We start from the raw sequence: 50,180 nt of genomic DNA, 5'->3' as shown, positions 1-50,180 counted from the left end.
TCGCGCAGGAAGGCGTCGGTGCGCTCGGAGGCGCCGGCGGGCAGCAGGTAGCGGTAGGCCTGGGCGGGTTCGGCGCCGGTCTCCGGGGCCGTCGCCACCAGCCACAGCCCCGAGGAGGAGCCGCGGGACGAGCCGGTCTTGACCTCGACGAGCACCGCGTCGCTGGCCGACGCCGGCGTGACGGCGGGCTCGTCGTCGACCGCCACCGCGAGCCCCAGGCCCTCGCCGGTGCAGGCGGTCCACCCGGTGTCGACCAGCGCGCCGGGGTCGGGCAGCGAGGCGGGCGCGTCGAGGATGCCGATGTCGGCGCCGATCTGTCGGGTCTCCAGCACCTCCTGGGAGACGATGCGCGGCTCGAGCCCCTCGGCACCGAGGATCAGCTGCGCCGAGGTGATGTTGAGGACCGGCCGCAGCGCGGGCAGCTCCCCGTCGGGCAGGTCCTCGTCGAGGATGACGTAGGCGGCACCGAGCTCCTTGCTGATCACCAGCCCGGGGGCGTCCCAGTCGCTGTCGGGGCGGTCGGAGAAGACACCGGTGATCGCGGCGGCCGCGACCATCAGGACCGACAGCGCCACACCGCCGACGATGGTGCGTCCCGGTCGTGCGGGCTCGACCTCGCGTCCGCCCGGGGCTCCGGAGACGAAGGCGGTGACGAGCCGGCGCCTGCTGAAGGCGTGCGCCTCGACGAGGTCGCGCTTGGTGGCCACGGCTCAGCCCACGATCGCGGCGAACAGCCCGCACGCGACGACGGTCAGCGGCAGCAGCGCGAGCAGTGCGACGGTCTCGGCTACGTCGCCGAGCCGACCGCGGCGCACCGAGGGCTGCGACGGCACGAGGGTCAGCGCGAGCAGCACCCCGCCGGTGGCGGCCAGCACCACGGCGGTCGTCGGGCGCCAGTCGGGCTGCAGCCACAGCACCGCCGCGGCCGTCGAGACCAGGCCGAGCACCCCGCTGAGCAGGCCGACGAGCACCTCGGTGCCGGTGCGGTACTGCCGGGTGCGCAGCATCAGCACGCCCGCGCAGACCAGGGCCAGCACCGTGCCGGAGAGGCCTCGGCCCACCGCCAGCGGTGCCACCGCCACCAGCAGCAGCCCGACCGTCGCCCCGATCGCCAGCAGCACCTCGTGCGCCAGCCTCGCGTCGGCGCCGACCGCGGCGGCGTCGATGTCCTCGGGGTCGGCGGTGAGGTCGTCGACGGAGTAGGCCTGCTCGACCCCGCGCCCGGTCAGCCCGAGCGCCCACCAGGGGAACACGCTGCCGAGCAGCACCAGGAGCACCAGCAGCGCCACCAGGACGACCGCCGGGTCGAGGTCGGTGTCGGCCAGCACCAGCCCGGTGACCAGGAAGACCGCGCCGACCGCCGCCGGCGGCAGCGTCAGGGCACGGCCCTCGCCGACGGCCAGCAGGGACAGGGCGCCCACGACCACGGCGCCGAGCCCGGCGCCGACGGCCGAGGGGCCGAAGCCGCCCCCGCCGGCCAGGAGCAGGCCGGCCACCACGGCGTACAACGAGGCGGTCCAGGAGACCGCGACCGCGGCCTCCGGCTCGCCCTGGACGCGGGAGAGCACCACGGCGCCGGCGAGCAGCGCGGCCGCGACGATGGCGGCGGCGCTGCCGGCGAGCGTGGAGTCGGTCTGCAGCAGCAGGCTGCCGGCGCCGAGGACGAGCAGCAGGCCCGCCGCCCCCAGGGCGGTACGACGCCCCGAGGCGGGTGACCAGGGCCGCAGGTCGCGCTCCACGACGTCGGTCATGGCCTCGACCACGTCGTCGTAGACCCGGGGCGGGTCGGCGTCGACGCCGGCGCTCACGGTGAGCAGGGCTCCGTCCTCGACGCCCTGCAGCACCAGACCGGCGTCCCCGGACAGCCGGCGCCCGTCGGGGCCGGTCACGCAGTAGCCGCCGTGGACCGTGAGCGGGTCCAGCAGCCCCACGCTGCGGGCCAGCTCGGGGACCAGCTCGGCGACGGGGACCGCCCCGGGCAGCACCAGGTCGACCCGGCGGCTCCCGGAGGCCACGGTGACGCGCACCAGCCCGGACAGGGGCGCGGGGCCGGCGCTGGGGGGCGCGGTGCTCATGGAAGGTCCTCCCGAGACGGGTGCCGAGGGCCGAGGGGTGGGGTCACGACGTGGGGCTCCTACCCACGTCAGAGCGGCCCGTCCCCCCGGTCTGGACCGGGAGGACGGGCCGACTCACGTGGCGGGGACTCAGCCGCCGAACAGGGCCGCACCGCGCTGGTCGGCGGATCGGTAGTCCTGGTTGGCGGTCGAGACCGCGACGCTGGTCTTGGCCAGCAGGTCCTTCATCTCGTTGATCGCCTGGTCCCACTGGGCCTTGGCCTGGGTGTAGGCCTGCTGGGCCGAGCCGGACCAACCGGAGCCCTTGAGCTCCTTGAGGTCGTCCTCGAGTCGGTTCATCCGGTCCTCGATGGCCTTGACCCCGTTGGCCAGGTCGCTGGCCCCCAGGTCGAGGCCGCCGTGGTTGACGCTGATGCCGTCGTACATGTCTGTCTCCTGCTCCTGCTGGTCCGGGGCCCGGTCAGACGCGGCCGTTGGGCAGGGCGCCCAGCGAGTTCTGGAGGGCGGTCATGGAGGACTGCTGCGCGTCGTCGGTCGACACGTTGTCCTTCTCGGTGGTGATGAGGTTCTGCTCGAACTCGTTGAGCGCGCTCACGATCTTCTGCTGCTTGTCGTTCCACGCCATCGCCAGCGTCTGGAACGCGGTCGAGCCCTGACCGCCCCACTGGCTGCGGAGGGTCTCGACATTGGTCATGAGCTGCTTGGAGATGCCGTCGAACTCCGCCTTGGCGTCGGCGACGAGCCCGGCGGCGCGCGTCAGGGTCTTCTCGCCCTGCCCGTAGTCGGCTGCTGCCATGGGAACTGCTCCTTCCTCGGAGGCGACCCCGTCGCCCGAGATGTGGGTGTCGTCCGTCCCGCGGTGACCGGCTCGCCCTGCGGGCCCGGCGTGCTGCGCGACGTCAGGGCGTCTACCCGGGTCTTTACCCGCTAAACCAGCGCGGGAGCCGGCTGTGGATGACGGGGTGGGGCCGGCCGGGGCCCGGCTCAGACGTCGGGGACGCTCTCCCAGAGCAGGCGGAACAGGCCGGTCGCGGGCACCAGGGAGGCCAGCGCCAGCGCCCCGACGAACCCCTCGAGCACCTCGGCGCGACGCGACCACCACGCCGAGCGCCAGCCGCGTCCGGTGGCGACGGCGGCCGCCACCAGGGCCAGGGCGAGCGCGACCGCGGCACCCCCGACGAGCAGACCGGCCCCCTCACGCAGCGCGGCCGCGAGGTCGACCAGCAGGGCGAGCCACGCACCGAGCCCGGCGAGCCGGAGCAGGGCGCGCGCAGCGCGATGGCGGTAGCTGCGGGCCGCGAGCAGCAGCGCCGCCCCGGCGAGCAGGGCCAGGGCCCGCGCCCCCACCACGTCCGGGGTGTGCGGCACCGAGGCGAGCAGCGCGGGCGCGGCCACGGCGACCACGGCGAGCACCGCCACGCAGGCCGATGTGATCACGACGGCCCCGCGGGCCGCGACGTCGGTGACCAGGTCGGGCGGGACGACGGTGCGGCCGCGGCGACCCACGGGCCGCTCGCGTGCCGACCACGCGTTGACCGAGAGCCGCTCGAGGTCGACCAGCAGCTGGTCGGGCACGTCGACCGCCAGCCCCGGCACGAAGCGCGGCGCCAGCAGCGCGAGCGCCAGCAGCACCGACCAGACGACCTGGGCCGGGGCGCCGACCAGCGCACCGAGGGTGGTGAGCACGAACAGCGCGACCCCGACCATCGTCCACACCCGCAGGGCCTCCGACCGGCCGGGCGTCAGCACCCGGGCCACCCCGGCGGCCACGGCGGAGACCAGCGCCACCACGCCGAGCAGCACCGGCCACCGGTCGGGGACCGGCTCCCACACCACGGCGTACGCCGCTGCGCCGGCGTAGACCGGGGCGAGCACCGCCCGGTGGCCGGCCGGCACGCCCGGAGCCCCGACCGGCAGCGCCGCCACCAGGGCGGCGAGCACGAGGAGCACGACGGTCGCCGTGCGTGGACCGCCGTCGGCCGTCGCACCCGCCCAGCCCGCGAGCACCCCGGCCGCAGCGGCGAGGCCCAGCAGCACGGGAGCACCGGGCCCGGGGACCTGCTCATGGCCCGACCCGGGCGCGACCGGGCGGGGGTCGCCCGAGGTGGCGAGCACGCCGACCGCGGCCGGCTCGAGCGCGACCAGCAGGGCGCCGGCACCGACACCCACCTCGCGCAACGACCGGGCGGGGTCCAGCACGCCGGCCCCCGCGGAGCCGGCCGAGCCGGCCACGAGGTCGGGGGGCCCGGGGAGCCCGAGCTGTGCGGCGTACTCCGCCGCCACGTCGGCCACCGTCGCGGCGGCCGGGACCACGAGGTCCACGACGCCCCGGGGGCCGTGCACGCTGAGGGCGAGGACGTCGCCCGCACCTGCCGCCACTGCACCTCCCGATCGGTTTCGCCGCGCCGGGTGAAGGGTAGTCGCTCGCCGTGACGACGACCCTGCGCGGACAGCGCCTCGAGGCGCCCGAGATGCCCTCGGGGGAGATCCGGCTGCAGCCGCCGCCCGAGCTGGACCGCTCCGAGGGCGCCGCCGGCGTGATGATGAACGCGATCCCGATGCTCGGCAGCCTCGGCTCGATCGTGCTGGTGGCCTCCATGGGTGCCGGTGGCGGGGGCGGGCGCTCCTACATCGCGGCCGGGATGTTCCTCTTCGCCACCCTCGGCTTCATCGTCGTCCAGATCGACCGGCAGCGGAAGCAGCGCGCGCAGTCGGTCACCGGCTCGCGCACGGAGTACCTGCGCTACCTCTCCTCGGTGCGGGCCGTCGCCCGCGACGCCGCCACCCAGCAGCGGCGGGCGCTGACCTGGCAGCACCCGGAGCCGGCCTCGCTGCCCGCGCTCGCCGAGGAGCGCAGCCGGGTCTGGGAGCGCGGCGCGACCGACCCGACCTTCCTGCACGTGCGCTACGGCGTGTGCAGCCAGGAGCTCGCGCTGCGGCTGGTCCCGCCCGACAGCGCCCCCATCGACCAGGTCGACCCGGCCGCCGCCTCGGCACTGCACCGGCTGCTGGTCGTGCACCGCAACCAGCCCGACCTCCCGGCCTCCCTCGACCTGCGCGCCTTCGACCGGATCGAGGTCTGCGGCGCCGAGCCCACCGCACGCGCCCTCGCCCGGGCGCTGGTCTGCTCGGCCACCGCCTTCCACTCCCCCGAGCACCTGGTCGTCGCGGTCCTGGCCGGCGAGCGTCAGCTGGCGCACTGGGACTGGGTCAAGTGGCTCCCGCACGCCCACTCCGCCCGGGTCACCGACGCCGTCGGCCCCCGGCGGATGGTCGCGACCTCGCTCGACGAGCTCGCCGAGCTGCTGCCGCCCGACCTGGCCGACCGGCCCCGCTTCGGTGCCGACGAGCGGCCGGCGGTCCCCCACGTCCTGCTGCTGCTGGACGGCGCGGACCTCCCGCCGGGCAACCACGTGGTCCCGCCCGACGGGCTGCACGGCGTCACCGTCCTCGACCTGCCGGCCCGCTGGGACGACCTCGAGGACCCGACCCGGCTGCGGCTCGCGGTCCTCGACGAGCCGACCGCCCCCGGGCTGGTCGCCCTGGAGGCGGTGCGGGTGCGCGAGACCCCGGTGCGGGCCCGCGGCGACCAGTGCGACCTGGCCACCGCGGAGGCCTTCGCCCGTCGGCTCACCGCCCTGCACACCGTCACGGCCGGCTCCGGCGTACCCGACGACGCGGCGCCGGACCTCTCCGGCAGCACCGACTTCATGGAGCTGCTCGGCCTCGGCGACGTCCACGCCTTCGACGCCGACGCCGCGTGGCGCCCCCGCCCGGCGCGGGACCGCCTGCGGGTTCCGATCGGTGTCGGCGAGGCCGGTCTGCCCGCGCACCTCGACCTCAAGGAGTCCGCCCAGCAGGGCATGGGGCCGCACGGCCTGGTCATCGGCGCGACCGGATCGGGCAAGTCGGAGTTCCTGCGCACGCTGGTGCTCGGCCTGGCGATGACGCACTCGCCCGAGCAGCTCAACATGGTCCTGGTCGACTTCAAGGGCGGCGCGACCTTCGCGGGCATGTCCGGCATGCCGCACGTCTCGGCGGTCATCACCAACCTCTCCCAAGAGCTGACCCTCGTCGACCGGATGCAGGACGCGCTGTCCGGGGAGATGGTGCGGCGCCAGGAGCTGCTGCGCGAGGCCGGCAACTTCGCCTCGGTCCGCGACTACGAGAAGGCCCGCGCGGCCGGCGAGGACCTCGCGCCGCTGCCGTCGCTGTTCGTCGTGGTCGACGAGTTCTCCGAGATGCTCAGCGCCAAGCCGGAGTTCATCGACCTCTTCGTCGCCATCGGCCGCCTGGGCCGCTCCCTCGGCATCCACCTGCTGCTGGCCAGCCAGCGCCTGGAGGAGGGCCGGCTGCGCGGCCTGGAGTCGCACCTGTCCTACCGCGTGGGGCTGCGCACCTTCAGCGCCCAGGAGTCCCGCGCGGTGCTCGGCGTCCCCGACGCCTACGAGCTGCCCGCGGTCCCCGGCCTGGGCTACCTCAAGCCCGACCCGACCACGATGCAGCGCTTCAAGGCCGCCTACGTCTCGGGCCCGCCCAGCGGCCGGGCCCGGGTGCAGCGCGACGAGGGCGGCCACGTGCGCGGCATCCTGCCCTTCACGGTCGCCTCGGTGCGCCCCCTGGAGCAGCAGCCCGACGCCGCACCCGAGCCGGTCGCGCCGCGGCCGACCAGCGACGAGTCACTGCTCGACCTCGCCGTACGCCGGATAGCCGGTCGGGGCCCGGCCGCCCACCAGGTCTGGCTCCCGCCGCTGGAGGAGCCCGACACCCTCGACGGGCTCTTCGGCGACCTGGTCGAGGACCCCGCACTGGGCCTGCACTCGCCCTCGTGGCGGGCGCTGGGCGGCCTCACCGTCCCGCTCGGCATCGTCGACCGTCCCCGTGAGCAGCGCCGCGACACCCTGACCGTCGACCTCTCCGGCGCCGCCGGTCACGTGGCCGTGGTCGGCGGGCCGCGCAGCGGCAAGTCCACGCTGCTGCGCACGATCGTGGCCAGCGCGTCCCTGGTCACCACGCCGCAGGAGTCGCAGTTCTTCGTGCTCGACTTCGGCGGCGGCACGTTCGCACCGCTCGCCCACCACCCCCACGTGGCGGGCGTCGGCACCCGCTCCGAGCCCGACGTCGTGCGTCGCATCCTGGCCGAGGTCACCGGCGTGGTCGACCGCCGCGAGGCGTTCTTCCGCGACCGGGGCATCGACTCGATCGAGACCTACCGCGCGCGCCGTCGCGAGGGCCGGGCCGACGACGGTTTCGACGACGGGTTCGGCGACGTCTTCCTCGTCGTGGACGGCTGGTCCACCCTGCGCGCCGACTTCGACGACCTGGAGATGGAGATCCAGCAGCTGGCCGGGCGCGGCCTGACCTTCGGGCTGCACGTCGTGGCGGGCGCCGCCCGGTGGTCGGACTTCCGGGCCGCGATGCGCGACGTCTTCGGCACCCGCCTCGAGCTGCGCCTGGGCGACCACGTGGACTCCGAGATCGACCGCCGGCTCGCCGCCCTGGTCCCCACCGGCCGCCCCGGCCGCGGGCTGGTGCAGTCCAAGCTGCACTTCCTCGGCGCCCTCCCGCGCATCGACGGGGCCGGCACCGGGCACGACCTCGGCGACGGCGTCGAGGACCTCGTGACCCGGGTGCGGGCCGCCTGGCGGGGGCCGGCCGGCCCCAAGCTGCGGCTGCTCCCCGCGCGCATCGACCTCGCCGACGTACGCCGGATGGCCGGCGCGGCCGAGGCCCCCGACGCCGCAACCGGGTCACAGCCGGGCGGCGGCCCGCTGCTGCTGGGCGTGGACGAGAAGGAGCTGGCACCGCTCGGTCTCGACGTCGACGCCGAGCCACACCTGCTGGTGCTGGGCGACGGCCAGTCCGGGAAGAGCTCGTTGCTGCGGTCCTACGTGCGCGAGGTGGTCCGCACCCGCGGTGCGGCCCAGGCGCAGGTCGTGGTCGTGGACTACCGCCGCTCCCTGCTCGGTGAGGTCCCCGAGGAGCACCTCCTGCAGTACCTCACCTCCGCCCAGCAGGCCACGCCGGCGCTGCGCGACCTCGCCGCCTACCTCGAGCAGCGCATCCCGGGCCCCGACGTGACGCCCGAGCAGCTGCGCAGCCGCTCGTGGTGGCAGGGCGCCGAGGTCTTCCTGGTCGTCGACGACTACGACCTGGTGGCCACCGCGCAGAGCTCGCCACTGGCGCCGCTGCAGCCGCTGCTCGCCCAGGCCCGCGACGTCGGCCTGCACGTCGTGGTGGCCCGTCGCTCCGGCGGCGCCTCACGGGCGCTCTACGAGCCGGTGATCCAGACGCTGCGCGACCTCGCGATGCCCGGCCTGCTGCTCTCGGGCAGCCCCGACGAGGGCCCGGTGCTCGGCACCCTGCGGCCCACGCCGCTCCCGCCCGGCCGCGGTCGGCTGGTCACGCGCGACCGGGGCGTCGAGACGGTGCAGGTCGCGTGGAGCGAGCCGACCGCGTGAGCGGGTCGGGTGCTCACACGTGCGTGTGCTCGCCCGGGCCCTTCACCGACAGCGACGGCAGGTCCGCGAGGTCGTAGGTCGCCTCGTAGGTGCGGCGGTAGCCGGTGTGCGCGACCCGCCAGCCCTCCGGCGTACGCACGTAGCGGTCCTCGTAGAACGCCGCACCCTCGAGCATGAACCCGAATGCGGCGACCAGCACCTTGTCCTGGAGGTACCACCGCGCGGTCGCGGTGTCGCCGTCGACGGCGATCTCGGGGTGGTGCACCTGGTGGAGGGTGATCAGCCCCTCGCCGAGGTTGGTGCGCATGTAGTCCACCAGCGCGGCCCGGTCGTCGAACTCCAGGCCGTTGTAGTCGGCGGTCGCGTCGGGCAGGAAGCACGCCTCGAACTCATCCCACTGCTTGGTGTCGAGGGTGCGCAGGTAGCGGTACTTCAGCTGCTTGACGTCCTCGTGGTCGCGCCACTCAGAGATAGAACCTGTTCCAGTTTCGCTCACGGCGGCAGCGTACGACGCCTGTCCAGCCCCACCCGTGACGACGCCGTCCGGTCGGGGCCGATCTCCCACCCACACAGGGATTGGAGCGATCCAAGTCACACCCGCGAAAACACGCCTGTAACCGTCCGTCAACCCTCCCGCGATCTGGCGCGCGCACCCTGAGAGCACTGATCACCTCCAGGACCCGAGGAGCACCCCATGGCCGACACCACCCCCGTCACCGCCACCACGACCGACATCACGACCGCCGCCGACCGGCTCGGCGAGCAGCGTGCCGCCCTGCGGCTGCGCCACTCCCAGCGCCTCACCGCTCTCATGGAGGCCCGCAACGACCTGCGTGGCGTCCACGCCCTGGCCGACTTCGTCGACGACTCGGTGCGCTGGAGCGCCTGACCCCCCTCGACCAGCGGCAGCACCCCGTCGGCAGCCGCCCACCTCTGCGGTGGGCGGCTGTCGTCGTCGGGGCGCACTAGACTCGCGGCCGTGATCTTCAAGCGGGTCGGCGACGGGCGCCCCTACCCCGAGCACGGACTCTCGTCCGGCGACTGGGCCGCCCTGCCCCCGCGCCAGGTGCGCCTCGACGAGCTGGTGACCACCAAGGACACGCTCTGGCTCGGCACCCTGCTCGACGAGGACTCCACGTTCTACGGGGACCTCTTCGCCCACGTCGTGGACTGGCACGGCGAGCTCTACCTCGAGGACGGCCTGCACCGCGCGCTCCGCGCGGCCCTCCAGCAGCGCCCCGTCCTCCACGCCCGGGTCCTCGACCACGCCGCCCACGGGAAGCGCTCCGCATGATCGACCTGTCCGCCGGCCTCCGCACCGCCCTGACGCTCGGCGTCCTCGCGGTCCTGCTCCTGGTGATGCTCACCTGGGGCTGGTCCAACGCCACCGCCCCGCTCCCCGGCTCGGACGAGCCCGAGGAGGCCGGGGCGTGCGAGCCCTGGACCGTGGTCGAGGGCGAGCAGCTCGACGCCGCCCAGGTCGAGGTGACGATCCTCAACGCCGGCACCCGCGAGGGGCTGGCCGGGGCGGTGATGGACGGCTTCCTCGAGCGCGGCTTCCGCGAGGGCACCAGCGGCAACGCCCCGCGCGACACCGAGGTCGCGAAGGTGCAGGTGTGGGCGGCCGACAAGCGCGACCCCGCCGTGGTGCTCGTGCGCAGCGTGCTGCCCAAGCCCGCCCCGGTCCGCGAGGCCCCCGTCGACCTCGTCGACCTGCCGGGGGTCGTCGTGGTGGTCGGCAACGACTTCGGCGACCTGCGCGAGGGTCGCTCCTCCCTCACCGCCAAGCAGGAGGGCGCGGCCTGCGCGCCCTGACCCAGCGGGTCACCTCGCCGGACCCAGCCACTGGGCGAGCCGTCCACCACGGCTGACCTGCCGCAGCCGGCGCTCGGTCTGCTCGCGCTGGCGCCGCGGGGTCACCACCAGCAGGTGGTCGCCCGAGCGCAGGACGGTACGCCGCTCCGGCACCAGCGTCTCGTCCCCCCGGATCACCAGGGAGACCGAGGCACCCGGCGGCAGCCGGAGCTCGCCGACCTCCACCCCGTGCATCAGCGACCGCGGGCTGATCGTCACCTGGAGCAGGTCGGCCGCCACCCGCTCGAGCGGTGCCGCCTCGACGTCGAGGTCGCGCGGCTCGGAGCGCCTGGCCACCCGCAGCACGCGGGCCACCCACGGCAGGGTGGGGCCGGTCAGCAGGGTGAAGACGACGACCATGACGAAGACCAGGTCGAAGAGCCGCTCGCTCCCGTCGATCCCCTCGGCCAGCGGGATGGTGGTGAGCACGATCGGCACGGCGCCGCGCAGACCGGCCCAGGACAGGAACGTCAGCTCCCGCCACGACATCGGCTGCACCAAGGCGCTCACCGCGACCGAGATCGGCCGGGCGACCAGGGTGAGGACCAGACCGGCCGCCAGGGCCATGCCCACCGTGGACAGGGTGATCCGCCCCGGGGAGAGCAGCAGGCCGAGCATGACGAACAGCCCGATCTGGGCCAGCCAGGCGACGCCCTCGGCGAAGGAACGGGTGGCCCCTCGGTGGGGCAGGTCGGAGTTCCCGAGCACCAGCGCGGCGACGTACACCGCGGCGAAGCCGGAGCCGTGCAGGGCCGCCGCCGCGCCGTAGCCCAGGAAGGCCAGCGTGAGGACGGCGAGCGGGTAGAGGCCGGCGGTCGGCAGGGCGGCGCGGCGCATCAGCCAGGCACCGCCGAAGCCGGCCGCCAGACCGCAGACCACTCCCAGGGCCAGCTCGCCGAGGACGAGACCAGCCACCACCACCGGCGGGTGGTCGCCGACCGCCCCGGTGGAGACGAGCGTGACCAGCACGACCGTGGGGGCGTCGTTGAGGCCGGACTCGGCCTCGAGGGCACCGGTGAGCCGACGGGGCAGCGGCACGACCCGGAGCACCGAGAACACCGCGGCGGCGTCGGTCGGCGAGCAGACCGCCCCGAGCAGGACCGCGAGCTCCCAGGGCAGGCCGAGCACGTAGTGCGCCACGACGGCCACGACCGTGACCGAGACGACGATGCCCACGGTCGCCAACGAGACCCCGAGGCGCATCGAGGGGCGGGCCTCTCGCCAGTTGGTGGTGAGCCCGCCCTCCGCGAGGATCACGGCGAGCGCGGCGAAGCCCAGCGCATGGGCGGCCGCCGCGTCCTCGAACTGGATGCCGACCCCGGCCTCCCCCAGGGCCACGCCCATGAGGAGGTAGATCAGCAGCGAGGGGAGCCCCGCCCGCGTCGAGACCCGCACGGCCAGGATCGCGAAGAGGGTCACGGCCGACCCGACCAGCACGAACTCGTCGAGCGCGTGCACGTCGAAGGTCATCTCGCCCCTGTCGTGGTGTCGGGGTCGGCGGGGTCCGATCCTATCGGCGTACGCGCCCGGGTCGCGCCGACCGTCGTGGGGCTGGACAGGTGTCCGGCCACCCGTTCCGCAAAAGTGGAACTTGTTCTAGATTTGAGCGCATGAGCGACACCAGCACCCCCGGCACCGCCGTCCCCGACGTCCTGCCCGCCTCGGTCCTCGACGGGGCGGAGGGCTTCGACGTGGTCGTCGTCGGCTTCGGCATCGCCGGCGGCAGCGCCGCGCTCGAGGCCGCCCGGGCGGGGGCCCGGGTGCTGCTGCTCGAGCGTGCCGCGGTGCACGGAGGCACCTCGGCGATGTCGGGGGGGCACTTCTACCTCGGCGGGGGTACGCCGGTGCAGCAGGCGACCGGCCACGAGGACTCCCCCGAGGAGATGTACAAGTACCTCGTCGCGGTCTCCAAGGACCCCGAGCACGACAAGATCCGTGCCTACTGCGACGGCTCGGTCGAGCACTTCGGGTGGCTGGAGGACCTCGGCTTCGAGTTCGAGCGCTCCTACTACCCCGAGAAGGCGGTCATCCAGCCCGGCACCCAGGGGCTGATGTTCACCGGCAACGAGAAGGTCTGGCCGTTCAAGGAGCAGGCACGTCCGGCGCCGCGCGGCCACAAGGTCCCCGTCCCCGGTGACACCGAGGGCACCAAGCTGGTGATGGACCTGCTGCGCGACCGGCTGGCCGAGGCCGGCGCCGAGGTCCGCTACGAGACCGGGGTGACCAACCTGGTCGTCGACGACGCGGGCGCGGTCGTCGGCGTCGCGTGGCGCTCCTTCGAGCGCAGCGGCGTCGTGCGTGCCGACGCGGTCGTCGTGGCCGCCGGCGGCTTCGTGATGAACCCCGACATGGTCGCCGAGCACACCCCGGCGCTCGGCTCGAAGCTGTTCACGCTCGGCTCGACGTACGACGACGGCCTCGGCATCCGGCTGGGCGCCTCGGTCGGCGCGGAGCTCAAGCACATGGACGAGCCGTTCATCACCGCGCCGGTCTACCCGCCGGCCTCGCTGCTGACGGGGGTGATCGTCAACAAGCACGGGAAGCGGTTCGTGGCCGAGGACAGCTACCACTCGCGCACGTCCCAGCACGTGATGGAGCAGCCGGACTCCGAGGCCTACGTCATCGTCGACAGCGAGCACGGCGAGCTGACCAGCTACTCCATGCTGGTCCCGATCATCGACGCCTACGACACCCTCGCCGAGCTCGAGCAGGCGCTCTCGCTGCCCGAGGGGTCGGTGCAGGAGACCCTCGGTCGCTACAACGAGCACGCCGCGAAGGGTGAGGACCCGGATTTCCACAAGAGCCCGGAGTTCCTCGCTCCCCAGGACACCGGCCCGTGGGCGGCCTTCGACCTGCGCCTGGGCAAGGCGATGTACGCCGGGTTCACCCTCGGCGGCATCCGCACCGACCTCGACGGACGGGTCCAGCGCCCAGACGGCTCGGTCGTCACCGGTCTGTACGCCGCCGGCGCCTGTGCCTCCAACATCGCCCAGGACGGCAAGGGCTACTGCTCGGGCACCCAGCTCGGCGAGGGCTCGTTCTTCGGCCGCCGGGCCGGTCGGCACGCGGCGGGTGTGGCTGCTGGGGCTGCTGGGGCGGGTGTCTGAGTGGAAGGTCTGACTGATGTCAGTCAGACCTTGCATGGTGCGGTCGAAGGTTCGACCGCGAACGCGAAGGTCGGACTGACATCAGTCGAACCTTCCGACGGCCGCCACCTACCCTCGACCCCATGACGCCACAGGAGCACGCGAGCAGCCGCTGGGCGGTGGCCAGCCGGGCGAACGTGCCGCCCTTCCACGTCATGGACCTGCTGGAGGCGGCGACCCGGCGCCAGCGCACGCACGGCGACCTGGTCAACCTCGTGGCGGGCCAGCCGAGCACGGGAGCACCCGGGCCGGTGGCCGACGAGGCGGTACGGCTGCTGCGCAGCGGTGACCCGCTCGGCTACACCCCGAGCATCGGCATCCTGGAGCTGCGCGAGGCGATCGCGACCCACCACCGGCGTACCCACGGCATCGAGGTGACCGCCGACGACGTCATCGCCACCACCGGCAGCAGCGGCGGGTTCCTGCTGGCCTTCCTGGCGGCCTTCGAGCCCGGCGACAAGGTGGCGATGGCCCGGCCCGGCTACCCCTGCTACCGCAACGTCCTCACCGCGCTGGGCTGCGAGGTCGTCGAGATCGAGACCGGCCCGGAGACCCGCTACCAACCGACCGTCGAGCAGGTCGCGGCGATCGACGGCGTCAAGGGCCTGGTCGTCGCCAGCCCCGCCAACCCCACCGGCACCATGCTGATGCCCGAGGAGCTCGCGGCCCTGGCGCGGTGGTGCGAGGAGCAGGGCGTGCAGCTGATCTCCGACGAGATCTACCACGGCATCGAGTACGCCGACGGCGCCCCCGGGTCCGGCCGGCTGGCCCGCAGCGCCTGGGAGACCAGCCGCGAGGCGATCGTGTTCGCCAGCTTCAGCAAGTACTTCTCCATGACCGGCTGGCGGATCGGCTGGATGCTCGTCCCCGAGCGCCTGCGCCGCGCGGTCGACGTGCTCACCGGCAACTTCACGATCTGCCCGCCGGTCATCGCCCAGCGCGCCTGCCTGGCCGCGTTCACGCCGGAGTCCTACGCCGAGCTCGACGGCCACGTCGCGCGGTACGCCGGCAACCGTCGCCTGCTCCTCGACGGGCTCGCCGACCTCGGCATCACCCGGCTCGCGCCGGCCGACGGCGCGTTCTACGCCTACGCCGACGTGGGTCACCTGACCGGGGACTCGATGGCCTTCGCCCACGAGCTACTCGCGGCCACTGGCGTCGCCGTCGCCCCCGGCATCGACTTCGACACCCTCGACGGTCCGCGCTCGATCCGGTTCAGCTTCGCCGGCCAGGCCCGCGACGTCGAGACCGGCCTCGAGCGGCTCGGCGACTTCCTCCGGCAGCGACGCCCCCGCTGAGGATCAGCGCCGGAGCACCGACGCGGTGAGCGCGTGGCCGGGCAGCCGCAGCCGGTAGCGCAGCACGCGGTCGCCCTCCGGCACCTGCACGGTCAGGGTGGTGGCCGGCCCGTCGTTCCACGCGAGCACCGCCACCCGACCGTCGGGCCGCTGGAGCACGCGGGCCTCCACGCTCTCGCCACCACGCGTCGGCAGCAGCCGGGAGCCGGGCTGCACGGCCCGCGCCGCCACCGCGTACGCCGCTCCGCGCGCGGTCATGCGGGCGGGACCCTCACCCAGCAGCACCAGCGCCTCCTCGCCGTCGATCAGCGCGGGGGCGAGCGGGGCGCGGCCCTCGTCGAGGGCGGGGAGGATCTCGCGGCGTACCACCCGGTCGACGGCGCGCTCCCAGGACCGCTCGCCGGGATCGGCCAGCGGGGCCTCACCGCTGCGCGGGGCGGGCTCGGTCCGGCCACGGTTGACCAGCGCCCGCAGGTCGGGGCGCAGCTGGGCCCAGCCCTCCACGACGTCGGCCACGGGCTCGCTGGCCTTTCGCAACTTCGCCTGTCGGCCGGGGCCGCTGTCGCCGTCGACCACGAGCGCCTTCTCGGGGGCGGCGCCGACTGCGAAGACGGCGAGCCCCATCTGCTCGGTGTCGACGACGTGGCTCAGCAGCCGCGTGCGCCGGGGCTCGGGCACCCCGATCAGCCGCTCCGCCTCGGCCTCGGTGACGACGACACCGACGCCCGGGAGCCGGGCGTCCTCGCTGCCGCCGACGACGGAGAGGGTGTCGGGGTCGTCGAGCAGCGCGAGCGCGGCCGTGAGGTCGACCCGCTCGGGCTTGGCGACGCGGCGCGGGCCGTCACCCGGCAGGTGCCGGACGGTGTCGACCGAGCCGGTCAGCCACGCGGGGGCGGCACCTGGCGAGGAGGTCAGCACGATCGGCGGCCGCTCGGGCTCGCCGGCCACACCGGGGTTGCGGTCGAGCGCGACCCGGACGGGGCCGACACCCAGGGCGACGAGGCCGGTCACGGTCAGGCCGGTGGCGAGGACTCGGAACATCATCGGGAGAGCACCTCCATCTCCAGGGACGTGCGTCGCGTGCCCTGGGCTTCGAGGACGTCGGCGCGCAGGGCGCCGGGGACACCGGCGTGCGCCGGGAGGGGTGGCATGTCGAGCTCGGCGTAGAGGTCCTTGCGGCCGCCCTCACGCGGGCGCAGCGAGCCGACGTCGACGAAGGGCTCCTCGACCACCCGGTGGACCACCCAGGCCAGTGCGAGCGCAGCGATCGCGATCAGCAGGTAGTTGTGCAGGTAGCCGTTCGGGTCGGTGTCGATCAGGCCGAGGTTCTCGAACCCGATCGCCACGGGCTCGTGGACGAGGTAGACGGTGAACGCCACGACGCTCAGCCGGAGCATCAGCGCGTTGTCGACCCAGCGCGCCGGTCGGTCGGACCGACAGGTCATCACCGCCAGCAGGATGAGCGTCCACCCCACCGAGGCGACCGGGTGCCGCAGGCTCTCCAGCACCGTGTCGGGCACGTAGTAGAACGTGCGGCGCGCCTCGAAGAGCAGCCAGACGCCGGTGACGGCGAGCACCAGGCTGGCCCACGCCGGGATGCGACGGCTGCCCATCCACACCACGAGCACGGCGGCGGCCATGCCGATCGCGAAGTCGTCGGCCTTGGCGGCCGGCCCGAAGCGCCAGGCCCAGCGGTCGGGCTCGATCTGCCAGACGAAGTCCACGTTGAGCTTGTAGAGCACCGAGGCCAGGGCCACCGCGGCCACCGGGCCGAGCAGCCGAGCAGCACGGCGGGCGTCGCCCTCGACCTGTCGCACCCAGCGGACCCAGGCGGGGGCGAAGATCGCCAGCGCGACGTAGAACATCCAGTCCACCGACAGGGTCCACGCCGGGCCGATCGTGGCGAAGATCCGCTCGGAGTCGAAGGCCTGGACCAGCAGCAGGTGCTCCACCAGGTCCAACCAGTCGGCGGTCGTGATGCCGTAGTTGCGCATGCTCCAGCACACGATGACCAGCAGCCAGTACGTCGGGATGAACCGGAACACCCGGCGCCACAGGAAGTCGTCCCCGGACGGGACGTGGCGCCGGTCGTCGAAGGCCGCGACGACGAACGGCAGGAACAGCAGCAGGCCCGAGAGCACGAAGAACAGGTCGACGACCAGGTCCACGGACAGGATCGCGGTCAGCAGGCCGGGGGTCTCGTACAGCGGCCCGAGGCCGTCGTCGTCGGTGTCCATCACCTGCCAGGCGTGCACCGCCACGACCGCGAGCGCAGCGACGCCGCGCCACCCCTCGACCCCGCGCACCTTGAACCCCGCGCCCGCGCCCTTGCGCTCGGTGCTGCGCAGGAAGCCCTGGTCGTTGCGCCGGTCGACGGCGAAGGACGTCTGCGCGGCGGTCACAGGGCGATCTCCAGGTCGCGACGGTGCTCGGCGGGAGCTGGGTCGGCTCCGTGCGCCGGGGCCTGGGACGTGCGTGCGGTGACGTCCCACGAGTGTGCGCCGAGCAGGTGCCGCACCACCGCGCCACGGGTGACGCTCATGCGCAGCTCGGCGTACCCGAGCACCGAGACCAGGACGTAGCGGGCGAAGAGCCCCGGTCGGGCGCCGATCCCGGGCGCTGCCAGCCGGTTGGCGGCGACGGCCTGCAGGACGGGGACCCCGTTGACCCCGATGGCGGCCACGATGAAGAACAGCAGGTCCCACACGACACGTCGGTCGGTGGCCCAGGCCATCGCGATCACCAGCGGGACGAGCTGGGTCGCGAGGAAGGGGTGGACGGCCCGCCAGGCGAGCAGGAAGGCCACGCCCCGGCGCTGCACCAGGCTCAGCCGCCGGTTGAGCAGCAGCGCCGCACAGTGGCGCAGGCTCACCTCGTGCCAGCCCTGGGCCCAGCGGGTGCGCTGCTTCCACCAGCCGCTCCAGTCGGTGGGGGCCAGCTCGTAGGAGAGGATGCGCGGGTCCATCGCGAGCCGGCGGCCCTGGTCCAGCGCCCGCATCGAGACGTCGATGTCCTCGGTGAGCATCCGGCCGTCGAGGCCGAGCTCGTCGAGCACCTCCGCGCGCCACCAGCCGTTGCTGCCGCCGAAGAGGCCGAAGTCGTGGGTGACGGTGCGGCCCGGGTGGGCGACGGCGTACAGCGTCGCGAACTCGGCGGCGACGGTCCGGGTGACGAACGTGTCGCGGTCGTTGCGGATCGCGCACTGCCCCTGCACCACGTCGTAGCGTTCCTCGCCGGCGGCGTCCGCCAGCCACTGCGCGGCACGGCGCGCGCAGGAGGGGTGCGGGTGGTGGTCGGCGTCGAAGACACCGACCACGTCGACGTGGCCGCGCAGCAGCTCCATCGCGACCTCGAGGTTCTCCACCTTCGACGTCGAGCCGGCCGCCTCGACCACCAACAACCGGGGCTCGCGGTCCGCGAGCTCCTGCAGCTCGCGCTCCACCATCAGCGGCACCGGCGTGTTGTAGGCCAGCACGACCAGGTGCCGGTCGCGCGGGTAGTCGATGGCCAGGTGGGCGTGCAGGGACTCCACGATGGTGGCTTGCTCGTTGGGCAGGTACGCCGCCACCACCGTCGCCACCCGCGGCAGGTCCAGGACCTCGACCGGCCGCTTCAGCGGCGGGTCGGGGAACCGGAAGGCCCGCGCGGTCTCGATGGCGATGAGGAACGCCGTGCCCAGCAGCGAGGCGAACAGCACCCAGAACCACATCTCCAGCGCACCCTGTGCGGGCGACCAGGCCACCAGCACGTAGGCGCACAGACCCACGACGGGTGGCGCCACGGTCCCCAAGCCGATCTCCACGGCCGCCTGGCCGCGCCGTCCGAGGCGCGCGTACCACCTCGCCGGCGCACTGCGGCGCACGCGTGTGGTCATCCATCCGCTGGTGCGGTCGTTCGCGGGGGTGCGCGAACTCCTCCCTGGGTGCTCCATCCCAGAACCTCTCGACTACGTGCCCGGGGGGACACGGTGGGGGGTGTCGTGAGCGCACCTGGGCCTCCCTGCCCAGACACGTGTCGTTCAACGCTCTGAACGAGGCGCCTGTCAGTAGGTCACGGCCGCATTCCACCGGTCTGGACCAGCGTGGGTGCCCGAGTTCAGTGCGGAGGACCGCCCACCGGACGCGTGGGTCCCCGGCGGGCGCCGATCCGTTGCACACTGGTCGCACCCCCCCTTCCCGACGATTGAAGGCCCCGGTGCGCGTACGACGTGTGGTGACCGCCGCCGCGAGCATGCTCGCGCTGGTGCTGGCCGGCGCGGCGTCGACGACACCGCTCACCCTGGCCTCCTCCGGGTCCACGGCGCTGCTGAGCACCTCACCGGTCGACGAGGCGGTCCGCCTCGCGCTGCGACCGACGCTGGCCGCCGAGGAGGTGACCGCGGAGGTGGTGGTCGACCGGTCCCGTGCGGCCCGTGGCCAGCGGTGGATCGGGGTGGGCGCTGCGCTCACCGACGCGTCCGTGGAGCACCTCGAGGGCCGGGCGGACCTGGTGTCGCTGCTTTTCGGCCAGGAGCCCGGCTCGATCGGGCTGGAGTGGCTGCGGCTGCCGCTCTCGGCCACCGACATGTCGACGACGCTGTGGGCATGGAAGTCGGGGCGGCGCGGTGTCCGGCCGAGCCGGCCCGCTCGGGACGCGCTCCGGTTCCTGCGCCGCGAGGTGCTGCCGGTCGCCCCCGACCTGCAGGTCATGGCCTCGGCCTGGACCGCGCCACCGGCGTACAAGACCTCGGGGTCGTGGTTCGGGGGGCGGCTGCGCGGGGACCGGGTGAAGAGGTACTCCCGCCTGCTGGTCGGGCAGGCCCGATGGCTCACCGCCCACGGTGTGCCGCTGCGCTCCATCAGCCTGGGCAACGAGCCCGGGCACACCTCCGACTACCCGACGATGGCGATCTCCGACCGGCAGCTCTCGCGGCTGGCCCGGCTCGTGGGCCCCCAGCTGGACGCCCTGGGCGTGGAGCTCTGGGGTCTGGACCACAACTGGGCCGACCTGCCGCGCCTGGACGCCACCGGCACCGACGGCCTCGACGCGATCGCCCTGCACTGCTACGACGGACTGCCGGCCGACGCCGCCGACCTCACGCTCCCGTGGCTGGTCACCGAGTGCACCGGCACCGACGACGGCCCGATCAGCACCTTCGCCTGGGACTCCCAGCACCTCGTGGTGGACGCCGTGGCCGCCGGCTCCAGCGGGCTCCTCATGTGGAACCTCGCCCTCAGCCCCGGTTGGCGCGGTGCCTTCGGCGGCTGCTGGACCTGCCGTGGGCTGGTGACGATCGACGGCGACACCGTGCGCCGTGAGGCCGAGTTCTTCACGCTGGCGCACCTGCACCGGGCGGCGCCGGCCGGGTCCCGGGCAGCACCGGTCACCATCAGCGGACCCGTCATCGCCTCCGGCTTCCGCTCCGCCGGGCGCGCCGGCGTCTACGGCTTCAACACCTCCGACCAGACCCTGACCGTGCGGGTCCGCTCCACCGACGGCGCGCTGGCCTCGGTGCACGAGGTCGGCCCCTACGAGGTCTTCTCCTGGGTCGGGCGGGACTGACCCCCCTCGGCCCGCTGACCGCCCACAGGCCGGTCCCAGACCGCCCGCTCCACCACCGGTCGGGAACGCGGGTTGCTCCCGCGCTGCCCGGGCAGGGACTCCTCACCTGACGACCGGCCGTCCCGGAGGCACCCATGCCCGCAGACCCCGGCGCGATCCGCGCCCTCGCCCACCGCCTGCGCACGCAGGCCGACGACGTACGCCGCGAGGCCGACCGGCTCGTCGCCCTGCTCGACTCCACGCCCTGGCACGGGCGCACCGCCGAGGCTGCCCGGGCCCGCGGTCGGGAGCGGGCCGGCGTCCTGCGTGGCACGGCCGCCCTGCACGACACGGCCGCCACCGCACTGGACCGGCACGCTCACGAGGTCGAGCGGCGCCGGGAGCTCATCGCCCACGTGGAGCGGGTGGTGGCCGGCCTCGTGGAGGAGGCCGTGCAGACCGCTGCGGACGGTGGTGCCCGTGTGCGCGAGCTGGTCGTGCCGCCACCGGGGGCACGAGAGTGGCTCGACGTCGACGTGCGCTCGGTGGCGGCCGTCCTGGAGAGGGAGGCCGCGTGAGCAGCCGGCCCTCGGGCGAGGTCGTCGAGGTCACCGGCGGACAGGCGGGGGTCGCCGCGTCCTGGGCCGCACTGCTGGCACTGGCCGACCGCTACGACGAGGCGGCCGAGCGGATGCGCGGGTGGGCCGGCGAGGGCGCCGACGTGCTGCTCGACCCCGACCTGCTCGCCTCCGGTCTCCTCTCACCCGTGACCCTCGCCGAGGCCGAGGCCGGGGTGCTGGCCGCCACCGTCGGGCCCGACGGCGTCGGCACCGAGTCGCTGGGGTGGGAGGTCGACGCTCGGTCCCTGCGTCTGGTCGTCGCTGCTCTGTCCGCGGCCGACTCGGGGGTCGCCGAGACGGTCGCGGGGCTCGAGCACCTGGTGGGTCGCACCGTGGGCTGGACGATCGGGGCCACGGCCCCGGCCCTGCTGCCCGTCGGGCTCCTCGCCGCCGGGCGCACGGCCCTCCTCGCGCCCGGCCTCCCGCAGCGGGCGGCACCCGCCCTCGAGCGCTGGCTCACCGCCCACCCCGAGGAGGTCGAGCACCTCGTGGCCGGGGGCGGCGGTCTGCTCGAGGGCCTGTGGGACGGGCTGACCCCCGTGGTTCCGGGCGGTCCGTGGGGGCTCCCGCTCGACACCGGCGACGCGGCGGCGGCCGCCGCGCTGCTGTCCCGTCTCTACCCCGGTGGCCGCGTGCGGGCCACGCCGCTGCCGGGCGTGCGGGTCGAGGCGTCGTCACGGGTGCCGGCCGACGTCGCCGACCTCGTCGAGCACGTCAGGCAGCTCAGCGAGCTCAGCGGCCCCGAGCACCCGGAGATGAACGGCACCGTCGAGCTGCAGACCCTCACCGCCGCCGACGGCTCGGCCCGCCACGTGCTCTACCTCCCCGGCACCGACGACATGACGACACTGCCGTGGACCCGCGACGGGGACGTGCGCGACATGGGCACCAACCTCCAGCTGATGGGTGGCCTCGACAACGGGTACGCCGACGGGGTGCTCGCGGCGCTCGAGCGGTCCGGGGTCGGCGAGGACCCGGTGCTCGTCGTCGGGCACAGCCAGGGCGGGATGCTCGCCGCCGACCTGCTGGCCTCGGCCCCCGAGCACGGCGTCGCGATCAGCCACGCGGTCACGCTGGGGTCGCCGACCGGGCAGCTCGCCGGGTTCCCCGAGGGCAGCCTCCTGCTCTCCCTGGAGCACCGGGGCGACGTCGTACCCCTGTTGGACGGGGTGGCCAACCCCGACTCCGTCGAGCAGGTGACCGTCACCTTCGACACCGCCGGCTCCGGCGGCGTCGCCGCCCACCACGGGTTCGAGGCCTACGCCGAGGGCGCGGCCCTGGTCGACACCAGCCACGACCCCTCGGTGTCCGCCGCCGTCGAGGAGCTGCGACGAGCCGGCTTCCTCGGCGACCCCGACAGCAGCGAGGGCACCGAGGTCACCAGCCGGGTCTTCCAGGTGGTGAGGGAGGCTCAGCCGTGACCGGGCTGGTCCTGCGGGAGGTCGGCGACGTAGGAACGCTGGATGAACCCGTTGCGCACCCGCTGCGGGTGGTAGCCCACGTCGGTGGTCCGCACGATCTTCGCCAACTTGTAGGAGATCTTGGAGACGGTGTCGGAGCCCGACCACGAGATGTAGCAGTGCTTGCCGTTCCAGGACTGGGTGACCCAGTAGGGCTTCAGCCCGCCCTTGATCAGCTTCGAGCGCTTCATCCGCGGGTACGACACGACGGTCGCGTAGTCCGACATCGTGCCCGCGACACAGATGTGCTTGCCGGTCGGGTCCATCGAGATGCCGTGGTGCGCGGAGTCGAGCAGGTAGAGCTCGCGCGGGGTGTCGGGGATGAGGTTGGGCAGCTTCTTGACCTTGGTGATCTCGCCGGTCTCGCGGTCCATCACCACGAAGCCGTGGAAGAAGGAGAGCTGGAAGATGAACGTGTCGTCGTCAGGGGTGTGGGTCAGCGGCCGGACGGCGGTGGAGACGTCCTCGAGACCCGCCTCGTCCAGCGCGGCGCGCAGGTCGTAGCGGCGGGTCACCTCGTAGGTGTCGGCGTCGACCAGCTGCAGCACCCGCTCCTGCTTGGTGGCGTCCAGCACCGGGTCGTCGAGCGGGCTGTAGACCATGCCGATGCTCGCGTGCAGGATCGTCTCGCCGTCGTCGAGGTAGACCGACTCGTGCGGGGAGCCGCCGGACTCGAAGCGGCCGACCTCCTCGCCGGTCTCGACGTCCAGGGCGTGCACGACGTTGCCGGTCGAGGCCGACACCACGACGGTCTCGCCGTCGGGCGAGAGGGCCATGTGGTCCGACCGCACGCCGTCGACGGCGAAGCGCCACACGATCTCCCCGGTGGCTAGGTCGAGGGCGACCACGTCGGCGAAGGAGGGCCGGGACACGATGAGCAGCCGGCCGTCGTTGGAGGAGTACATGTCGTCCACGAGCTGGTCGTGGCCCTCGCCGATCAGCTGCTGGATCGCGATGAAGTAGGCCAGCCGGTAGGGGTTGAGGCTGATCTCGGCGATCCGCTCGTCGTAGTCGGGGACGATGTCGAGCCGCCCGATCCGCTTGAAGCTGCCCGGGAGCAGGACGTCGGCGGTGCCGTCCCAGTTGTTGCCGACGTACACGACGCGGCGCAGGTCCTTCCCCTTCGTCTTCCCCGGCGCGGCGGCGAGCACCTGGGCGGCAGGAGCCGTGGCCACGACCGACGATGCGGGCGCCGCCGAGGCGGACGTCGTCACCGGGGCGGCGGCACCCAGGGCGAGGGCAGCACCCACGCCCGTGGCGAGCGCGGAGCGGACGAGGCGGGACATGGGACCTCCCAAGACGTGAACACGTTTCAGGTATTCAACGACGTCCTGCGACGACCGTCACGCCCCGTCCGGGTGGCAGGACGCGTGAGCACCTCCGAGCCGGCGTATTGATGCGCCGGTTCGGCACCCCTCAGAGCACAGGTCAGAGGCGCCGCTCAGAGGACCTGGTGGACGAACTCCGTGAGCTGGGTGAGGTTGCGGCACTCGACCATCGGCATCGCCTCGCCGTAGCGCGAGGCCGCGGAGTCGCCGGTGTCCCAGTGCCGCTGGTGCTCGGGGTTGAGCCACCAGGCGTGCCGGCACTGGTCGGCGAGCTCGGCGAGCGTGTCGACGGCGAGGTCGGAGTAGTTGGAGCGGGCATCGCCCAGCACGAGCAGCGCGGTGCGCGGGCCGATCGCGTCGGAGTGCCGCTCGGCGAAGGTCGTCAGCGCCCTGCCGTAGTTGGTGCGGCCCCACAGCGCGGCGTGGGCCGTGCTGGCCGCCAGCTCGGTCATCACGTCCACCACGTCGGCCCCGGGCTTGAAGTGGTGGGTCACCTCGTGCACGTGGTCGATGAAGGTGAAGGCGCGCACCTTGGTGAACTGGTCGCGCAGCGCGAAGACCAGCAGCAGCGTGAACTGCGCGAAGTTGGCCACCGACCCGCTCACGTCGCAGAGCACCACCAGCTCGCTGCGGTGCGGGCGCTTGGGCTTGTGGTGGGTGGTCAGCGGCACGCCACCGGTGGACACCGAGGCACGCACGGTGCGGCGGAAGTCCAGCGGGCCGCGGCGGTGGGCGTGGTGCTGCTGGGTGAGCCGGGTCGCGAGCCGCCGCGCGAGCGGCTGGATCTCGCGGCGCATCTCCTCCAGGTCGCTGCGCCGCATGGAGAGGAAGTCCAGCCGGTCGATGGTGGGGCGCAGCGCCGCCTGCGCGACGTGGTCGGGGCCCTTCTCCTCCCCGATCCGGCGCCGGGCATCGGCCTCGACCTGCCGGGTGAAACCGCCGATGCGGCGGCCGGCCAGCCGGTCGGCCTCCTCCTCGGTGCGTCCGTCGGCCATCAGCCCCTGCACGATCTGCTCGACGAGCTCGCCGGGGGCGACCCGCTGGATCGCGGTGTACGCCGACCACGACGACAGCCCGGGGCCGCGCCCGGGCATCGCGCCGAACCGGCCGACCATCTCGACCGCCAGCGCGTCGAGGGCCTCCTGGTCGCCGTCGAGCAGCGCCTGCTCCAGGCGCTCGCGGAACTCCGCCAGCGCCGCCCCGTTGTCGCGGGCGCCAACGGGTGCCTCCTGGTCGTCGCCGCCGTCGCCCGGCTCACCGGCCTCGCCCTCGACGCCCTCGGCCGCGGGGTCCAGCCGCCCACCGGCGCCCTCCCCGATCATCCGCGGGAAGTAGAGGTCGAAGAGCGCGTCGAACGTCGGCCGCCACTGGTGCCGCTTGACCAGCGTGGCGGCGTACCCCTCCTTGAGCGAGGCGCGGTCGGCCCAGTCGAGGGCCTGCAGCACCGCGACGGCGTCGAGGTCCTCGGAGATGGAGACGGGCAGGCCGGCCGCGCGCAGCGCCTCGAGGAAGGCGATGTGGCGGTCCAGCAGGCCGGAACGGGTGCTCATGGCGACGACGGCGGGACGGCGCGGATCAGGCGCGGGCCAGGCGCAGCTCCTTGACCGCGCGCTCGGTGTCGGTGACGTGCTTGAGCACCACCCCGAGGGTGGCGGTGACGGCGGCGTCGTCGAGGTCCTTGATCTCCAGGGCCAGCAGGGTGCGGGCCCAGTCGATGGACTCCGCGATCGAGGGCGCCTTCTTCAGCTCCAGCTCGCGCAGCCGGCCCACGAGCGTGACCAGCTGGGTCGCCACGCCCTCCTCCAGATCGGGGACCTGGGAGAGCACGATGTCGCGCTCGCGGTCGGCGTCGGGGTACTCCAGGTGCAGGTAGAGGCAGCGCCGCTTGACCGCCTCGGACAGCTCGCGGGTGGCGTTGGAGGTGAGCACGACGTACGGGCGGCGCACGGCTGCGATCGTGCCCATCTCCGGGATCGTGACCTGGAAGTCGCTGAGCACCTCCAGCAGCAGGCCCTCGACCTCGACGTCGGTCTTGTCGACCTCGTCGATCAGCAGCACGGTCGGCTGCTCGCGCCGGATCGCGGTCAGCAGCGGGCGGGTCAGCAGGAACTCATCGGTGAAGATGTCGTCGTGGGTCTCGTCCCACGTCTGGCCCTGGCTGGCCTGGATGCGCAGCAGCTGCTTCTTGTAGTTCCACTCGTACAACGCGCGGGCCTCGTCGAGCCCCTCGTAGCACTGCAGGCGCACCAGCTCCGCGCCGGTGGAGCGTGCGACGGCCTTGGCCAGCTCGGTCTTCCCGACGCCGGCCGGGCCCTCGAGGAGCAGCGGCTTCTCCAGCGCACCGGCGAGGAAGGTGGTGGTCGCCGTCGCGGTGTCCGCGAGGTATCCGGTGGCGGTGAGCCGCTCGGCGGCGTCGGACGGGGAGGAGAACCAGGTCACCGAACCATCCTGGCCCATCGGTGCCCAACGAGCGGGGGTGGCTCCGGTCACACCGGTCCGTACCGGCGTGACCCGGCCGGTCGCGACCTCGTTGTGGTGGCATGCCCGACTCCCCCACCGAGCGCCTCGCACGGCCCACCCCTCCCCGGGTCGTGCTGCGTGCGCTCGACGTGGTCAAGGGGTTGGTGCTGGGCGCGGTCGTCTCCATCGGACTCGCGTCCCACGTCCAGGCCGAGCCCGCGGCTCCTCCCCCCGCGGCCACGCCTGTCGACACGCAGCTCGCACGGCTCATGACGGACCACCGCTGCTCCACCACCGGCTTCGCCGACGGCTCCATCCCAGCGGCCTCCCTCATCCGTACGCCGGCCGGCGAGCTGCGTGTCGTCTCCTTCGCCCGCGGCTGGGCCGCCCACGAGGGCGTCTCCCCCGGTGAGCTGGTCGCGGTCTGCCTCGGCTCGCGCGGCGAGCTGCGCTGATCCGACTTCCTACTCCTCGTCCGGCGACGCGCCGCCGGCGTCGTCGGATTCCGAGTCGCTCTCCGCACCGGGCTCCGAGGGGTCCTCCGCCTCGTCTTGCTCGCTGTCGCCGTCGGGACCTGCGCTCTCCTTGGGCTCCTTGGGCTCCTTGGGCTCCTTGGGCTCCTTGGGCGCTCGATCGCTGCCTTGGCCGCCCGCCGCATCTCCGTCCACGTCGTCCCGGTCGTCCCGGTCTCCCCGGTCGTCCCGGTCTCCCCGGTCGTCCCGGTCCCCATCGGATTCGCCATCCCGAGGCCCATCACGGGGTTCATTGCGGTCGTCTCGCCCGCCCTGATGAGGTCCCTCGGCGTCCGGCGTGGTCGTGTCACGGGGGTCGTGGGGGGCACCCGGAGCGTCATCCGTCGGCTCGCGGAAGGAGTTCTCGCCGGAGTCGAGGTCACCGTTCGGATCGGGCTGCGGCTGCTCGACCACGGGTCGGCCCACGAGTTGGTCGAAGCGCTGCTGCCACGCGTCGGGGAGTGCATTGGCAGCACCAGCCAGTCCCACCCCGGCAGTCACGGCGACAGCGATGGCCGCGGTGACGGCTCCCGCCCGGCGGACGCTCGTGGCCAGTCGCCTCGGTTGCGGCGAAGGCGCCCGACCATGGGTGATGAAGTGGCTCACGACATCGCCCGCTGGTGGCGGGGACGCATGAGCCGATGCCCGAAGGTCCTCGAACAGCGAGGCGACACCCTGTAGATCGGCCGACACAGGTTCCCCAGCCATCAGTTGCGCGATCGTCGCGTCGTCCATGGTCCCGCTCATCGTTCCCCCTCAGTGGCACACTCGCGCAACCGGGCCAGCGCCCTCGCCTGTAAGGCCTTGACGGCGCCGGGGCGACGCCCCATCACCGCAGCGGTCTGCCCGATGTCTAGATCCGCGATCACGCGCAGCAGCACCACGTGGCGTTGGTCGTCGGTGAGGCAGCCGAGTAGGGCACGAACCGCGTCGAGTTGCTCGACTTTCGCAGGGCCCTCCTGGGACGGTCCGCGCTCATCGTCGAACATCGCCTCCAGCGGCACCGTGGACACTTCCCGTCCACGTCGGCGCCTGGCGTCGACGACACGGCGTCGGGCCACCGTGAACAGCAGGCCCCGGAATCCTGGCTCGTCACCGCGGAATCGGTCGATCCTCGCGAACACCTGGGCGAACACGTCGTTGACGGTCTCGTCCGGCTCGGCACAGCCGAGCCTCGTGACGAAGGCCCGCACGGGTGGGGCGTACTCCGTCCACAAGTGGGAGAACCCTTCGGGTCGTCCTTGCGACGCGGCGGCGAGCACGGCCGCGAACGTCGAGGCGCGGGTCCCGTCCTCAGCGGTCGCCGAGGACGGGACCCGGGGTGGTCCGTCCGTCACCACTCCGGTGATCTCACGCAGCGATCAGGGCACCCGCCACCACGCGACAGCCCCGCGCTCGGAGGCCGACCCGTCAACGTCCGACCCCGCGGCGTCCTCGTCGGAATCCTCGTCGGAATCCTCGTCGTCGTCCTCGTCCTCTCCCTGGTCGTCGCACTCGTCGTCGACGTCGTCGTCCTCGTCCTCGTCCTCGACGCCGTCCTCGTCGGAGTCCTCGTTGCCATCGAGGACACCGTCTCCGTCGCTGTCAGGCTCGTTCGGGTCAGTTCCGAAGTCGTTCTCGTCCTCGTCCGCGATGCCGTCCAGGTCGGAATCGTCGTCATCGAACCCGCATCGCTCGGTGGCGTCGTCCTCGTCCTCGTTGTCCACACCGTCCTCGTCGGAGTCCTCGTCACCGTCCAGGACACCGTCGTCATCACTGTCCGGGTCAAGCGGATCGCTGACCTCGAGCTCGTCGAGCAGCTCGTCCCCGTCCTCGTAGCCGTCGCCGTCGGTGTCCTCATCCAGCGGCTCGGTACCCTGCCGCATCTCCACGATGTTCCTCAGACCATCTCGGTCCGGGTCACGTCGGGCGTCCTTCTTCCGCGGGTTCGTCCCGTGTCGGCGCTCCCAGCGGTTGCTCATCCCGTCCCCGTCCCGGTCTCGGCCCGCCTTGCCAAGGTGGGGACGGGCGTCGCTGCGGTGGCTCGTGACCGCAGCATCGGCCAAGGACACCGTCGATACTGTCAGGATCACCGGACCCGCCGTACAGGTCAGGAGCGCGGTGGCCACCGCCGCAGCGCGCCGCCCAGAAACTCCTACTCGCGTCATGTCCATCTCCTCACATCATCGGCGAGCCCTCCCCGCCGCTCACACACCACATCGACGAGGGAGAGGGACGGGGATACGCTCGACGGCGCTTCTTTACCAAACGTCCCCGCCGGTCTAGCCCACCCCCGCCTTCGGCTACCCGGAACTCACCCGCCAAGCGGCTGCCCGTGCCGACCCTCGCCGGCCACGAACCGCTGCGCACCCTCGACGGCCCCGGTGAGCGAGACCAGCCCGTGCCGGTGCTCGACCTCGAGCGCCTGCTCCTCGGTCAGGCCTTCCGACTCCAGCACCGAGAGCCGGTCCTCGGCCAGGCAGGTCTGCGGCAGGCCGGCGAGCTGGCGGGCCAGCGTCTCGGCCTCGACCCGCGCCTGGCCGACCGGCACGACCCGGTTGACCAGACCCATCCGCTCGGCCTCCCAGGCGTCGACGGGACGACCGGTGAGGATCAGGTCCATGGCGCGACTGGTGCCGATGAGCCGCGGCAGCCGCACGGTGCCGCCGTCGATGAGGGGCACGCCCCAGCGGCGACAGAAGACCCCGAGGACCGCGTCCCCGGCGGCGACCCGCAGGTCGCACCAGATCGCCAGCTCCAGCCCGCCGGCCACGGCGTGGCCCTCGATCGCGGCGATCACCGGCTTGGACACGCGCATCCGGGTGGGGCCCATCGGCCCGTCGGCGGGGAGCGGATCGACGCGGTTGCCCTCCGGCGTGCCGATGGCCTTGAGATCGGCGCCCGCGCAGAACGTGCCGCCGTCGCCGTGGAGCACCGCGACGCGCTGCTCCGGGTCGGCGTCGAACTCCCGGAACGCCGCCGCCAGGGCGGCGGCGGTCGGGCCGTCGACAGCGTTGCGGGCGTGCGGGCGGTCGATGACGACGGTGGTCACCGGACCGTCGCGCTCCACACGCACCGACGGCCCCGGGGACTCGGGGGACATGCTCTGGTGAGACATGCTCCCGACCCTAGGGCCGTCGGGGAGGGTTCAGCAGGTGGCGATCAGCGGGGGTCGCCCCAGAACTGCCAGTCACCGGAGCCGCTCGCCGAGGTGATCACCCAGCGGTAGGTGCCGTTGGCGACGCTGCGGTTGATCTCCTCCTCCGAGCCGGGAGTGCGGCTGGAGGCGAGGTCGGTCCACGAGCACCACAGCAGGCCACAGGAGCGCTGCTGGAGCGTGAGGTCGAAGTTCGCGGCCGCGGGGCCGCGCAGCCAGCCCTTCAGCGCACCGCTGGCGGTGAAGCCCGCGGAGCCGGCCGGGTAGGCGGTGCCGCCGTTGGCCAGGGTGCCGGAGTACTCCGTGCAGTCAGTGCAGGGCACCGAGCTCGGGTCGAACGGCGCGACCTGACCACTGGTGGTCGCGGTCTGCCCGCCGGTGTCGGTGACGGTGAGGGTCACGGTCAGCGCACCGCCGGTGGAGTAGGCGTGCGAGGGGCTGACGCCGCTGCCGGAGGCACCGTCGCCGAAGGACCAGGAGTACGACGCGATGCCCCTGTCGTCGCGGGAGCCGCTGGCGTCGAAGGCGCAGGTGAGGCCGTCGCAGCTGCTCGTGAACGCGGCGGTCGGCGCCCGGTCGATGCTCGGGTCGTCGACCGCGACGCCCGACCACAGCAACTTGTTGGGGGACCCCGCGCCCGGGTTGGTGACCTTGGAGGCGCTGGACCCCTCCACGACGACGTCCTGCGCCGCGGTGGCGGACAGCCCCGGGTCGATCGAGCGGACCAGGGCCAGGACGCCGGCGACGTGCGGGCTGGCCATCGACGTACCGCTCAGCACGGTCGAGCCGGTGGTGTTGCGGTAGTCGGCGGCGGTGATGCTGCTGCCGGGGGCGAACAGGTCGACGCAGGTGCCGTAGTTGGAGAACGACGACCGGGCGTCGGTGCGCTCGGTGGAGCCGGTGGTCAGGACGGCCGGCGCCGCCGCCGGGGAGGTGGTGCAGGCGTCCTTGTTGTCGTTGCCCGCGGCGACGGCGACGGCGACGCCGGACTGCACGAGCGCGGTGACGGCGTTGTCGACGTCGGCGGAGCGGCTGACCGTGCCGAGCGAGAGGTTCGCGACCGACTGCGGCTCGGCGTTCTGGGCGACCCAGTCGATGCCGGCGATGATCGCCGCACCGCTGCCCGAGCCCTGGCAGTTGAGCACGCGCACAGCGTGGACGGTGGCCTTCTTGGCGATGCCCCAGGTGGTGCCGGCGGCGGTGCTGCTGACGTGGGTGCCGTGGCCGTTGCAGTCGGTCCAGGCGGTCGGGTCGACCGAGCCGAAGCCGAGCAGCCCACCGGCCACGAAGTTGCGACCGGTCCCGACGCGGCCGGTGAACTCGGCGTGGTCGGGGTTGAGGCCGGTGTCGATGACGTAGACGTGGGCGTCGCGGCCGGCGTCGTCGGCGTACTCGAAGGTGGAGTCGAGCGGGAGCGAGCGCTGGTCGGTGCGGTCGATGCCCCAGGTCGCGCCGGGCTGCTCACCGGTGGCGACCGCCCGGACGTCGCGACGCACGGTCTCGACGACCGGCAGCGCGCGCAGGGCCGAGGCGGCCACGCTCGGGAGGCGGACGGCGAAGCCGTTGAGCACCTCGTCGTAGGTGTAGAGGACCGTGCCGCCGAGCGGCTTCGTCAGCTCGCGGGCGAGCCGCGGGACCACGTCGACGGCCGGGTCGACGGTGACCACGTAGTCGCGCAGCTCGGTCAGGTCGGCGAGACCCCCCAGCAGCGAGGACGTCGGCTCGGCGGCCGGAGCGGCGGCGGTCGCGGGCTGCGCGGCCGCGACACCACCGGCCGCCAGGCCGAGGGTCGCGACGATGCTCGCGGCGGCACGGACGGACGGGCGGACCGACGAGCGGATGGTCGGACGCACGGGGGTACGACGAGATGACGACATCAGGCTCCCTCCCCAGGGACTCGAGAAATTTCGGATGCTCTCGGTCCGCCCAACCCCGGCGTGTGAGCCGGGTTACGCCCGGGGGTATGTCTTTACCTGGTGGTCTAGACCAGCGGGTCGACGGTGCGCGCAGTACGACGGTGCCGGTCTGCCAGGTCGCGGTAGTACTCCGCGTTGGAGTCGATCCACAGCTGGGAGCTGGTGCCCTCGACCGGCTTGATCGCCTTGCAGGGGATCCCGGTGGCGACCATCCCGCCGGGGATCGAGGTGCCCGGGGTGACGACCGAGCCGGCGCCGACCAGCGTGCCGGGACCCACCACGGAGTCGTCGAGCAACGTGCTGCCGTTGCCGACGAGCGCCTTCTCGCCGACCTCGCGCCCGTGGACCGTGCAGGAGTGCCCGACGGTCGCGTGGGGACCGATGGTGAGGGTGTGCCCCGGTGCGGCGTGCAGGACCGAGTTGTCCTGGATGTTGGAGCCCTCCCGCACCACGATCGTGCAGATGTCGCCGCGCAGGACGGCGCCGTACCAGACGCTCGCGCCCTGCTCGACGGTCACGGCACCGATGAGGGTGGCGGTCTCGGCGACGAAGGCCTCGGGGTGGACGCGGGGGCGCTTGCCCTCGAACTCGACGATGATCACCCGGCCATCCTGCCGGTGGGCGTGCCCGTCACCCGCCGAGGGTCACACGCTCAGAGCTTCTCCATCTTGTTGAACGGCGAGGTGATCCGCAGCGTCTGGGCTCCGAAGTCGACGGTGACGCCGTAGGAGTCGACGCCCACCACCAGGCCGAGGCCGTGGATGTCGTGGGAGACCCGGTCGCCGGTCTCGAAGATCTCGACCACCCGCTCCGGCTCGGGCTGGAACGGACTGTTGGGGAGGTGGCGGCGACTCGACCACGAGGAGGAAGGCATGTTCTGTCGAGTATGCGCCCTCCGGGCCGCCAGGGCCATGCTGGGGCGCCACCTTCGGGACCTGAGCCTGCGTGCTCAGGCGTGGAGCCCCCGGTCCGGGGCACCCTGACGACATGCCACCGTGCACCCGTCCCCTGCTCTCGTCGGCCCCTCTCGTGCTGCTGGTCACCGGGTGCGGCTTCGCCGTGGACACCCCGCTCGGGGTCGCGGACCTGCCGGTCGCCGTCGCTCCCGGCGAGGAGGTCACCGGACGGGTCGTGCACCCCGACGGCGACATCACCGTCACGATCGGGCCGGCGCGGCGTGGGCTGCGGCAGGACGAGCGGGTCGAGCCGGCACTGCCGTGCGCGTACGACGACGAGCAGCTCACCTGCGCGACCGACACCCTGGCCGAGGGCGTCCACGCGGTGCAGGTCAGCGACGCGGCCCAACCGGGCGAGCTGGTGCAGACGGCGTACGTCGCCGTCACGTCGCGGCCCGGCTACGAGCCCGCGGTCGACTCGACCCCCGCGAACCCGGCCGACGACGAGATGTTCGACGCCCGGCTCACCGGCTGGGGCGCCGAGCAGGAGCTGCGGGTGCGCGTCCTGCTGCGGGGCGAGGTCGTGCAGCGCCGACGCCTCACCACCGACGCGGCCGGGACCGCGGCGGTCGAGGTCGGCCGGGCCGGACGCGAGGCGTACGAGGTGCGGGTGCGCGACGGCCTCTGGGGCGCCGGCGGGGCCCCGGCGTTCAGCGTGTGGCTGCCAGCGTGAGCGCGCCTCGGGCACGCGCCCGGACCAGACGCCGAGAGCCCCGGGACCAGGAGGTCTCCGGGGCTCTCGGGAAGCTGGCGGTGGCGGTGGGATTTGAACCCACGGTGGGTTTGACCCCACACATCATTTCGAGTGATGCACCTTCGGCCGCTCGGACACGCCACCGCAGGTGAACATACCGGAGCGACCTGATCGGCACGAAATCGCCTTCGGGAGGCGCCGGGCAGTGCCCCGTGAGGCCGTCGGCCTCGGATGCAACGTCGTTGCAACGTCACCGCAGCCACCCTGCGAGACGTCCCGCGAGAGACGCCGGTCACACCGTTCCCTGGCGAGGTGCCCCTCCACGATGTCTACTGATCTCATGACCCGACGGACCGCCCGCGGCGCCATGCGCGCCGAGGTCGCCGAGTCCTGGCAGCGCTCCGCCGCCGCCGGCGTCACCTGCGACGCCCCCGAGGCGCCGGTGACGATCCAGGAGTCCGACCTGCGCAGCCTGCGGGAGGCGCACCCCCTGGCCCGTGTCTTCCCCCTCCTCGACGACGTGCTCGGCCAGGCCGTGCGCGACGTCGACGCGGTGATGGCCATCGGCGACGCCGCCGGGCAGCTGCTGTGGGTCTGCGGAGCCCCGAGCACCCTGCGCAGGGCCGAGGCGATCGGGTTCGTCGAGGGCAGCAACTGGGACGAGCGGGTGGCCGGCACCAACGCACCCGGCCTGGCCCTGGCCACCGGTCGCTCCGCCACGATCACCCGCGCCGAGCACTTCCGCGCCAGCGTCCAGCCCTGGTCGTGCGCAGCCACCCCCATCCACGACCCGGCGACCAGCGAGCTGCTGGGCGTCCTCGACGTCACCGGCGGCGACCAGGTGGTGGTGCCGCAGACGCTGGCGATGGTGCGCGCGGCGGCCCGGATGGCCGAGGCCGAGCTCGCCCGCGACCAGCTCTCGACCCGCCCGGCCACACCGCGCACCCGCGGGATCGGGTTGATGCTGGAGTCGCTGGGTCGCAGCGAGGCGCTGCTCACCGTCGACGACGGTCGAGGGCGCCTGTCCACCCTGCGCCTGAGCCCGCGGCACTCCGAGCTCGCGATGCTGCTGGCCTCGGCCCCGGCCGGGCTGACCGGCGACGAGCTGGCCGTGCTGCTCTACGAGGACGACGGCGGCTCCTCGACGCTGCGCGCCGAGCTCAACCGGCTGCGCGGACTGCTCGGCGAGGAGCTGCTGGCCTCCCGCCCCTACCGGCTCACCGCCTCGGTCTCCGGCGACTGGATCGCCACCGAGGCCCTCCTCGCGGCCGGCGACCTGCGCGGCGCGATGCGGTCCTACCGGGGTCCGGTCCTGCCGCGGTCCACGGCACCCGGCGTCGTACGCCTGCGGGAGGGGCTGGAGTCCTCCCTGCGCCACGCCCTGCTCCGCAGCCGCGAGGCCGACCTGATGTCGGCCTGGACCCGCTCGGCATGGGGCCGCGACGACTACGACATGTGGGTGGCCCAGCAGGCCGTCGTGCCCACCACCTCGCCGATGCGTGCCCTGGTCGACGGGCAGGTCGCCCGGCTCGACCGCGAGCTGGGCTGAACGCGGCGTCCCAGGGCAGGGCAACGTCCCCGCAACGTCGCGGTTCCTAGCGTCTGTGAGCGCCGTCACGTCGACGGCCCACTGCCACTGACGCCACCGACGCAAGGAGCGACCATGACCGTCTACGCACCTCCCGGAGCCCCCGACTCCCTCGTCTCCGTCCAGAGCCGCTACGGCCACTGGATCGGCGGCGAGTGGGTCGACCCGGTCCGCAGCAAGTACTTCGAGAACGTCTCGCCGGTCAACGGCAAGCCGTTCACCGAGATCGCCCGCGGCACCGAGGAGGACATCGAGGCCGCGCTCGACGCCGCGCACGCCGCCGCCGACGCGTGGGGTCGTACGTCGACGACCGAGCGTTCCAACGTCCTGCTCAAGATCGCCGACCGCATGGAGGAGAACCTCACCGCGCTGGCCGTCGCCGAGACCTGGGAGAACGGCAAGCCGGTCCGCGAGACCCTGGCGGCCGACCTGCCGCTGGCCGTGGACCACTTCCGCTACTTCGCCGGCGTGCTGCGCGCCCAGGAGGGCTCGATCGGCGAGATCGACGAGCACACCGTGGCCTACCACTTCCACGAGCCGCTGGGCGTCGTCGGTCAGATCATCCCGTGGAACTTCCCGATCCTGATGGCGGTCTGGAAGCTCGCCCCCGCCCTGGCCGCCGGCAACTGCGTCGTGCTCAAGCCCGCCGAGCAGACCCCGTGGTCGATCCTCAAGCTCATCGAGCTCGTCGGCGACCTGCTGCCCGCCGGCGTCGTCAACGTCGTCAACGGCTTCGGCGTCGAGGCCGGCAAGCCGCTCGCGTCCAGCTCGCGCGTCGCCAAGGTCGCCTTCACCGGCGAGACCACGACGGGGCGGCTGATCATGCAGTACGCCAGCCAGAACATCATCCCGGTGACGCTCGAGCTCGGTGGCAAGAGCCCGAACATCTTCTTCGACTCCGTCGCCGCGGAGCACGACGCGTTCTACGACAAGGCCCTCGAGGGCTTCGCGATGTTCGCGCTCAACCAGGGCGAGGTGTGCACCTGCCCGTCCCGGGCGCTGGTGCAGCGCTCGATGTACTCCGACTTCGTGGGCGACGCCGTCACCCGCGTGGAGAAGATCATCCAGGGCAACCCGCTCGACGACGCCACGATGATCGGCGCCCAGGCCTCCTCCGACCAGCTCGAGAAGATCCTGTCCTACATCGACATCGGCAGGGCGGAGGGCGCCAAGGTCCTCACCGGCGGCGAGCGCACCGTGCTCGAGGGCGACCTCGCCGAGGGCTACTACGTGCAGCCCACGATCTTCGAGGGCAGCAACTCGATGCGGATCTTCCAGGAGGAGATCTTCGGCCCGGTCGTCTCGCTGACGTCCTTCGACGACGAGGCCGACGCCCTGAAGATCGCCAACGACACCCTCTACGGCCTCGGCGCGGGCGTCTGGTCGCGTGACGGCGCCCAGGCCTTCCGTGCCGGCAAGGAGATCAAGGCCGGCCGCGTGTGGACCAACTGCTACCACGCCTACCCCGCGCACGCGGCCTTCGGCGGCTACAAGCAGTCCGGCATCGGCCGCGAGAACCACAAGATGATGCTCGACCACTACCAGCAGACCAAGAACCTGCTCGTGTCCTACTCCCCGGACGCGCTCGGCTTCTTCTGATGGTCGACGTGACGCCTGAGGCGGCGGAGCTCCTCCGCCGCCTCACGGCCGACCACGGGCCGGTGATGTTCCACCAGTCCGGCGGCTGCTGCGACGGGTCGGCGCCGATGTGCTACCCCGACGGGGACTTCATGCTCGGCGACGCCGACGTGCACCTCGGGGACCTCGACGTCGGGCTGGAGCGGGCCGTGCCGGTGTGGATGTCCAAGGCCCAGCACGAGTACTGGAAGCACACGGTGCTGACCATCGACGTGGTCACGGGGCGAGGCGCCGGGTTCAGCCTCGAGGCGCCGTACGGCGTGCGGTTCCTGACCCGGTCGCGGCTGGCCGACCCACCGGGCTAGCCGGAGTGGTCGCGCTGCTCGCGGTGGCCGCCGAAGAAGTCCGCGAGCAGCGCGGCCGACTCCTCGGCCAGCACCCCGGAGACGACCTCGGGGCGGTGGTTGAGGCGTCGGTCGCGCACGACGTCCCACAGGCTGCCGACGGCACCGGCCTTGTCGTCGAAGGCACCGAAGACCACCCGCTCCACGCGGGAGAGCACAGCGGCGCCCGCGCACATCGTGCACGGCTCGAGCGTGACGACCAGGGTGCAGCCCTCCAGGCGCCACTCCCCCCGGGCGCGTGCGGCCGCGCGGAGCGCGACGACCTCCGCGTGGCCGGTCGGGTCGGCCTCGGCCTCCCGCACGTTGCGACCGGCGCCGACCACGTCGCCGGCAGGGTCGAGGACGACCGCGCCGATCGGGACGTCGCCGGTGGCCAGCGCGGCGCGCGCCTGCTCCAGGGCGGCCCGCATCGGGTCCGCCCACCGCTCGCCGATCACGCGGAGGTCAGCCCCACCACGTCGTCGAAGAGCTCACCGAAGCCCATCAGCCGGGCCAGGTCCGAGAGCACCTCGTCGGGGTAGAGGTCGACGTCGTCGAGCAGCTCCTCCATGACCTCCTCGGCCACGCCGAGGTCGGCGAGCAGGGCCAGGTCTCCGGCCGGCTCGTCCTCGTCGCGCTCGTCGAGGTCGTCGGGGTCGATCTCGTCGAGCAGGTCGAGCACCGACTCGGCGAGGTCCCAGTCCTCCGCGGCGCTGGCGTCGGAGAGCAGCACCTGGGTGCGCGGACCCTGGACCCGCACGATGACGAAGAAGTCCTCGTCGATGCTGACCAGCGCGAGCGCGCCGGTGTCGCCGCCGAGGTGGCGCAACGCCTCGGCCAGGGTCTCGACGTCCTCGCAGTGCTCACGGGTCAGCTCGTCCACGACCCACTGGCCGGCCCGACGGTAGGCAGCCACGGCCAGGTCGACGTCGTCGATCTGGGCGTCGATCGTGTCCTGCATGTGGGACCCCCTGGAAGGGCGCGGGCACCGGGCCCGCGACGTGGCGTGTGACCAGGGTGGCAGACCACCGATCCGGGGCCAACCCCTTTCGCCCGCGGGCGGGATCCTCCCTAGGCTGGTCCCATGCGCACCCAGGTCGTGGACCACCCCCTCGTCACCCACAAGCTCACCACGCTGAGGGACGAGAGCACCGACTCCCCGACCTTCCGGGCCCTCACCGAGGAGCTCGTCGCGCTGCTCGCCTACGAGGCCACCCGTGACGTCCGGGTGGCCCCGGTGCAGGTGCAGACCCCGGTCGCGGTCGCCGACGGCGTACGCCTGGCCGCGCCGAAGCCGCTGGTCGTGCCCATCCTGCGCGCCGGCCTGGGCATGCTGGACGGCTTCATGCGACTGCTGCCCACCGCCGAGGTCGGCTTCCTCGGGATGGTGCGCAACGAGGACACCCTCGAGGCGTCGACGTACGCCGAGCGCCTGCCCGAGGACCTCTCGGGCCGCCAGTGCTACGTCCTGGACCCGATGCTGGCCACCGGCGGCACCCTGGCCGCCGCCATCCGCTTCCTCACCAACCGCGGCGCCGACCACATCACCGCGATCTGCCTGCTCGCCGCGCCCGAGGGTTGCGAGCGGCTCGCAGCCGATCTCGAGGGCCTCGACGTCCCGGTCACCGTCGTCACCGCCGCCATGGACGAGAAGCTGAACGAGAAGGGCTACATCGTGCCCGGCCTCGGCGACGCCGGGGACCGGTTGTACGGCGTGGCCGGCTGACCTCGACACGTTTCATCGGCCGGCCGACGAACCTTGCCGCCGCCGGCCCTGGTGACGGATCCGACCACTGATCTGGAGTGCCCACGACACGTCCTGCGTGTCAGGCGCACTCCACATCGGTGACCGGGTCGGTCCGGCGCACGGTGCAGTCCTCGGAGCGACAGGGCCGAAGGTTCGACTGATGTCAGTCAGACCTCCCGAGCCCCGCCCCTACAACGCCTTCGCCGCTGCCAGCAGCTTGGTGAGGGAGTCCTTGGCGTCACCGAAGAGCAGCGTGGTCCGAGGGTCGAAGAGCAGCTCGTTCTCGATGCCGGCGAAGCCGGGGCGCATCGACCGCTTGAGGAAGACCACCTGCTGGGCCTGGTCGACGTCGAGGATCGGCATGCCGTAGATCGGCGCCGAGGGCGTGGTGCGGGCGGCGGGGTTGACCACGTCGTTGGCGCCGACGACCAGCACCACGTCGGTGTGCTTGAACTCGCCGTTGATCTCGTCCATCTCGACCAGCTGCTCGTAGGGCACCTGGGCCTCGGCGAGCAGCACGTTCATGTGGCCGGGCATCCGGCCGGCGACGGGGTGGATGGCGTAGTCGACGCGGGTGCCGCGCGCCTGGAGCAGCTCGACCAGCTCGCGCAGGGTGTGCTGCGCCTGGGCGACGGCCAGGCCGTAGCCGGGCACGATGATCACGCGGTCGGCGTACCCCAGCAGGATCGCGACGTCCTCCGGGCCGGCCGAGCGCACCGGACGGTCGGAGGCCTCGCCGGCGCCCAGGGTCGAGCCGCCCCGCAGGGCGCCGAAGAGGATGTTGGGCACCGAGCGGCCCATCGCGCGGGCCATCAGCAGGGTGAGGAACGTGCCGGAGGCGCCGACGAGCGTGCCGGCGACCAGCAGCACCACGTTGCCCAGGACGTAGCCGCCGGCCGCGACGGTCAGGCCGGTGAAGGCGTTGAGCAGCGAGATCACGATGGGTACGTCGGCTCCCCCGACCGGCAGCACCAGCAGCACGCCCACGAGCAGGCCCATCACCCCGAGGGCGACGCCGGCCCACAGGGCGACGCCGTCCACGACCAGCCACCCGAGCACGACCGACCCGATCAGCGCAGCGGCGAAGGCGACCGGCAGCCCGGCGAAGACCACCGGTCGCGACGTCATCAGGTCCTGCAGCTTGGCGAAGGTGATGACCGAGCCCGCGAACGACACCGACCCGACCAGCACCGTGAAGGCGGTCGCCACGAGCACGAAGGTCCCGACGGCCACGCTCGGCACGTGACCGAGCTCCTCGAGCTCGAGCAGGGCGACCAGCGCGGCCGCACCGCCGCCGACGCCGTTGAAGAGCGCGACCATCTGGGGCATCTGGGTCATCTGCACCCGGCGCGCGCCGAGCACGCCGCCCAGCGAGCCGAGCGCGATCGCGCCGATGATCAGCGGCAGGTGGTCGAGGTCGAGGTAGACGAAGGGCAACACGACGGCCACCGCCGCGGCGCCCGCCCCGATGAGGTTGCCGGTGCGCGCGGTCCGCGGCCCGGAGAGCCCCTTGAGCGCCAGGATGAAGCCGACGGCGCAGAGCAGGTAGACCAGCTGCGCCCAGGTCGGGACGGCGCTCATCGCGGCGCCTCCTTCGACCCGCCGGTCGGCTTCCTCCGCGTGAACATCTGCAGCATCCGGTCGGTCACGACGAAGCCGCCGACCAGGTTGACCGCCGCGAGCACGATCGCGACCAGCCCCACCACCAGGGCGAGGGTGGACTCGGTCTGCCCCGTCACCAGGACCGCACCGAGCAGGATGATCCCGTGGATGGCGTTGGCGCCGGACATCAGCGGCGTGTGGAGGGTCGAGGAGACCTTGGAGATCACCTCGACCCCGACGAAGACGCTGAGCACGAAGATGGTCAGCCAGACCATGCCGTCGGTCATGCGAGGCCTCCTTCGGGAGCCGGGGGCTCGAGCAGCCGCGCGGTGGGTTCGTGGCGTACGACGCCGTCGTGGGTGACGCAGGCGCCGGCGACGATCTCGTCGGCCAGGTCGAGGGCGAGCGCGCCGTCACCGCCGTCGGCGGTCAGGAGCGTCACCAGGCTCAGGACGTTCTGGGCGTAGAGCCGGGACGCAGGCTCGGGCATCTGGGCCGGCACGTTGCGTCCTCCCCAGACCTGCGCCTGCCCGATGCGCACGACCTCGCCGGCCACCGAGCCCTCGACGTTGCCGCCGGAGTCGGCGGCCAGGTCGACGACGACCGAGCCCGGGCTCATCGCCTCCACCATGCCGCGGGTGACCAGCACCGGGGCGGTGCGGCCGGGGACGGCGGCGGTGGTGATGAGGCCGTCGGCCGCCGCGACGTACGGCGCCAGCAGCTCGCGCTGGAGCGCGGCCCGCTCCTCGGTCATCTCCCGGGCGTACCCGCCCGCGCCCTCGAGCGTCGGCAGGTCCAGCTCGATCGCCTGGGCGCCCATCGAGCGGATCTCCTCGGCCGCGGCGGCACGCACGTCGTAGGCCTTGACCACGGCCCCGAGGCGGCGCGCGGTGGCGATCGCCTGCAGGCCGGCCACCCCGGCGCCCAGCACGACGACCTCGGCGGGCGGCACCGTGCCCGCGGCGGTCATGTTCAGCGGCAGGAAGCGGCGCAGCAGGCCGGCGCAGACCACGGCGCAGCGGTAGCCGCTGACCAGCGACTGCGAGGACAGCGCGTCCATCGACTGGGCACGGGAGATGCGCGGGACCAGCTCCATCGCCAGGGCGGTGACGCCGAGGTCGCGGTAGTCGCGCACCAGGTCGAGCTCGGCCGCGGTCGGCAGGAAGGACACGGTCACGGTGCCCGACGCCAGCCGTCGGGCCAGGTCACGGGCCAGCGGCTGCACCGAGACCACCAGCCCCGCGTCGGAGTAGGGGTCGTCGGCGACCACGGCCCCGGCCGCGACGTACGCCTCGTCGGGGTGCAGCGCCCCCGCGCCCGCGCCGGGCTCCACGACCACCTCGTGCCCGAGGGCGGTCAGCTTCGCGACGAGCTCGGGGACCATCGCCACCCGGGTCTCTCCTTCGCGCGACTCGCGCGCGACCGCCACTCTCATGTCGAACCTCCTGCCAGCAACCTAGGGGCTCGGGCCGGTGCCGGTCCGTAGGCTGGCGGGGTGTCACCGCGCAGCGAACGCTTCCCGAGCTCCTTCGGCGACCCCGGGTCGGGCCCGGACGAGGGCCTGCGCAGGTTCCTGCTCGAGCACAAGTTCGGCATGGAGGAGGTGCTGACGAAGCTGCAGATCCTCCAGGACGAGTACACCCACCTCCACGAGCACAACCCGATCGAGCACGTCACCTCGCGCGTGAAGTCGCTGGAGAGCCTGACCGACAAGATGGAGCGCAAGGGCGTCGCCGTGGGCAGCGCACCGACGTACGACGAGGTGCGTGCGCGCGTCACCGACATCGCCGGTGTGCGGGTCACCTGCTCGTTCGTCTCCGACGTCTACCGCGTCTTCGACGTGCTCTCGCGCCAGCCGGACCTGCGGGTCGTCGAGGTGCGCGACTACGTCCGCGAGCCCAAGCCCAACGGCTACCGCAGCCTGCACGCGCTGCTGGAGGTGCCGGTGTTCCTGTCGGAGGGCACGGTGCCGGTGGTGGTCGAGACCCAGTTCCGCACCGTCGCCATGGACTTCTGGGCCAGCCTGGAGCACAAGATCTTCTACAAGTACCGCCGCGACGTCCCGGCCGAGCTCCTCGACGGGCTGCGCGAGGCGGCCGAGACCGCCGCCCGGCTCGACGCCACCATGGAGGGGCTGCACCAGGAGGTGCGCGGGCTCGACGACCTGCCCGACGAGCTGGTGGCCGGGCTGCGGCGCGCCGTCACCCCGGAGCCGGAGCTGCGCGAGTCCCTGCACCAGCTGGCCCGCTCCGCCGGCGTCGAGCCGCTGTAGCCAGCGGGGGCGCCGACCGGGTCGTCAGCCGGGTCGTCAGGCGGGTCGTCAGCCGGGTCGTCAGCCGGGTCGTCAGGCGGGTCGTCAGGCGATCGTCGTACCGAGCGCGGACCCGACCAGGAACGTCACGACCATCGCGAAGACGCCACCACCCACGTTGCGCAGGACCGCGCGACCCGGGGGGCCGTAGCCCAGCCCGGCGCTGAGCCAGCCGGTGAGCGCGAGCGCCACGGCCACCGCCCCCATCGTCACGGGGACCCGCACGTCAGCCACGACGAGCACGATCGTGAGCAACGGGAGCAGCGCCCCGACGGTGAAGGCGATCATCGAGGCCCAGGCCGCCTGCCAGGCACTGGTGAGCTCGTCGGGGTCGATGCCCAGCTCGGCCTCGGCGTGCGCGCCGAGGGCGTCGTGGGCGGTGAGCTCGACGGCGACCTGCTGGGCCAGCTCGGGCGAGAGGCCCTTGTCGACGTAGATCTGGGCCAGCTCGGCCAGCTCCTCCTCCGGCTCCTCCTCGAGCTCGCGGCGCTCCTTGGCCAGCAGGGCCTGCTCGCTGTCGCGCTGGGTGCTCACCGAGACGTACTCCCCCGCGGCCATGCTCAGCGCACCGGCCACCAGGGCGGCGACGCCGGCCACCATGATCGTGGTGCGGTCGGTGGTGGCTCCCGCGACGCCGACCACGACACCGGCCGTGGACACGATGCCGTCGTTGGCGCCGAGGACGCCGGCGCGCAGCCAGTTCAGCCGCGAGCGCAGCCCCTCGCCGTGCGGCTCGTCGTCGTGCAGGCCGATCTCGACGTCGGCAGGGTCGGTCAGCTCGGAGGTCACGCGGTGATTCTCCGGTGCCGACCGACCCCGCACAACGAAGGTGAGGCTGCGCTGACAGGTGATCGAGCAGCGAGCGGGCGTCGAGATCACCGGCACGATGGTCTCGACGCCCGCTCGACCAGCGTGCGGCCGAGATGCGTGCTACAGGCCCAGATCGCGGCCGATGAGCTCCTTCATGATCTCGTTGGACCCGGCCCAGATCTTCGAGACGCGGGCGTCGCGCCAGGCGCGGGCCACGCGGTACTCGTTCATGAAGCCGTAGCCGCCGTGCAGCTGGACGCAGTGGTCGAGCACGTCGTTCTGGACCTGCGAGGACCACCACTTGGCCTTGGCGGCGTCGACGGGGGTCAGCTCGCCCTTGTCGTGGGCGATGACGCAGGTGTCGATGTAGGACTCGGTGACCTCGATGGAGGTGACCAGCTCGGCCAGCAGGAACTTGTTGTGCTGAAACGTGCCGATCGGGGCACCGAAGGCCTTGCGGTCCTTGGTGTACTGGATCGTCTCGGCCAGGATCTGCTTGGCGTGCGCGACGTTGGAGATCGCGCAGCCCAGGCGCTCCTGGGGCAGCTTCTGCATCATCGCGATGAAGCCGCCGCCGAGCTCGCCGAGGACGTGGTCCTCGGAGAGGCGGACGTCCTCGAAGAAGAGCTCGGCGGTGTCGGACTCGTCCTGGCCGACCTTGTCGAGCTTGCGACCGCGGGAGAAGCCCGGGGCGTCGGCGGGGATCGCGAAGAGCGAGATGCCGCGCGCGCCCTTCTCGGGGTCGGTGCGGACCGCGGTGATCACCAGGTCGGCGGAGTAGCCGTTGGTGATGAAGGTCTTCGAGCCGTTGATGACCCAGTCGTCGCCGTCCTTGACCGCGCTGGTCTTCAGCGCGGCGAGGTCGGAGCCACCGGAGGGCTCGGTCATGCCGATCGCGAGGAGGATCTCGCCGGAGGCCACGCCGGGCAGCCAGCGCTGCTTCTGCTCCTCGGTGCCCATCGCGACGATGTACGGCGCGGTGATGTCGGCGTGGATGCCCCAGCACGAGCCGAGGGCGGCGTTGACCTTGGAGAGCTCCTCGGCCATCACCGCGTTGAAGCGGTAGTCCTCGGCACCGGCGCCGCCGTACTCCTCGGGGATCTCCAGGCCCAGGAACCCCTGCTTGCCGGCCTCGAGCCAGAACTCGCGGGGGATGGCCTTGTCGACGGCGTGCTGCTCGACGTTCGGGATGACCGAGCGCTCCAGGAACTCCCGCACGCTGGAGCGGAACGCCTCGTGGTCCTCGTCGTAGATCTCGCGCTTCATGACGGTGATGCTACCGAGTGGTAACCGGCTGCGGCAGGGGCCGCGGGGGTGGTCCCCGCCACGAGGGGTGAGGCGCAGCCGCCCAGAGGGTTGTTAGAACGTTCCAAGAACCATTCGTCGCTTTGGAGGGAGACCGATGGAGGTCTGGCCCGGGACCGCCTACCCGCTGGGTGCCACGTTCGACGGCAGCGGCACCAACGTCGCGCTGTTCAGCGAGGTCGCCGATCGCGTCGAGCTGTGCCTGTTCGACGACGACCCCGAGGGCGGTGGTCTCGTCGAGACCCGGGTGGAGCTGACGGAGGTCGACGCCCACGTCTGGCACTGCTACCTGCCCTCGGTCCAGCCCGGCCAGCGCTACGGATACCGCGTGCACGGCCCGTGGGCGCCCGAGCACGGGCAGCGCTGCAACCCCTCGAAGCTGCTGCTGGACCCGTACGCCAAGGCGACCTGGCGCGAGATCGACTGGGATCCCTCGCTGTTCGCCTACACCTTCGGCGAGGAGGACTCGCGCAACGACGACGACTCCGCGCCGCACATGACGCTGGGCGTGGTCGTGAATCCGTTCTTCGACTGGGAGGGCGACCGCGCACCCCGCACGCCCTACACCGACACGGTCGTCTACGAGGCGCACGTCAAGGGCCTGACGATGCTGCACCCCGACGTCCCCGAGGAGCTGCGCGGCACGTACGCCGGCCTGGCGCACCCGGCCGTCGTGGAGCACCTGCGCAAGCTCGGCGTCACCGCGATCGAGCTGATGCCGGTCCACCAGTTCGTCCAGGACAACACCCTGCTGGACAAGGGCCTGCGCAACTACTGGGGCTACAACACCCTGGGTTTCTTCGCCCCGCACGCCGAGTACAGCGCCAGCGCGCGCGAGCTCGACGACCCGTCGGCCCGGGGGCTGCAGGTCCAGGAGTTCAAGTCGATGGTCAAGGCCATGCACCTGGCCGGCATCGAGGTCATCCTCGACGTGGTCTACAACCACACCGCGGAGGGCAACCACCTCGGGCCGACCCTGTCGTTCAAGGGCATCGACAACGCGGCGTACTACCGCCTCGTCGAGGACGACGAGCGCTACTACATGGACTACACCGGCACCGGGAACACCCTCAACGTCCGGCACCCGCACTCGCTGCAGCTGATCATGGACTCGCTGCGCTACTGGGTCACCGAGATGCACGTCGACGGCTTCCGCTTCGACCTCGCCTCGGCGCTGGCCCGCGAGTTCTACGACGTCGACCGGCTCGCCACCTTCTTCGAGCTGGTCCAGCAGGACCCGGTCGTCTCGCAGGTGAAGCTGATCGCCGAGCCGTGGGACGTCGGCCCCGGCGGCTACCAGGTCGGCGGCTTCCCGCCGCAGTGGACCGAGTGGAACGGCAAGTACCGCGACACCGTGCGCGACTTCTGGCGCGGGGAGCCGACGCTGGGCGAGCTGGCCTCGCGGCTGGCCGGGTCCTCGGACCTCTACGAGCAGTCCGGCCGGCTGCCCTTCGCCAGCATCAACTTCGTCACCGCCCACGACGGCTTCACGCTGCGCGACCTGGTCTCCTACGACGAGAAGCACAACGAGGCCAACGGCGAGGACGGCAACGACGGCGAGAGCCACAACCGCTCGTGGAACCACGGCGCCGAGGGCCCGACCGACGACGCCGAGGTGCTGCGGATGCGCGCGCGCACCCAGCGCAACCTGATCGCCACCCTGCTGCTCAGCCAGGGTGTCCCGATGCTGCTGCACGGCGACGAGGGCGGGCGCACCCAGGGCGGCAACAACAACACCTACTGCCAGGACAACGAGATCTCTTGGATGCACTGGGACGACCTCGACCGCCCCCTGGTCGAGTTCACCGCGGCGGTGGCGCGGCTGCGCGCCGAGCACCCGACGTTCCGGCGCAAGCGCTTCTTCGACGGGTCGACCGTGCGCACCGGCCCCGAGGGCGAGGAGCGTCTCAACGACATCGTCTGGCTGCACCCCGACGGTCGGCCCATGGAGGACGACGACTGGGACGGCGAGGGCCGGGCCCTGGGCATGTACCTCAACGGCCACGGCATCCAGGGCATGGACGAGCGCGGCGGTCAGATCGTCGACGACCACTTCTGCCTGTTCTTCAACGCCGGCGCCGAGGACGTGCCGCTCGTCCTGCCGCCCCAGGAGTACGCCGGTCGCTGGGCTGCCGTCATCGACACCGCGGGCGAGCTCGACCCCGAGGCCCCGCTGCACGCCGACGCAGAGCTGACGCTCCCGGCCCGGTCGGTGCTGGTGCTCCAGGAGTGGGCCGAGCCCGAGGCCGAGGTCGACTGGTCGGTCGACGCCTCCCTGCGCGAGCAGGCCGGCCGGGGCGCGTCGTGAGCCCGCGCGACCGGTCGACACCGGCACGCGTGCCGGTGTCGACGTACCGCCTCCAGGTCAGCGCCGAGCAGGACCTGCACGTCGTCGCCGACCTGCTCCCGCACCTGCACGACCTGGGTGCCGACTGGGTCTACCTCTCACCGATCCTGGCCGCCGAGCCCGGGTCGACCCACGGCTACGACGTGGTGGCCCACGACCACCTCGACCCCGAGCGCGGCGGCGAGGAGGGGCTGGCCGCGGTGTCAGCGGCGGCCCGTGCGCTGGGCATGGGCGTGCTGGTCGACATCGTGCCCAACCACGTCGGGGTCGCGACGCCGGCCGCCGACCCGTGGTGGTGGGACGTCCTCCGGCACGGCCGTGGCGCCGAGCACGCGGACGCCTTCGACGTCGACTGGGACACCGCCGGCCAGCGGCTGCGCATCCCCGTGGTCGGCGACGACGACCTGCGGCCCGACGGCGGCGTGGACCACCTGAGCCTCGTCGAGGGCGAGGGCGGGCTGGAGCTGCACTACTGGGACCAGGCCTTCCCCGTCGCGCCCGGCACCGCCAGCGGGCCCGACGACGACCCGCAGCAGGTGCACGCCCGCCAGCACTACGAGCTGGTCGACTGGCACCGCGCGGACGACGACCTCAACTACCGGCGCTTCTTCGCGGTCAACACCCTCGCCGCCGTGAGGGTCGAGGAGCCGGAGGTCTTCGCCGGGACCCACGTGGAGATCGGCCGTTGGCTCCGCGAGGGCCTGGTGGACGGGCTGCGCGTGGACCACCCCGACGGCCTGCGCGACCCGCGCGGCTACCTCGACGACCTCGCCCGGCTCACCGACGGCGCCTACGTCCTGGTCGAGAAGATCCTCGAGCCCGGTGAGCGGCTGCCGACCTCGTGGGCCTGCGAGGGCACCACCGGGTACGACGCCCTCGCGCTCGTCGACCGCGTGCTGGTCGACCCGGCCGGGGAGGGGCCGCTGGAGGAGCTGGCCGGACGCGTCGACTTCCACGCGATGGTCCACGACCTCAAGCGCGAGGTGGCCGACGGCATCCTCGGCAGCGAGACCGCGCGCATCGTGCGCGACCTGCGCCGCGACGTGCCGCGGCTGTCCACCGCCCGCGGCGAGGACGCCGTGGCCGAGCTGCTGGCCTGCTTCCCGGTCTACCGCTCCTACCTCACCTCCACCGACCGCGACGGCGAGGAGCACCTCACGCAGGCGCTCGAGGACGCACGCGCGCGGCGGCCCGACCTGGCGGCGACGTACGACCTGCTGGAGCCGTGGCTGCGCGACGGCACCTGCGACGGCGCCCGGCGCTTCCAGCAGACCTCGGGAATGGTGATGGCCAAGGGCGTCGAGGACTGCGCGTTCTACCGGCACTCCCGACTGACCTCGCTCAACGAGGTGGGTGGCGACCCGTCGGTGTTCGCGCTGCCGGTGGACGGCTTCCACGACGCCATGGCCGAGCGCCACCGCGAGTGGCCGCACGCGATGACGACGCTCTCCACCCACGACACCAAGCGCGGCGAGGACGTGCGGGCCCGCATCCACGTGCTCGCCGAGGCCCCGCACCGCTGGGCCGACGCGCTGGAGCGGCTGCTCGACCTGGTGCCGCTGCCCGACCCGGGGTTCGCGTCGCTGCTGTGGCAGGCCGCGATCGGCGCCTGGCCGGCCGACGAGGGCGAGCGGCCGGGCGGCGACTGGCGCAGTCGGCTGCACGGGTACGCCGAGAAGGCGATGCGCGAGGCGGGCGACCGCACCACCTGGACCGAGCCGGACGCGGCGTACGAGGACGCGGTGCACGCCGCCGTCGACGCCGCGCTGGACCGCGAGGACGTCCGCGAGGTCGTCGCCGAGGTGCTCGGGTGGACCGTCGACCCCGGCTGGTCGAACGCGCTGACCGCCAAGCTGGTCGCGCTCACCATGCCCGGCGTCCCGGACGTCTACCAGGGCTCGGAGCTGTGGGAGCAGTCGCTGGTCGACCCCGACAACCGCCGCCCGGTCGACCACGACCTGCGCCGCTCGATGCTCGCGGCCGGACCCGGCGCGCTCGTCGGCGGGCTCGAGGACCCCGGTGCCGCCAAGCTGCACGTGGTCACGACCGCGCTGCGGCTGCGCCGGGACCGGCCCGACCTGTTCACGTCGTACGCCGGTGTCGGGGCCGTCGGCGAGGCGGCCGACCACGTGCTGGCCTTCGACCGGGGCGGTGCCGTCACGGTGGCGACCCGGCTGCCGCTGGGGCTGCTGGAGCGCGGCGGCTGGGGCGACACCCGGCTGGCCCTGCCCGACGGCCGGTGGCGCGACCTGCTGACCGACCGGCTGACCGACGGGGCCCTGGAGACGCTGCTGTCGGCGTACCCGGTGGCCCTGCTGGTGAGGGAGGACTGATGTTCGAGGTGTGGGCACCGCGCCCGGACCGGGTGCGGCTCCTGGCCGACGGCCGGGTGCACGACATGGAGCGCGACGACGAGGGGTGGTGGCGCGCGGAGGTCCCCCGCCCGGTCGCCGACGAGGTCGAGGTCGACTACGGCTTCCTCCTCGACGACGACCCGACCCCGCGCCCGGACCCGCGCTCGCGGCGCCAGCCCGACGGGGTGCACGGCCTCTCGCGCACCTACGACCCCTCGACGTTCGCGTGGACCGACCAGGGCTGGACCGGGCGGCAGCTGGCCGGCTCGGTGGTCTACGAGCTGCACGTCGGCACCTTCACCCCCGGCGGCACGCTCGACAGCGCGATCGAGCGGCTCGACCACCTCGTCGACCTCGGCGTGGACCTGGTCGAGGTGATGCCGGTCAACGCCTTCAACGGCACCCACAACTGGGGGTACGACGGCGTGGGCTGGTTCGCCGTGAGCGAGAGCTACGGCGGGCCGGCTGCCTACCAGCGCTTCGTCGACGCCTGCCACGCCCGCGGCCTCGGCGTGGTGCAGGACGTCGTCCACAACCACCTCGGCCCCTCGGGCAACTACCTGCCGCTCTTCGGGCCCTACCTCACCCAGGGCCGCAACACCTGGGGCGACCTGGTCAACCTCGACGGCGAGGGGTCGGCGCACGTGCGCCGCTTCATCCTCGACAGCGCCCTGGTGTTCCTGCGGGACCACCACGTCGACGGGCTGCGCCTCGACGCC

46 protein-coding genes and 1 tRNA gene (1 of these 47 only partly in view) are annotated in these 50,180 nt (G+C 73.1%); 19 read left to right on the top strand and 28 right to left on the bottom strand.

Annotated elements, in window-relative coordinates; all coding sequences use genetic code 11:
• From BKA05_RS19310 to BKA05_RS19290, 5 genes are all read right to left on the bottom strand, one after another.
• Window positions 1–707 (bottom strand): type VII secretion protein EccB (locus BKA05_RS19310; RefSeq protein WP_179532876.1); only part of this gene is annotated, 707 nt, incomplete at its 3' end.
• A gap of 3 nt (window positions 708–710) precedes the next feature.
• Window positions 711–2,075 carry a type VII secretion integral membrane protein EccD gene (gene eccD / locus BKA05_RS19305; protein ID WP_179532875.1) on the bottom strand — a complete coding sequence of 455 codons (1,365 nt, stop codon included), beginning with the start codon at window positions 2,073–2,075 and terminating at the stop codon, window positions 711–713.
• 129 nt (window positions 2,076–2,204) lie between these two features.
• Complete coding sequence (locus BKA05_RS19300; RefSeq protein WP_179532874.1) at window positions 2,205–2,501, bottom strand: WXG100 family type VII secretion target; 297 nt, start codon at window positions 2,499–2,501, stop codon at window positions 2,205–2,207.
• 34 nt (window positions 2,502–2,535) lie between these two features.
• Window positions 2,536–2,871, bottom strand: a complete 336-nt coding sequence (locus tag BKA05_RS19295) for a WXG100 family type VII secretion target (RefSeq protein WP_179532873.1) — start codon at window positions 2,869–2,871, stop codon at window positions 2,536–2,538.
• A gap of 188 nt (window positions 2,872–3,059) precedes the next feature.
• The gene (locus tag BKA05_RS19290) at window positions 3,060–4,454 is read right to left on the bottom strand and encodes a hypothetical protein (RefSeq protein ID WP_179532872.1); all 1,395 of its coding nucleotides are present in this window, start codon (window positions 4,452–4,454) and stop codon (window positions 3,060–3,062) included.
• A 50-nt stretch (window positions 4,455–4,504) separates the two neighbouring features.
• Here BKA05_RS19290 and eccCa point away from each other — a divergent pair, with 50 nt between their 5' ends.
• Window positions 4,505–8,536 (top strand): type VII secretion protein EccCa, encoded by a 4,032-nt coding sequence (gene eccCa, locus BKA05_RS19285; RefSeq protein ID WP_343045772.1) that lies wholly within the window; start codon window positions 4,505–4,507, stop codon window positions 8,534–8,536.
• A gap of 13 nt (window positions 8,537–8,549) precedes the next feature.
• Here the strand turns inward: eccCa and BKA05_RS19280 are convergent, their stop codons facing one another.
• Window positions 8,550–9,032, bottom strand: a complete 483-nt coding sequence (locus BKA05_RS19280; RefSeq protein WP_343045771.1) for a nuclear transport factor 2 family protein — start codon at window positions 9,030–9,032, stop codon at window positions 8,550–8,552.
• Between the two features lie 198 nt (window positions 9,033–9,230).
• Here BKA05_RS19280 and BKA05_RS19275 point away from each other — a divergent pair, with 198 nt between their 5' ends.
• The 3 genes from BKA05_RS19275 (at window position 9,231) to BKA05_RS19265 (ending at window position 10,351) form a co-directional block, all read left to right on the top strand.
• Window positions 9,231–9,425: a hypothetical protein gene (locus tag BKA05_RS19275; RefSeq protein ID WP_179532871.1), complete on the top strand. Its 195-nt coding sequence runs from the start codon at window positions 9,231–9,233 to the stop codon at window positions 9,423–9,425.
• 90 nt (window positions 9,426–9,515) lie between these two features.
• Window positions 9,516–9,830 (top strand): type II toxin-antitoxin system VapB family antitoxin, encoded by a 315-nt coding sequence (locus BKA05_RS19270; protein ID WP_179532870.1) that lies wholly within the window; start codon window positions 9,516–9,518, stop codon window positions 9,828–9,830.
• Window positions 9,827–10,351 (top strand): LytR C-terminal domain-containing protein, encoded by a 525-nt coding sequence (locus tag BKA05_RS19265; protein ID WP_179532869.1) that lies wholly within the window; start codon window positions 9,827–9,829, stop codon window positions 10,349–10,351. Before BKA05_RS19270 ends, BKA05_RS19265 begins: the two co-directional genes overlap by 4 nt.
• A 9-nt stretch (window positions 10,352–10,360) precedes the next feature.
• Here the strand turns inward: BKA05_RS19265 and BKA05_RS19260 are convergent, their stop codons facing one another.
• Window positions 10,361–11,860: a potassium/proton antiporter gene (locus BKA05_RS19260; RefSeq protein WP_179532868.1), complete on the bottom strand. Its 1,500-nt coding sequence runs from the start codon at window positions 11,858–11,860 to the stop codon at window positions 10,361–10,363.
• Between the two features lie 140 nt (window positions 11,861–12,000).
• Here BKA05_RS19260 and BKA05_RS19255 point away from each other — a divergent pair, with 140 nt between their 5' ends.
• On the top strand, window positions 12,001–13,497 hold the full coding sequence (locus BKA05_RS19255; RefSeq protein ID WP_179532867.1) for an FAD-binding protein: 1,497 nt from the start codon (window positions 12,001–12,003) through the stop codon (window positions 13,495–13,497).
• Window positions 13,498–13,619: 122 nt separating this feature from the next.
• Window positions 13,620–14,834 (top strand): pyridoxal phosphate-dependent aminotransferase, encoded by a 1,215-nt coding sequence (locus tag BKA05_RS19250; RefSeq protein ID WP_179532866.1) that lies wholly within the window; start codon window positions 13,620–13,622, stop codon window positions 14,832–14,834.
• 3 nt (window positions 14,835–14,837) lie between these two features.
• Here BKA05_RS19250 and BKA05_RS19245 read toward each other — a convergent pair whose 3' ends face one another.
• Genes BKA05_RS19245 through BKA05_RS19235 form a run of 3 tightly spaced genes read right to left on the bottom strand, consistent with a single transcriptional unit; the run spans window position 14,838 to window position 18,708 of the window.
• Window positions 14,838–15,878, bottom strand: a complete 1,041-nt coding sequence (locus BKA05_RS19245) for a hypothetical protein (RefSeq protein WP_179532865.1) — start codon at window positions 15,876–15,878, stop codon at window positions 14,838–14,840.
• Window positions 15,875–17,236 carry an acyltransferase family protein gene (locus BKA05_RS19240; protein ID WP_179532864.1) on the bottom strand — a complete coding sequence of 454 codons (1,362 nt, stop codon included), beginning with the start codon at window positions 17,234–17,236 and terminating at the stop codon, window positions 15,875–15,877. Before BKA05_RS19240 ends, BKA05_RS19245 begins: the two co-directional genes overlap by 4 nt.
• Window positions 17,233–18,708: a glycosyltransferase family 2 protein gene (locus BKA05_RS19235; RefSeq protein ID WP_179532863.1), complete on the bottom strand. Its 1,476-nt coding sequence runs from the start codon at window positions 18,706–18,708 to the stop codon at window positions 17,233–17,235. The genes BKA05_RS19240 and BKA05_RS19235 overlap by 4 nt, the downstream gene beginning before the upstream one ends.
• A 320-nt stretch (window positions 18,709–19,028) precedes the next feature.
• On the opposite strand from BKA05_RS19235, the gene BKA05_RS19230 reads away from it, so the two are divergent.
• The 3 genes from BKA05_RS19230 to BKA05_RS19220 all read left to right on the top strand — a co-directional run bounded on the left by BKA05_RS19230 (window position 19,029) and on the right by BKA05_RS19220 (window position 22,395).
• Complete coding sequence (locus tag BKA05_RS19230; RefSeq protein ID WP_179532862.1) at window positions 19,029–20,375, top strand: glycoside hydrolase; 1,347 nt, start codon at window positions 19,029–19,031, stop codon at window positions 20,373–20,375.
• A gap of 134 nt (window positions 20,376–20,509) precedes the next feature.
• On the top strand, window positions 20,510–20,932 hold the full coding sequence (locus tag BKA05_RS19225) for a hypothetical protein (RefSeq protein ID WP_179532861.1): 423 nt from the start codon (window positions 20,510–20,512) through the stop codon (window positions 20,930–20,932).
• Complete coding sequence (locus tag BKA05_RS19220) at window positions 20,929–22,395, top strand: alpha/beta hydrolase family protein (protein WP_179532860.1); 1,467 nt, start codon at window positions 20,929–20,931, stop codon at window positions 22,393–22,395. The genes BKA05_RS19225 and BKA05_RS19220 overlap by 4 nt, the downstream gene beginning before the upstream one ends.
• Here BKA05_RS19220 and BKA05_RS19215 read toward each other — a convergent pair.
• From BKA05_RS19215 to BKA05_RS19205, 3 genes are all read right to left on the bottom strand, one after another.
• Window positions 22,386–23,720: a YncE family protein gene (locus BKA05_RS19215; RefSeq protein WP_179532859.1), complete on the bottom strand. Its 1,335-nt coding sequence runs from the start codon at window positions 23,718–23,720 to the stop codon at window positions 22,386–22,388. The genes BKA05_RS19220 and BKA05_RS19215 overlap by 10 nt on opposite strands.
• 155 nt (window positions 23,721–23,875) lie before the next feature.
• On the bottom strand, window positions 23,876–25,312 hold the full coding sequence (locus tag BKA05_RS19210) for a vWA domain-containing protein (RefSeq protein WP_179532858.1): 1,437 nt from the start codon (window positions 25,310–25,312) through the stop codon (window positions 23,876–23,878).
• A gap of 25 nt (window positions 25,313–25,337) precedes the next feature.
• Entirely contained in the window at window positions 25,338–26,219 is an 882-nt protein-coding gene (locus tag BKA05_RS19205; RefSeq protein WP_179532857.1) for an AAA family ATPase, read from the bottom strand.
• Between the two features lie 83 nt (window positions 26,220–26,302).
• Here BKA05_RS19205 and BKA05_RS19200 point away from each other — a divergent pair, with 83 nt between their 5' ends.
• A complete protein-coding gene (locus tag BKA05_RS19200) occupies window positions 26,303–26,677 on the top strand; it encodes a hypothetical protein (protein ID WP_179532856.1) in 375 nt (124 codons plus the stop codon).
• Between the two features lie 9 nt (window positions 26,678–26,686).
• Here BKA05_RS19200 and BKA05_RS19195 read toward each other — a convergent pair whose 3' ends face one another.
• The 7 genes from BKA05_RS19195 to BKA05_RS19165 all read right to left on the bottom strand — a co-directional run bounded on the left by BKA05_RS19195 (window position 26,687) and on the right by BKA05_RS19165 (window position 32,660).
• A complete protein-coding gene (locus tag BKA05_RS19195) occupies window positions 26,687–27,469 on the bottom strand; it encodes a hypothetical protein (RefSeq protein WP_179532855.1) in 783 nt (260 codons plus the stop codon).
• Between the two features lie 8 nt (window positions 27,470–27,477).
• Window positions 27,478–27,996, bottom strand: coding sequence for an RNA polymerase sigma factor (locus BKA05_RS19190; protein ID WP_343045770.1), 519 nt, complete (start codon window positions 27,994–27,996; stop codon window positions 27,478–27,480).
• 99 nt (window positions 27,997–28,095) lie between these two features.
• A complete protein-coding gene (locus tag BKA05_RS19185) occupies window positions 28,096–28,881 on the bottom strand; it encodes a hypothetical protein (RefSeq protein ID WP_281364593.1) in 786 nt (261 codons plus the stop codon).
• A 146-nt stretch (window positions 28,882–29,027) separates the two neighbouring features.
• Entirely contained in the window at window positions 29,028–29,831 is an 804-nt protein-coding gene (locus BKA05_RS19180) for a crotonase/enoyl-CoA hydratase family protein (RefSeq protein WP_246289836.1), read from the bottom strand.
• Between the two features lie 44 nt (window positions 29,832–29,875).
• The gene (locus BKA05_RS19175) at window positions 29,876–31,723 is read right to left on the bottom strand and encodes a S8 family serine peptidase (protein WP_218842468.1); all 1,848 of its coding nucleotides are present in this window, start codon (window positions 31,721–31,723) and stop codon (window positions 29,876–29,878) included.
• 128 nt (window positions 31,724–31,851) lie between these two features.
• Window positions 31,852–32,388 (bottom strand): gamma carbonic anhydrase family protein, encoded by a 537-nt coding sequence (locus BKA05_RS20445; RefSeq protein ID WP_179532851.1) that lies wholly within the window; start codon window positions 32,386–32,388, stop codon window positions 31,852–31,854.
• 50 nt (window positions 32,389–32,438) lie between these two features.
• A complete protein-coding gene (locus BKA05_RS19165) occupies window positions 32,439–32,660 on the bottom strand; it encodes a hypothetical protein (RefSeq protein ID WP_179532850.1) in 222 nt (73 codons plus the stop codon).
• A gap of 113 nt (window positions 32,661–32,773) precedes the next feature.
• Here BKA05_RS19165 and BKA05_RS19160 point away from each other — a divergent pair, with 113 nt between their 5' ends.
• Entirely contained in the window at window positions 32,774–33,415 is a 642-nt protein-coding gene (locus tag BKA05_RS19160) for a hypothetical protein (protein ID WP_179532849.1), read from the top strand.
• 75 nt (window positions 33,416–33,490) lie between these two features.
• On the opposite strand, the gene BKA05_RS19155 is transcribed toward BKA05_RS19160, so the two are convergent.
• A tRNA-Ser gene (locus BKA05_RS19155) sits at window positions 33,491–33,580 on the bottom strand.
• 196 nt (window positions 33,581–33,776) lie between these two features.
• Here BKA05_RS19155 and BKA05_RS19150 point away from each other — a divergent pair.
• The 3 genes from BKA05_RS19150 to BKA05_RS19140 all read left to right on the top strand — a co-directional run bounded on the left by BKA05_RS19150 (window position 33,777) and on the right by BKA05_RS19140 (window position 36,967).
• Window positions 33,777–34,985 (top strand): GAF domain-containing protein, encoded by a 1,209-nt coding sequence (locus BKA05_RS19150; protein ID WP_179532848.1) that lies wholly within the window; start codon window positions 33,777–33,779, stop codon window positions 34,983–34,985.
• A 114-nt stretch (window positions 34,986–35,099) separates the two neighbouring features.
• Window positions 35,100–36,623: an acetaldehyde dehydrogenase ExaC gene (gene exaC, locus BKA05_RS19145; protein ID WP_179532847.1), complete on the top strand. Its 1,524-nt coding sequence runs from the start codon at window positions 35,100–35,102 to the stop codon at window positions 36,621–36,623.
• Window positions 36,623–36,967 (top strand): DUF779 domain-containing protein, encoded by a 345-nt coding sequence (locus BKA05_RS19140; protein ID WP_179532846.1) that lies wholly within the window; start codon window positions 36,623–36,625, stop codon window positions 36,965–36,967. The genes exaC and BKA05_RS19140 overlap by 1 nt, the downstream gene beginning before the upstream one ends.
• On the opposite strand, the gene tadA is transcribed toward BKA05_RS19140, so the two are convergent.
• Window positions 36,964–37,416 carry a tRNA adenosine(34) deaminase TadA gene (tadA, locus tag BKA05_RS19135; RefSeq protein WP_179533346.1) on the bottom strand — a complete coding sequence of 151 codons (453 nt, stop codon included), beginning with the start codon at window positions 37,414–37,416 and terminating at the stop codon, window positions 36,964–36,966. The two genes, BKA05_RS19140 and tadA, sit on opposite strands and share 4 nt — an antisense overlap.
• 23 nt (window positions 37,417–37,439) lie before the next feature.
• Complete coding sequence (locus BKA05_RS19130; protein ID WP_218842467.1) at window positions 37,440–37,946, bottom strand: tRNA adenosine deaminase-associated protein; 507 nt, start codon at window positions 37,944–37,946, stop codon at window positions 37,440–37,442.
• A gap of 123 nt (window positions 37,947–38,069) precedes the next feature.
• Between BKA05_RS19130 and upp the strand changes: the two genes are divergently transcribed.
• Window positions 38,070–38,711 (top strand): uracil phosphoribosyltransferase, encoded by a 642-nt coding sequence (upp, locus tag BKA05_RS19125; protein ID WP_179532845.1) that lies wholly within the window; start codon window positions 38,070–38,072, stop codon window positions 38,709–38,711.
• Between the two features lie 210 nt (window positions 38,712–38,921).
• Here upp and BKA05_RS19120 read toward each other — a convergent pair whose 3' ends face one another.
• Genes BKA05_RS19120 through BKA05_RS19110 form a run of 3 tightly spaced genes read right to left on the bottom strand, consistent with a single transcriptional unit; the run spans window position 38,922 to window position 41,769 of the window.
• Entirely contained in the window at window positions 38,922–40,313 is a 1,392-nt protein-coding gene (locus BKA05_RS19120; protein ID WP_179532844.1) for an NAD(P)(+) transhydrogenase (Re/Si-specific) subunit beta, read from the bottom strand.
• Window positions 40,310–40,621 carry an NAD(P) transhydrogenase subunit alpha part 2 gene (locus BKA05_RS19115; RefSeq protein WP_179532843.1) on the bottom strand — a complete coding sequence of 104 codons (312 nt, stop codon included), beginning with the start codon at window positions 40,619–40,621 and terminating at the stop codon, window positions 40,310–40,312. Before BKA05_RS19115 ends, BKA05_RS19120 begins: the two co-directional genes overlap by 4 nt.
• On the bottom strand, window positions 40,618–41,769 hold the full coding sequence (locus BKA05_RS19110; protein ID WP_179532842.1) for an NAD(P) transhydrogenase subunit alpha: 1,152 nt from the start codon (window positions 41,767–41,769) through the stop codon (window positions 40,618–40,620). Before BKA05_RS19110 ends, BKA05_RS19115 begins: the two co-directional genes overlap by 4 nt.
• Window positions 41,770–41,829: 60 nt before the next feature.
• Between BKA05_RS19110 and BKA05_RS19105 the strand changes: the two genes are divergently transcribed.
• On the top strand, window positions 41,830–42,606 hold the full coding sequence (locus BKA05_RS19105) for a GTP pyrophosphokinase (RefSeq protein WP_343045769.1): 777 nt from the start codon (window positions 41,830–41,832) through the stop codon (window positions 42,604–42,606).
• 84 nt (window positions 42,607–42,690) lie between these two features.
• Here the strand turns inward: BKA05_RS19105 and BKA05_RS19100 are convergent, their stop codons facing one another.
• Window positions 42,691–43,434, bottom strand: coding sequence for a VIT1/CCC1 transporter family protein (locus BKA05_RS19100; RefSeq protein ID WP_179532841.1), 744 nt, complete (start codon window positions 43,432–43,434; stop codon window positions 42,691–42,693).
• Between the two features lie 141 nt (window positions 43,435–43,575).
• Entirely contained in the window at window positions 43,576–44,721 is a 1,146-nt protein-coding gene (locus tag BKA05_RS19095; protein ID WP_179532840.1) for an acyl-CoA dehydrogenase family protein, read from the bottom strand.
• 136 nt (window positions 44,722–44,857) lie between these two features.
• Here BKA05_RS19095 and glgX point away from each other — a divergent pair, with 136 nt between their 5' ends.
• The 3 genes in view from glgX to treZ are tightly spaced (each overlapping or abutting the next) and all read left to right on the top strand, a layout consistent with a single transcriptional unit that may run on beyond the window.
• Window positions 44,858–47,068: a glycogen debranching protein GlgX gene (gene glgX, locus BKA05_RS19090; RefSeq protein ID WP_179532839.1), complete on the top strand. Its 2,211-nt coding sequence runs from the start codon at window positions 44,858–44,860 to the stop codon at window positions 47,066–47,068.
• On the top strand, window positions 47,065–49,440 hold the full coding sequence (gene treY / locus BKA05_RS19085; protein WP_179532838.1) for a malto-oligosyltrehalose synthase: 2,376 nt from the start codon (window positions 47,065–47,067) through the stop codon (window positions 49,438–49,440). The genes glgX and treY overlap by 4 nt, the downstream gene beginning before the upstream one ends.
• Window positions 49,440–50,180, top strand: the 5' portion of a protein-coding gene (gene treZ / locus BKA05_RS19080) for a malto-oligosyltrehalose trehalohydrolase (protein WP_179532837.1). The gene runs 1,002 nt beyond the window's last position; the window shows 741 of its 1,743 coding nt (coding positions 1–741); its start codon is at window positions 49,440–49,442; the stop codon falls past the right edge of the window. The genes treY and treZ overlap by 1 nt, the downstream gene beginning before the upstream one ends.

Origin of the sequence: Nocardioides marinus, assembly GCF_013408145.1 — a bacterium.
GTDB lineage: Bacteria > Actinomycetota > Actinomycetes > Propionibacteriales > Nocardioidaceae > Nocardioides > Nocardioides marinus.
The sequence above is the reverse complement of the archived record's forward strand: the minus strand, read 5'-3'. Positions and strand labels throughout refer to the sequence as shown.

What these genes read in the sequence shown, in the direction of transcription:
- BKA05_RS19140 (WP_179532846.1), top strand. Translation starts at nt 36,623, where the DNA reads ATGGTCGACGTGACGCCTGAGGCGGCGGAGCTCCTCCGCCGCCTCACG.
- upp (WP_179532845.1), top strand. Translation starts at nt 38,070, where the DNA reads ATGCGCACCCAGGTCGTGGACCACCCCCTCGTCACCCACAAGCTCACC.
- BKA05_RS19235 (WP_179532863.1), bottom strand. Translation starts at nt 18,708, where the DNA reads ATGACCACACGCGTGCGCCGCAGTGCGCCGGCGAGGTGGTACGCGCGC.
- BKA05_RS19245 (WP_179532865.1), bottom strand. Translation starts at nt 15,878, where the DNA reads ATGATGTTCCGAGTCCTCGCCACCGGCCTGACCGTGACCGGCCTCGTC.
- BKA05_RS19165 (WP_179532850.1), bottom strand. Translation starts at nt 32,660, where the DNA reads ATGCCTTCCTCCTCGTGGTCGAGTCGCCGCCACCTCCCCAACAGTCCG.
- BKA05_RS19265 (WP_179532869.1), top strand. Translation starts at nt 9,827, where the DNA reads ATGATCGACCTGTCCGCCGGCCTCCGCACCGCCCTGACGCTCGGCGTC.
- BKA05_RS19130 (WP_218842467.1), bottom strand. Translation starts at nt 37,946, where the DNA reads ATGCAGGACACGATCGACGCCCAGATCGACGACGTCGACCTGGCCGTG.
- BKA05_RS19250 (WP_179532866.1), top strand. Translation starts at nt 13,620, where the DNA reads ATGACGCCACAGGAGCACGCGAGCAGCCGCTGGGCGGTGGCCAGCCGG.
- BKA05_RS19225 (WP_179532861.1), top strand. Translation starts at nt 20,510, where the DNA reads ATGCCCGCAGACCCCGGCGCGATCCGCGCCCTCGCCCACCGCCTGCGC.
- tadA (WP_179533346.1), bottom strand. Translation starts at nt 37,416, where the DNA reads ATGCGGGCCGCCCTGGAGCAGGCGCGCGCCGCGCTGGCCACCGGCGAC.
- BKA05_RS19115 (WP_179532843.1), bottom strand. Translation starts at nt 40,621, where the DNA reads ATGACCGACGGCATGGTCTGGCTGACCATCTTCGTGCTCAGCGTCTTC.
- BKA05_RS19275 (WP_179532871.1), top strand. Translation starts at nt 9,231, where the DNA reads ATGGCCGACACCACCCCCGTCACCGCCACCACGACCGACATCACGACC.
- BKA05_RS19150 (WP_179532848.1), top strand. Translation starts at nt 33,777, where the DNA reads ATGACCCGACGGACCGCCCGCGGCGCCATGCGCGCCGAGGTCGCCGAG.
- BKA05_RS19160 (WP_179532849.1), top strand. Translation starts at nt 32,774, where the DNA reads ATGCCACCGTGCACCCGTCCCCTGCTCTCGTCGGCCCCTCTCGTGCTG.
- BKA05_RS19295 (WP_179532873.1), bottom strand. Translation starts at nt 2,871, where the DNA reads ATGGCAGCAGCCGACTACGGGCAGGGCGAGAAGACCCTGACGCGCGCC.
- BKA05_RS19120 (WP_179532844.1), bottom strand. Translation starts at nt 40,313, where the DNA reads ATGAGCGCCGTCCCGACCTGGGCGCAGCTGGTCTACCTGCTCTGCGCC.
- BKA05_RS19180 (WP_246289836.1), bottom strand. Translation starts at nt 29,831, where the DNA reads ATGTCTCACCAGAGCATGTCCCCCGAGTCCCCGGGGCCGTCGGTGCGT.
- BKA05_RS19300 (WP_179532874.1), bottom strand. Translation starts at nt 2,501, where the DNA reads ATGTACGACGGCATCAGCGTCAACCACGGCGGCCTCGACCTGGGGGCC.
- BKA05_RS19205 (WP_179532857.1), bottom strand. Translation starts at nt 26,219, where the DNA reads ATGGGCCAGGATGGTTCGGTGACCTGGTTCTCCTCCCCGTCCGACGCC.
- eccD (WP_179532875.1), bottom strand. Translation starts at nt 2,075, where the DNA reads ATGAGCACCGCGCCCCCCAGCGCCGGCCCCGCGCCCCTGTCCGGGCTG.
- BKA05_RS19210 (WP_179532858.1), bottom strand. Translation starts at nt 25,312, where the DNA reads ATGAGCACCCGTTCCGGCCTGCTGGACCGCCACATCGCCTTCCTCGAG.
- BKA05_RS19260 (WP_179532868.1), bottom strand. Translation starts at nt 11,860, where the DNA reads ATGACCTTCGACGTGCACGCGCTCGACGAGTTCGTGCTGGTCGGGTCG.
- glgX (WP_179532839.1), top strand. Translation starts at nt 44,858, where the DNA reads ATGGAGGTCTGGCCCGGGACCGCCTACCCGCTGGGTGCCACGTTCGAC.
- BKA05_RS19200 (WP_179532856.1), top strand. Translation starts at nt 26,303, where the DNA reads ATGCCCGACTCCCCCACCGAGCGCCTCGCACGGCCCACCCCTCCCCGG.
- BKA05_RS19095 (WP_179532840.1), bottom strand. Translation starts at nt 44,721, where the DNA reads ATGAAGCGCGAGATCTACGACGAGGACCACGAGGCGTTCCGCTCCAGC.
- BKA05_RS19110 (WP_179532842.1), bottom strand. Translation starts at nt 41,769, where the DNA reads ATGAGAGTGGCGGTCGCGCGCGAGTCGCGCGAAGGAGAGACCCGGGTG.
- BKA05_RS19215 (WP_179532859.1), bottom strand. Translation starts at nt 23,720, where the DNA reads ATGTCCCGCCTCGTCCGCTCCGCGCTCGCCACGGGCGTGGGTGCTGCC.
- BKA05_RS19255 (WP_179532867.1), top strand. Translation starts at nt 12,001, where the DNA reads ATGAGCGACACCAGCACCCCCGGCACCGCCGTCCCCGACGTCCTGCCC.
- exaC (WP_179532847.1), top strand. Translation starts at nt 35,100, where the DNA reads ATGACCGTCTACGCACCTCCCGGAGCCCCCGACTCCCTCGTCTCCGTC.
- BKA05_RS19185 (WP_281364593.1), bottom strand. Translation starts at nt 28,881, where the DNA reads ATGACGCGAGTAGGAGTTTCTGGGCGGCGCGCTGCGGCGGTGGCCACC.
- BKA05_RS19195 (WP_179532855.1), bottom strand. Translation starts at nt 27,469, where the DNA reads ATGGACGACGCGACGATCGCGCAACTGATGGCTGGGGAACCTGTGTCG.